This window comes from Paraburkholderia sp. J41 (assembly GCF_905220235.1).
Classification (GTDB): domain Bacteria; phylum Pseudomonadota; class Gammaproteobacteria; order Burkholderiales; family Burkholderiaceae; genus Paraburkholderia.
On sequence record NZ_CAJMZE010000030.1, the window covers coordinates 1 to 55,164 of the forward strand.

Below are 55,164 nucleotides of genomic sequence, written 5' to 3' on the forward strand. Positions count from 1 at the left end.
ACCCGCCTGAATCGCTTCAGGCGGGTTTTTCTTCATGCGCTAGGCGCCTGACGACGCGCGGCGCGCAGGCTCAAGCGGCGCTCAATGCGAGCCGATGCCTTCGAGCACTTCGTCGTGTTCCTTGCGTTCCTCGAGGTACGGCGTGCGATAACCCGAATGCACGCCCCAGTAATAGAACACGAGCGAGAACAGCGCGACCACCAGCATGTCCCAGCCGTATGGCAGCAGGCCGCTGCCGCCGAACTGCTTGCTGCCGACCAGCGAGAGGATCGCCATGACCGGCAGATAGGCGCACAGCCACCAGGCGGCCTTCAGGTCCGCGCCCCAGCCGCCGAAACCCTGCTTCGCCTGGAAGTAGAAGTAGACGGGCAGCGCGACGACCATCAGCAGAATGATTTCGCCGGTCAGCGGCCACTTCGCCCAGTACAGGATCATCGACGCGCAAACGAACGCGAACGGCGCGATCACCTTCATGAACGGTACGGTCAGCGGACGCTCCAGGTCCGTGGCCGCGCGCTTGAGCGCCATCAGGCTGATCGGGCCGGTCAGGTACGAAATGACCGTGGCGACCGAGATCACCGCCGCGAGCGAACTCCAGCCGCGGAAGAAGAACATGAAGATGAACGAGACGAGCAGGTTGAACCACATCGCCTGGCGGGGCACGCCGTAGAACGGGTGGACGTTGCCGAACATGGCCGGCATCGTGTTGTTGCGCTCCATCGCGTAGATCATGCGCGAGGTCGTGGCCATGTAGGTCGTGCCGGTGCCGCTCGGGCTCACGAAGGCGTCGATGTACAGCAGGATCGCGAGCCAGTTCAGGTTCAGCGCGATCGCGAGTTCCGCGAACGGCGACTTGAAGTTGAACGTGTTCCAGCCCTTCGCCACGTCGGCCGGCGAAACCGCGCCGATATAGGCGATTTGCAGCAGCACGTAGATCACGAGCGCGCAGACGATCGAGCCGATCACCGCGAACGGCACGCTCTTGGACGGATTGCGCGCTTCGCCCGCGAGGTTGATCGGGCTCTGGAAACCGTTGAACGCGAACACGATGCCGCTCGTCGCGACCGCCGTGAACACCGCCGACCAGCCATACGGCGCGAACGTGCTCGCTTCGCCGAAGTTTTCGTGGTGGAAGCCCGTTGCCATCAGGCCGATGATCGTGAGACCCGGAATGATGAACTTGAAGATCGTGATGGCGCTGTTGGCGCGCGCGAACAGCTTCACGCCCCAATAGTTGAGCATGAAGTAGACCATCACGAGCAGCGCGGAAAGTCCCAGCCCGGAATGTGTCAAGGACCCGTCGACAAAGAGCGCGTGCGCCCAGTCGTAAGGCCAGGTGCTCATGTACTGAATGGAAGCTTCGGCTTCGATGGGGATCACCGAAACAATGGCGATCCAGTTCGCCCATGCGCTGATGAAGCCCACGAGCGCGCCGTGCGAGTAGCGCGCATAACGCACCATGCCGCCCGATTCCGGGAACATGGCGCCGAGTTCGGCGTAGGTGAGCGCGATGGCCAGAATGACCACGGCGCCGATAATCCAGGCACAAATGGCGGCGGGGCCGGCGATCTTCGCGGCCTTCCATGCGCCGAACAGCCAACCCGAACCGATAATCGACCCGAGGCCGGTGAACATCAGCGCGAACGGGCCGATGTTCCGTTGAATAGAACTTTTCACGTCTTCTCCTGTTTCAAGAACAGCTCGACGCCAGGCTATCCCGTCTGTTTTGCGGGCGGGTTTCCCCATGGCGGTCGCACCTCCACACGATAAATTGCACCCGTAGGCGCAACTTGCCGCGCGGCGCGTAGTTTAACGGTTGCACCGTTCGAAGGCTCCAAAAAAGTGCGTCTTAATACAAAAAAATCATTTGCTTATCAAGATATGTAAGGTTACGTTTCGACCCCAGGTTAAAAAACCTCGAATTTTCCTGAATCCCTGGTTGACCTTCCTGAGAATTCGCCGTATAAAGTTCGGGCAGGATTTCAAGCGGCGAGTGTGAATAGGTCTTTCGTAGTTCGCCCATCAACGGTACTCCGGCTGGTCCCATACCCCTTCCTTGATTTTCATGCACCTCTCGGGCTTCGGCCTTCATTCATTTTTAGGAAAGTAATATGGAAACCGGTACCGTCAAGTGGTTCAATGACGCTAAGGGCTTTGGCTTTATCACCCCCGACGGCGGCGGCGAAGATCTGTTCGCTCACTTCTCGGAAATCAAGGTCGACGGCTTCAAGACGCTGCAAGAGAACCAGAAGGTTCAATTCGAAGTCCGTACGGGCCCGAAGGGCAAGCAAGCCGCCAACATCAAGCCGGTCTAAGTACCTGAGCTTCGCAGGCGCTAACCAGCCAGGTCGATAGACCCGCTGGCAAGCTTACCGAAAAACCCCACGCTTCTCCTCGAAGGTGGGGTTTTTTAACGCCTGCCGTTTTTACGTCCGGCTCACCGCCGCGCGCCCACGGCCATTTGCGCAGAGCGCCCGCGCGCAGTCGCCGCGGCGCGCAGCGGGACTGCTCAGCCGAAGAGGCGCTGCGCGTGAATGCCGAGCCCCGTCGCCACGCTCGCGAGCCGGTCGCCGAACACGGGTTGCGCACCGGGAAACGCTTCCGCCAGCGCCTGAGTGAGAAACAGCAAACCCGTCGAGCCGCCCGTGAAATAGAGCGCGCTCACCGCGCCGGGCGCCACGCCCGCCGCCTGAACCGTGTCGCGCGCGGCCTGCACGATGCGGCGCGTTTCCTCGCGGCCCGCGTCCACGAGCTGCGCGTCGTCGAAAGCAAGGCGCAGGTCCGATTCCACGGCTTCCAGGTCGATCATCGTTTCTCCGCCCGCCGACACCCCGATCTTCGCTTCCTCCGCGCGCGCCATCAGCGCATGGCCGAGGCGCTGCTCCACCACGCGCATCAGCCGGTCGTGCTGCCGCGCGTCGCGGTAAAGGTGGCGCATGAGCTTGAGATCGGTGACGCGCTTGGGCGTATAGATCGTGTTGATGAGGTGCCAGGTCGCGAGGTCGAAGTAGATGCGGTTCGGCACTTCGCGGCCTTCGGGATCGAGCGAGCGATAACCCAGCTCGCTCAGAATGCTCGTGAGTTCGACGCGACGGTCGAAGTCCGTGCCCGCGACGTGTACGCCGTGATGCGCGAGCACGTCGTCCTTGCGTTCGAGTCGCGACATGCGGTCCGGCCCCACGCGCACGAGCGAAAAGTCCGAGGTGCCGCCGCCGATGTCGGCGACGAGCACGAGCCCTTCCTTCGTCAGACGCGATTCATAGTCGAACGCCGCCGCGATCGGCTCGTACTGGAACTCGATCTCGCGAAAGCCCACGCTGCGCGCAGCGGCTTCGAGCTGGTCCTGCGCGAGACGGTCGGCGCGCGGGTGTTCGTCGACGAAAAACACCGGGCGGCCGAGCACCGCGCGCGCGATCGGCGCACCGGCGCAACGCTCGGCGCTGCGCTTCAGGTGTTCGAGGAAAATCGCGATGATGTCGGTGTAGCGGATCGCGCTGCCGTCGCCGAGATCGGTGGTGGTTTCCGCCAGCGACGAGCCGAGAATGCTTTTCATCGAGCGCATCAAGCGCCCGTCGAAGCCGTCGATGTACGACGCGAGCGCGGCGCGGCCGAATTCGCGCGTGTGTTCGTCGACGTTGAAAAACACCGACGTCGGCAAGGTGCTGTGCTCGCCTTCCACGGGCGCGAGGCGCATGCCGCCGCCTGCCGCCGCGGGCAGCGCCACGGCCGAATTGGAGGTTCCGAAGTCAATCGCGCAAAAGCTGGTCATGGCAAACGCGCGTCGCAGGCGAACTGCGCACGCTTCAAGGAAGGACGGGGGAGGACCGGCTTTGTATCACGAAAGCGCGGCGCGGGGCAACCGCGGCGCCGTGGTATGTCCCCGCAAGCCGTGCGGCGCGAGCGGTGCCGCGCGGCCAATAAAAACGCGCGGGGAACGCCCGCGCGCGGTCTCTGGGTGGTGCCTGCGGGGTGCCCGGTAGTGCCGGCGCGGTGCCGATCTGATGCGCCGCGCTCGCGACGCGTCGGAAAGCGCGCCGCTCAGCCCTTGAACGGCTGCTTCCAGCCGTTCTCAAAAGCGATATCGCCGATATTCGCCCGCGCACGCTCGGCTTTCTCGCGGTCGCGCAGCACCGGTTCGAGCTTGTCGGCGTCGCCGTAATGGCCGATGGAGATGATCGCGAGCGGCTCAACGTCGTTCGGCAGCGCGAATTCGGTGCGAAACGCGTTGACGTCGAAGCCGCTCATCTGATGCGCGGCCAGCCCGAGTGCGTGAGCCTGAAGCACGAGCGACATGGCCGCCGCGCCCGCGTCGTACTGCGCGGTGCGGTTCACCTCGCCCTTCGACGTGAGCGTTTGGGCCGTCACGGCGATCAGAACCGGCGCCGGCTGGTTCCATTGCTGATTGAACGGCACGAGCGTGGCGAAGGCGCGCTTGAACGCGGCTTCGTCGGCGCTGCGGTCGAACACGATGAAACGCCACGGCTGCAAGTTGTAGCCCGACGGCGCCCAGCGCGCCGCCTCGATGACCGCGTGCAGCGCCTCGCGGCTCACCGGCTCGTTCGAATACGCGCGCGGGCTCCAGCGGCCGGCGATCAGTTCGTGGATGGGCACGGCTGTCGGTGCGGGTTTGTGCTTCGTCATGCCTCTGTTGTCCTTGGATGGCGGGCGCCTCGCCCGGGGACACTAGGATAACCGCCGCGCGTGAAATACGCTCAACCGTGCAGGGTGGGGTTTCGCGGCTTTTATGCGGCGGCAAATGCGCAACGACGGCGATTTCGCGGGCTTCGAAGGTGCGCCGGGCACGTCTGCCGGGGAACGTCTGCCGGGGAACGTCTGCCGGGAACGTCCGCCTGAAACGTCTGCCTGAAGAGTCCGCCTGAAAAGTCCGCTTGAAACGTCCGCTTGAAACGTCCGCTTGAAACGTCCGCCTGAAAAGTCCGCCCGAAAAGGTCTGCCTGAAACGTCCGCCCGAAAAGGTCTGCCTGAAAAGTCCGCCCGAAGCTTCCGCCCGAAGCTTCCGCCCGAAACATCCGCCCGAAACGTCTGCCTGAAACGCCCGCCTGAAACGTCCGCCTGAAACGTCCGCCTGAAACGTCCGCCTGAAACGCCCGCCCGAAGCATCCGCGCGAAACATCAGCATAAACGGCCGATTCGAGCATTCACTTCGAGCGTCGGCTCAAAACGCCCGCTTCAGGCGGCCGTCTGCATGCCCACGCGACGCGAGCCGCGATTGATCCGCAGCACCAGAAGCGCCGCCACGAGGCACAAGCCGCCCGAGATCATCGACGCCACCGTGTAGGTGCCGAGGCTCGACCGCAGCAGCCCCGCCCCGAACGCCGCGAACGCCGCGCCCAGTTGATGCCCCGCCACCACCCAGCCGAACACGATGGGCGCGCGCTCCTTGCCGTAGACGTCGGTGGCGAGACGCACTGTCGGCGGCACGGTCGCGATCCAGTCGAGGCCGTAGAACACGGCAAAGATCGGCAGCCCGAAAAAGTCGATGCCAAACGCGTGCGGCAAATAAATCAGCGAAAGGCCGCGCAGCCCGTAGTACCAGAACAGCAGCACGCGGCTGTTGAAGCGGTCCGAGAGCCAGCCCGAGAGCGTGGTGCCGAACAGGTCGAAAATGCCCATCGTCGCCAGCAGCGAGGCGCCCTGCACTTCGGTCATGCCGTAGTCGCCGCACATGGCGATCAGGTGCGTGCCCACGTAGCCGTTGGTGCTCGCGCCGCAAATGAAGAAGCTGAAGAAAAGCAGCCAGAAGTCGCGCGTGCGGCTCGCGGAAAAGAGCGCGTCGAAGGCAATCTTGAGCGGATTCTGCTGCGGCGCGGGCGGCGCCACCGGCGCGTCGTGCGGCTCGCCGAACGGGCGCAGACTCACGTTCGCGGGCCGCTCCGGCAGCAGCAGGATCACGAGCGGCACCACCACGGCAAGCGCGGCCGCGACCACGAGCACCACGCTCTGCCAGCCGTGTTTCTCGGCGACGGCGGCGAGCAACGGCAGGAACACGAGCTGGCCCGTGGCCGAACTCGCGGTGAGAATGCCCATTGCCAGGCCGCGATGCGTGGTGAACCAGCGCGTGACGACCGTGGCCGACAGCGAGAGCGCGGCCACGCCGGTCGCGCCGCCCACCATCACGCCCCAGATCAGGATCATCTGCCAGGGATGCGTCATCAGCGAGGAAAGCGCGACGCCCGCCGCCATCGTCACGAGCGCCGCCAGCAAGGTAGGCCGCACCCCGAAGCGCTGCATGGCCGCCGCCGCGAACGGCCCCATCAGGCCGTACAGCGCGATGTTCACGGAGATCGCGAGCGAGATCGTCGCGCGGCTCCAGCCGAACTGGTGTTCGAGCGGGATCATCATCACGCTGGGCGTGGCGCGCGTGCCCGCCGAGGCGAGCAGCACGAAAAACACCACCGCCACGACGAGCCATCCGTAGTGAAAACGCCCGCCCAACCGTTTCGCTGCCCAGTTCATCCCTGCTCCTGATTGCGCCGCGCCGCTGCCGGCGCGTGCGTGTTCGCGTCTTCGTCCGTCCGATCTTCGCCCGTCCAAACCGGGCGGCATGGGCGGATGACATGGCATCGCATGCCCGCCGGATTGTTACCGATCGGTCACAAGTGTGTTGCGATAGTAGTGACCGGTCGGTAACATTGTCAAGCAATCCCCTGATCGCGAGATGTCATCATGGATCACCGAAGCCCCGCCGAAACGCCCGCGCTCGAACGCCAGCGCGGTAAAGACGGCGCAAGCGGCAAGCGCCGCAAGAACGGCGACGACGCGCGCCCGCAAACCCCCGGCGCGCGCGCGCACGAGCATCTGCTGCGCGCCGCCGACGAATTGTTCTACCGCGAAGGCGTGCGCGCCGTCGGCATCGAAGCCGTGATCGAGCGCGCGGGCGTCAACAAGATGAGCCTGTACCGTCAGTTTTCGTCGAAGGACGATCTCGTGGTCGCGTATCTCGAATGCCGCGACGCGCGCGTGTTCGAGCGCTTCGACGAAAGCGTGGCCAAGCACCCCGGCGAGCCCGCACGCCAACTGGTCCAATATTTCGAAGATCTGGCCGCACGCGCCGCGCAGCCTGACTATCGCGGCTGCCCGTTCGTGAACGTCGCGACCGAATTCCCCGACGCCGCGCATCCGGCGCGGCACACCGTGGAGCGGCACAAGGCAAAGCTGATGGCGCGTTTCACGGCGCTCGCGGCGCAAGCCGGCGCCGCCGATCCCGTCGCGCTCGCCGAAGAACTCGCGCTGCTCAACGAAGGCATCTACGCCGCGAGCCAGACTTACGGCCCCGGCTGCCGCCAGATTGCCGCCGCGCCGCGCATGGCGAAGCGGCTGGTCGCGGCGGCTTGCGCGAGCGCGCCGGCCTGAACCGCCTGCGACAACGGCGACGCCGCATGCTCGGGCGGCGGCGCCGTGCGCGCCGGTAAAATGACGCGATGACCGAAAACGCCACGCCCGCCACGCCTTCCGTCGCCGATCCCGAGCGCGCAGCCATTCTCGACGCCACGCGCCACTGGCTCACGCGCGCCGTGATCGGCCTGAATCTCTGTCCCTTCGCGAAAAGCGTGTACGTGAAGCAGCAGATTCGCTACACGATCAGCGAGGCCACCGATCTCGAAGGTGTCCTGATCGATCTCGAACGCGAGCTGCAAGGGCTCGCCGAAGCCGATCCCGCCGCCATCGACACGACGCTGCTGATCCTGCCCCGCGCGCTCGCCGATTTCGCCGATTTCAACGACGCCACCTGGTTCGCCGAGCGTCTCGTCGCGCAATTGCGCCTGCAAGGCACGCTTCAGGTGGCGAGCTTTCACCCGCAATTCCAGTTCGAAGGCAGCGCGCCCGACGACATCGAAAACTACACGAATCGCGCGCCTTACCCCATCCTGCATCTTCTGCGCGAGGCCAGCATCGAACGCGCCGTGGACGCATTCCCCGACGCCGCCGACATCTACGAGCGCAATCAGGCAACCTTGCGCAAGCTTGGCTTCGACGGCTGGCGCGAGTGGATGAACCAGCGCGATTGACGCCGCGCCCTACGCTTGCACGGCGTCCGCCTCGGCGGCTGCCTCGCCTTCGTCGACGAAGAAACGCTCGCGCATTTCCGCCAGCCCGAAGGTGTCGAGAATCTCGTTGAGCCGCGCCGCCGGGCGCTTGCGCGGCAAATCCTTGTACTGCGCGATGATCAGCTCGTTCTTCATCGAGTGTTCCCAGCCCACCAGTTCCGTCACGCTCACCTGATAGCCGTGCGCTTCCAGTTGCAGGCAGCGCAGCACGTTGGTGATCTGGCTGCCGAATTCGCGCGTGTGCAGCGGGTGACGCCAGATTTCCGTGAGCGCCTGCCCGAGCGACTTGCCCTTGTTACGCCGCAGCACGCCCGCCACTTCGGCCTGGCAGCACGGCACCACGACAATATGGCTCGCGTGCTTCTTAAGCGCAAAACGCAAGGCGTCGTCGGTAGCCGTGTCGCAGGCGTGCAGCGCGGTCACGATGTCGACGCGCGCCGGCAGTTGCGACGACGTAATTGATTCGGCCACCGAAAGATTGAGGAAAGACATCCCGCCGAAGCCCAGCCGCTTCGCGAGTTCCTGCGAACGCGCCACCAGTTCGTCGCGCGTCTCGATGCCATAGATATGTGACCTGTCGCGCTGATCCTTGAAGAACAGGTCGTAGAGAATAAAGCCCAGGTAGGACTTGCCCGCGCCGTGGTCGACGAGCGTGACGTCGCGGCCGTCCGCCTTCAGTTCCTTGAGAAGGGGTTCGATGAACTGGAACAGGTGATAGACCTGCTTGAGCTTGCGGCGGCTGTCCTGATTCATCTTGCCGTCGCGCGTGAGGATGTGGAGCTCTTTTAGCAGTTCGATCGACTGATTGGGGCGGACTTCGTAGTTCTTGCTGGACATCGGCGTGGCCTGGGAAACGATGGCACCTGCCGCGAAACGTGCGACAGGCGACAGAAGGGACTCAATAGTTCTGTCATTTTACGGAAAATGCAGCGCGAGGCCGTCGAACCCAAAAGAGCGGCCGGTGTCGTACCCCTATCCGTCACGCTGACCCACGTGCGGACGGCAGGGAGGGGTTGATCAGAAGAGACACGAGGATTTTTTTCGTCCCCGATGCCCAGAAAGGACCAAAAAGTGGCGCGGCCAACCGGCTACGTACCGGATTGTGCACGCAGTGGGAGGTCGCACCGGGATCGCCGGTTGCGATAAATCAGGCCGGCGCAGCCTCGCTGCGCGAACAGCGTGCGACGCGGCACGGCCTTGCATGGGGCATGCAGATGAATACGATACCCGACGGAAACGCAGAGCAAAAATTCCAGGAACTGCTTACGAAACTCGTTGCCGTTCCCGACTGGACAGAGAAGCAGCAGCTCGAGCTGGAAATGGCGCGCGACATCTCGCTGGAGATGCTGCGCGTGGCCGAAACCATGCGCGACGGCGCCGCCGATCTCGAGACCTGCCTCATCTTGCTGAAATACGCGAAGGTGCTCGATTTCGTCATGTCCGCGCTGGCTTCGCGGCGCGATATCAAACCGCAAACCCTGCGCGTGATCTTCAAGCTCGCCGGCCTCAAGGTCGACGAAGCCTATCCCGGTTAGCCTTGCGGGTTTCCGCCCGCGAGGCCGCCGCGCCATCGGCGGCGGTCCGGCGGCACCGCAAAGTATCCGAATTGCGAGCCGTCGCGGCATTCCCGCCTTCGGCTCGCCTTCCCGCTTTTTGCCGGGTTCGCGGCGATCGCTTCCGGCCTCACCCGTCCCTTATTCGGCACGCACCTTGAGCCGCCACAGCGACGTGATTTCGGCCGCGCGCGCGCGATGGAGCGAATCGGTGGGATCGGCGGCCTTCGGGTGACGCGGCCGAATGTCCTCACGCCCCGCCACTTCGAGCCCGGCCTGCACGATCAGCTCCACGAGCGCCTCGCGCGTGCGCAGCCCGAGATGCTCCGCGAAATCGGAAAGGATCAGCCAACCTTCGCCGCCCGGTTCGAGATGGTCCTTCAAGCCGCCGAGAAAGCCGCGCAGCATGCGGCTTTCGGGATCGAACACCGCGTACTCGATGGGCGAGGCGGGGCGCGCGGGCACCCAAGGCGGATTGCAGACGACCAGCGGCGCGCGGCCCGGCGGAAACAGATCGGCTTCGATCACCTCCACCTGCGCCGCGAAGCCCAGCCGCTCCAGATTTTCCTTCGCGCAGGCCAACGCGCGTGCGTCCTGGTCGGTGGCAATCACGCGCTTGACGCCGCGCGACGCGAGCACCGCCGCCAGCACGCCCGTCCCCGTGCCGATATCGAACGCGCGCTCAAGCGAAGGCAACGGCGTGCGCGCGACGAGATCCACGTATTCGCCGCGCACCGGCGAAAACACGCCATAGTACGGATGAACGTGCGCCCCGCCGAGCGCCGCGATCGGCACGCCCTTCTTGCGCCATTCGTGCGCGCCGATCAGCCCGAGAATTTCGCGCAGCGAAACAACCGAAGCTTCGCCGTCCGGCGCGCCCCACGCTTCCTCGCACGCGGCCCGCACGTCGGGCGCGCGACGCAGTTCGATACCGTAGTCGCCCTCAAGTTGAATCAGCACCATGCCGAGCGTGCGAGCGCGTTGGGCCTGCGCCTGGCGATGCAGATGGAAGGCTTCGAGCGACGAGGCCGGCGCCTTGGGCGCGGCAGCCTTGCGCGCCGGCTTGCGTTCGCCGCGGCGCGCCATGGCTTGCAGCAACTGGCGCGCGTTCTGATAGTCGCCGCGCCACAGCAGCGCGGTGCCCTCGCACGCGAGCCGGTAAGCCGCGTCGGCAGTCGTGCGGTCGTCGGCGATCACGACGCGCTTTGGAGCGGGCACGCCCGCTTCGGAACGCCAGCGCACGGTGCGCGGGCCTTCGGTGTCGGGCCAGGTAAGAGTGGGATGGTCGGTCATGGTCGAATAAGCGATGCGACGGGCTTCCATTAACGGCGCAGGCCGTCGCGTTGAGCGGCGCCATCATATAGCAGAGCGGCGGCGCGCGGTCCGCGCGGTATCGCGTCCAGCACGAGGCCGGCGCCGTGGCACGGTCGCGTTGCGTTGGCTGCATCATCGCGCAGCCGCTCGTGCGCGTCGATACGGCCGAACGACATAGGACGAATCCACACCGCGTCCCGAGGCGAACGCGCGCCGTGCCGCCTGTAGAATGAGCCGCCTCGTTCCGCCGATTCCCGCTTTCCTGAATCCCATGCCCGCCACGCCCTCGCCGACACGCCCACGCAGGCCGCGCACACGCCGCGCCCGCGCGCCGCTCGACGACGGTTTCTACGCCGGGCTGCTGCATCTCGCGGGCTTGCGCGAATGCGCCGCGGGCTCGGGGCGCGGCGTCACGCGTCGCGAACCGCACGAACGGCAGCGCGGCACGCTCGTCGAACTCGCGCTCGAACGCATCGCCGCGCACGCTCCGGCTTCGCTCGACGAACCGGCACGCTTCGCGCTCGCGTTGCGCCTCTGCATCGCGTGGATCAGCCAGCTCGTGCTGCTCAAGGTGCTCGAAACGCGTCTGCTCGCGCTGCACGACGGCAACACAGTGCATGCGCTGCTGCACGCGAGCCGGTTGCGCTCGTTCCGCGATCTCGGCGCGCTTTGCGACGCCGTGTTCGGCGGCGGCAGCGACGCACGCTTCGCGCAGCTTCCCAGGCTCGACGCCGTGCGCTTTTGCACCGATCTCGACGCGCGGCTCGTCGATATCGGCGCGCTCGACGATTCGGCGACGCTAACGCCTTTCGGCCGAACGCAGCACGCGGGCGAAACGCACCTGCTTCCCCACTTGCTGGATTTTTTCGCGGCATTCGACTTTTCGAGCGGCATCGTGGCACGGTCGCGCGACGCAACGCCCGCGCGGCCGTGCATCGACGCCGCCGCGCTCGGCCTCGTTTTCGAAAAGCTCAACGGCTATCGCGACGGCGCGTGGTACACGCCCGCCAGCGTCGCCATGGAACTCGCGCGCGCAGCCGTCACGCGCGCCGTGCTCAATCGCTCCGCTCAAGCCGGCCAAACCGGCAAAGCGCATCAATCGCCGCTCACGAGCCTCGATCAGTTGTCCGAATCAATAGTCGATCGCGATACGGTACGCGAGATTTTCGATACGTTGCGCGTATGCGATCCGGCCGTGGGCTCGGGGCATCTGCTCGTTTCCGCGCTCAACGAAGTACTCGCGCTCAAGGCGCGCTTCGGCTTGCTCGCCGCGCTCGGCGACGCGAGGCTCGTTGTCGTCGCGGATCGGCTGCACGTCACGCACGCGAACGGCGAGCCGTTCTGCGCGCAACGCGATCGCGCGGCGCTGCGCGAGATCGACGCGATGCTGTATCGCGAGAAGCGCCGCATCGTAGCGCGTACGTTGTTCGGCGTCGATATCAGCGAGGATGCGGTGTGCATGGCACGTATGCGCCTTGCGATCGAATTGCTCGAACATGCCAACTTCAGCGATTTCGGCGACTTCGGCGATCGCCGCGATCCGGTGACTCGAGCCGCGTCTTCGCCGCTGCCCAATCTCGCGGCGAATCTTCGGCAAGGCAACGCGGCATTGAGCGACATCGGCATCGACACTCCTTCGCGCGAGGGCGGCGCCACGTTCGCGTGGACACGCGAATTCCCTGCCTTGTGCGCGTCGAACGGCGCGTCGAACGGCGGCTTCGAAGGCTTCGACGCCGTGATCGCCAACCCGCCGTACATCGACTCCGAACGCATGATCAACGCAGGCCAGAAGCCGCTGCGCGAAGCGCTCGCGCGCCGCTGGCCGAGCGCGAAAGGCAACTGGGATCTGTACATCGTGTTCATGGAGCTTGGCCTCGCGCTACTGAAACCCGGCGGCGCGATGGCGTATCTCACGCCCGACAAGTGGCTCGCCAAACCGTTCGGCGAAGCGTTTCGCGCGCGGCATCTGCGCAAGATCGAGCGCATCGTGACGCTCGGGCGCGAGATATTCGACGAAGCCCGTGTCGACGCGATCGTGACGATCTTTCGCGCAAACGATCTCGATGCGATCACGACCGCGCGTCTCGGCCCCGCGTCGCTCGTCGAACTCGCGCGCGCGGACCCGTCGACGCTCGCCGCGCCGTGGATGCTCGACGCGCTGCTTTCGCCGCACTACGCGTTCGCGCGGCGCGTGATGCGCGCGCATCCGCCGCTCGGTGCGCTGTTGCGCTGCGAGAACGCCTGCGCGACCGCCGACGCTTACCGGCTCGCGCCACTCATCGAAGAAGCCGCCGACGTCGAAAGCGAGCGCGCGGCGCGCTGCTATCGCGTGGTGAACACGGGCACGCTGGCGCGCTACGTCTCGCGTTGGGGCGCGAAACCGATGACGTATCTCGGCCGCCGCTACGACGCGCCCGTAGTCGATCACGCGCGCTTCGCCGCGACGTTCGCGAACGGCTACGGCGCAAAGGCCGGCGCGAAGAAAGTGATCGTCAAGGGACTCACGCGGCTCGACGCTTCGCTCGATCTTGCCGGCGACACGATCCCCGGCAAGACCACGCTCGTCCTGCGCGGCGACGACGAAAACCGGCTCAAGTTCGCGGCCGCGCTGCTCAATTGCCCGCTCTCGGCGTTTCTGCTTCGCGAGCAATACGGCGCGTCGAGCTACAACGGCGGCGTGGCCTTCACGAAGGCGATGATCGACGCCTTGCCCGCGCCCGCCGATCCCGCGTTGCACGCGCGCGTCGTCATGCTCGTCGATCGTTTGCTTGCCTGCGCGGACGCGCACGAGGCGGGCCGCGCGAGCGCGATCACCATCGCGAACCAGATTGATGCGGCGTTTTACGCAGCGTTCGCGTTGACGGAAGAGGAAATCGCTTTAGTCGAAGACCGCGCCTCAACGCGCATCGTGCAAGGATAGTTTGCACCACTGATAAATTTGCGTGCCCTTGCCGATTCCCGCGCGGTACGACGCACATGAGGCACGGTCGAGATCGAAGCCGTTGCGCGCGAACATCTGCGCCGCCACGTCGAGATTGGCCCGGCTTTGCGCCGCCGTATCGAGCACATCGTCGGCGCGCAACGCCAGCGCGCAGCGCTCGGCCGCCTGCGTACCCGGCACGACCGACGCATGGAGGCGAAGGCGCGTGACGGTCCAGCGCAACGCCTGGCAGCCGCCCTCGCCGCGTGTGAGCCCGAGACCGCCGACGATGGCGTTCATCGTCGCGATATTGTCCAGCCGCCAGTTGTAGGCGCCGTCGACGATCGCGTAAACCGGGCCGCCGCGCGCGCTCGCGACCTCGCGGATGCGGGCGCCGAACGCCGGCGTGCCGGGAAAACTGCTGTCGATCTGCGTGAAGGCAACGGTGTCGGGAAAGAACGTGGCGAGCCATGCCCAGGCGCGCGCGCCGGTCGTGGCAATCACCACGGTCGTGCGATCGGGCTGCGAAAGCGCGGGCACTTCGGCGTGCCAGAGCGGATCGGACCACGGCTCGTGGCCCCACGTGCGCGCGCCGCCCGCGACCACCACGGCGGTGGCGATCGACAGACACCAGCACGCGATGCGCCGCGCCGCCGCGTAGGAAGCGAGGCGTTGCAGCAGCAGCCAGATGGCGAGCGGAGTCAGCACTTCGATCGCCACGAGATAGCGGTAAATGCTGAAGCCTTCCATCCACACCAGATAGCCGATGGCAACGAACGCCAGCACGAAGCGCTGCCGCGTGTTGGAGGCCGTTGCGCGCGCGCGCCCCTGCAAGCGCCGCACGCCAGCAGCGGCGAACAGGAGCCAGTAGAGCGTGTAGACGATCGCCCAGATGATCTGGTGCAGCGGCACTTCGCCAAGACGCTGCGAATGCACGCTGAAAATGTACGGCCAGAACAGCGTTTCGAACACGCCGTGCGGGCGCCAGCGCGCGTCGCCCATCGCGTCCGGCTGAACGAGCGGATCGGGAAACCATGCGGCGAACTGCGGATACAGCGGATTGCCGAACGTCTTCCACATATGAAAGAGCCAGTAGCCGCCCGTCGCCGCGAAGCCGAGCAGCACGCCCACGCCGAACACGAACGCGAGACGCACGCGCACGATCGGCCGCGCCGGATAGAACAGCAGCGCCGCGCAGAGGGCGACCGCGCTGACGGCATTCGTGAGCTTGAGCCCGACTGCGAGGCCCGCGAGCACGCCCGCCGCGATCGTCCACGCCCGCAGCCGCTCCCAATGCGCGACGAGCAGCCAGAGCGCGGCGAGCGTGAAGGGCGCGGTGGTGTCGTCGCCCATCGAATTGCCGAGCACGGAAAGAAAGTTGGCCGTGAGGCAACCCGCGAGCGCGAGCAGCAGCGGCACGCGGTAGCGATCGCGCTCGGGCAGCTCGCGCAACGTGTGCTGCGCGATGCCGAGGATGAACACGAAACTCAGGCCGTGCAGCACGCCCATCGCGAAGCCCACCGCACGCGCGGGCAAATGCGTGTTCGCGAGATAAAAGAGCGCGTCGAGCAGCGGGTTGAAGTACGACTGCATGCCGGCGGGCGCGAGATCGACGCGCAGCTTGCCGTGCAGCCACGCGAACGGGTTGTACATGTGATAGTTGTACAGGTCCCAGTTGGCGTCGGCGCCAAGCCACAGCGAATAGAAGCCGAACAGGACCGGCACGAGCACGCGCGCGAGTGCGAGCGCACGCGGCGTGTTGAGGTCGATCAGAGGCCGGCGCGGCGCGGCGGCGGAGGAAATCGAGTCGAGTTGCGACATGAATTTATCGTTGCGTTCGATGACGGAAAACCCACCAGCGCGCCGAGGCGAAGTTCACGCCGAGCCCCGCGATCGAGCCCGCCGCCACGCCAAGGTAAGGCACCCACGCGGCCCACGACACGTGTTGCAGCGCGAGCACCACGACGCTGTAGGCGGCGTAGTTCGCGGCGCCGCCCACGGACATCGCCGCGAGATAGCGCCACCACTCCGCCCAGGCCGACTGCGTGCGCTGCGCGGCAAACGTGAAGCGCCGATTGAGTTGCCACGTCGTCCAGACCGCGGCGAGAAACGAGACCGCGCGGCCCGCGAAATAGCCGGCGCCGAGGTGCAGCGCGACCCACAACACGCCCGCATCGACGACGAAACCCGCCACGCCGACGAGCGCGAACCGCAGCACCTGGGCGCGCACGCTAGTTCCGTTGCGCGGGCTCACGCGGCGCGGCGAACGAGAGATAGGCAAAGCGCTTCGCTTCGATACGCCCGCGCGTCACGGTGTCGAGGACGATACCGCACGCGAGCAGAATGGCGCCGAGCAGGATGAGCGCGGCGCACAGCAGCGCAGTGGGCAGCCGCGGCACGAGACCGGTGTGCAGATACGTGTCGAATACGGGAATGGCCAGCACGATCGAAAGCAGCACGCAGCAGAAAAAACCGAGCGAGAAGAACGGCAGCGGCCGCTCCGCCTTGAAGAGGCGCGTGATGGTGAGCAGGATGCGCAGGCCGTCGGCCCACGTGTTGAGCTTGCTCTGCGAGCCTTCCGGCCGCGCGCCGTACGCCGTCATGACTTCGGCCACGGGCATGCGCAATTCGAGCGCGTGAACGGTAAGCTCCGTCTCCGTTTCGAAACCGGAAGCATGCGCCGGAAACGACTTCACGAAGCGGCGCGAAAACACGCGATAGCCCGAGAGCATGTCCGTGAAGCTTTGGCCGAACAGCGTCGCCACGCATTGCGTGAGCAGGCGGTTGCCGAAGCGATGTCCGCGCCGGTACGCTTCGCGCTCGTCGGAGACGCGCACGCCCACCACCATGTCGAGACCGCCCGCGAGCAGCGTTTCCACGAGTTGCGGTGCCGCCTTGGCGTCGTAGGTGCCGTCGCCGTCGACCATCACGTAGACGTCGGCTTCGACGTCGGCGAACATGCGGCGAATCACGTTGCCCTTGCCCTGATCGGCCACGCCGCGCACGATGGCCCCGGCCTCGCGCGCGAGATCGGCGGTGCCGTCGGTCGAATTGTTGTCGAAAACGTAAATGGCAGAACACGGCAACGCCTCGCGGAAGTCGCGCACGACGGCGCCGATCGTCGCGGCTTCGTCGAAACAGGGCACCACCACGGCTATGCGCAGGTCGCCCGGCTGGGTCGCGCGATCGCTGCGTTCGAGCGGTGTCGTTTCCGATAAACGGTCCATCGTGGCTTGTCCTTGCGTGGGTCGTGGGCGCGATTATAGGCGCTCGAAGATCGCGAAACCGGCGCGCTGCCCGACTGCACGGCTATCTCGACCGCGTTTTCGGCGCGTAAAAAGCAAAACGGGTTACGCAGTGGCTTGCGTAACCCGTTTGCTTTTGCTGCTTTGACTTTGCTGCTTTGGGGGCGGTTCGATTGCCGCGGACTTCGCAATCGAACGTCAAATGTTTGGTGCCGGCTGCAGGACTCGAACCCGCCACCTGATGATTACAAATCAACTGCTCTACCAGATGAGCTAAGCCGGCGTAGCCCGCGATTCTACCTTACTTCACGATCTTCAGGTGGCCCTTGCCGCCCTTATTGCCGTTGTCATCGTCCTTGTCGGCGGCCGGGGCAATGCGCGCGGCGCTCGGGGCCACGGGTTGCGCAGCCGGTTCGTCGTGCAACCTGGGCGCGCCTTGCGCTTCGGGCGCGCCGTCGTCCTCGTGATCTTCGGAAGACAGCACGTCGTCGGCGTCGCCGGCGGGCGATTCGACCGGGAACGCCATGCCCTGCCCGTTCTCGCGCGCATAAATCGCAAGCACGTTCGAAACCGGCACTTCGATACGGTGCGACTTGCCCGAGAAGCGTGCGTGGAACTCGACCATCTCGTTGCCCATCTGCAACTGGCTGGTCGCCTCGAAGCTGATGTTCAGCACGATCTCGCCGTCGCGCACGAACTGGCGCGGCACGCGCGTGCGGTTGTCGACCCGCACCGCGATATGCGGCGTGAAGCCGTTGTCGGTGCACCACTCGTAGAGCGCGCGCAGCAAATACGGCTTGGTGGAAATTTCTTGCATCAACGATCCTTTCGCGAGGCGGCGCTTACACCCGCGCCGTGTACGCCGCCTCTGTAACCCGAAACGGCCGGGAAACGGCTTAGCGGCGCATGACCTTTTCGGACGGCGTGAGCGCTTCGATATACGCCGGACGGCTGAAAATGCGCTCGGCGTACTTCATGAGCGGCGCGGCGTTCTTCGAGAGTTCGATGCCGTAGTGGTCCAGACGCCACAAGAGCGGCGCGATCGCGACGTCGAGCATCGAGAATTCTTCGCCCAGCATGTACTTGTTCTTCAGGAAGATCGGCGCGAGCTGCGTAAGGCGGTCGCGAATCGCAAGACGCGCCTTCTCGTGGTTCTTCTCGGCGGCCTTGCCCTTCTCGTTTTCGAGCGTGCTCACGTGTACGAACAGTTCCTTCTCGAAGTTGAGCAGGAACAGGCGCGCGCGCGCGCGCTGAACCGGATCGGCCGGCATCAGTTGCGGGTGCGGGAAACGCTCGTCGATGTACTCGTTGATGATGTTCGACTCGTACAGAATCAGGTCGCGTTCGACCAGAATCGGCACCTGACCGTACGGATTCATCACGGCGATGTCTTCCGGTTTGTTGAACAGGTCGACGTCGCGGATTTCGAAGTCCATGCCCTTTTCGAACAACACCAGCCGGCAACGCTGGGAGAACGGGCAGGTAGTGCCGGAGTACAGAACCATCATGATTTACATTTCCTCAATAAACCCAAAAGGCCGACAGGCGAAAAACCGCCTGACGGCTGAACCGTCAGACGGTCTATCGTCGCACCGCCCCACGTCGGTCAGGACGTGATTATTTGATATCTTTCCAGTACGCGGCGTTCAGTCGCCACGCAAAAAAGCTCAGAATGCCGAGGAACAGGAGCACCCACACGCCAAGCTGCTTGCGGGTTTTCTGCTCCGGTTCCGACATCCAGCCGAGGTACGCCACCAGATCGGCCACGTCCGCATCATAATCCACGGACGAAAGCTTCCCCGGAATCACGACCTGATACCCCGCAAAGCGGCGGACCTTTTCCCCGGTTTCCTCGTCCGTCGCGTCCTCGAACTTCGCCGTGCGCACGCCCTGCAACTGCCACAGCACGTGCGGCATGCTCACGTTCTCGAACACCAGATTGTTCCAGCCGGTCGGCCGCGTGTCGTCGCGGTAGAAACTGCGCAGGTACGTGTACAGCCAGTCGCGCCCGCGCGCGCGCGCTTCCACGGAGAGGTCCGGCGGCGCTACCCCGAACCACGACTTCGCGTCGTCCGGGCGCATCGCGATGGACATCGTGTTGCCGACCTTGTCGGTCGTGAACAGCAGATTATCTTCGATTTGCTTCTGCGCAATGCCGAGATCCTGGAGGCGGCTGTACCGCATCAGGTTCGCGCTATGGCAGTTCAGACAATAGTTTACAAACAATTGGGCGCCGTGTTGCAGCGAAGCAAGATTTTCGCCGTTATCGGGAGCGCGGTCGAGCGGAATGTTTTCCTGCGCCGCCGCCGATCCGGCCCCAAACGCCCAAACCGCCGCCAGCACGGCCAGCCCGGCCATCGCGCGGCCGACGCCGCGCGCGAGCGTCGAAAGCAGAGAGTGTCTCGTCATGTCTTCCTCGCTCGTCGATTAATGGGGCTTGAACCGCACGCGTTCAGGCGGCTGCTTGAACGTGCCAAGCGGCGTCCAGAACGGCATGCCGAGGAAGAACGCGAAATAGACGAGCGCGCACACCTGCGCGATCAGCGTGGCGGCCGGCGAAGGCGGTTTCGTACCGAGGAACGCGAGCGTGAGGAACGCGAACACGAAAATGCCGAGGAATACCTTGTGGAAGAACGGCCGGTAGCGGATCGACTTCACCGGCGCGCGGTCGAGCCACGGCAAAAAAAAGAGCGAAATCACGGCCGATCCCATCACCACCACGCCCCAGAACTTCGATTCCGTGAACGCCATCGCCAGAATCACGAGCACCGCCAGCACCGGCAACCCAACGCGCCACTTGCCGCGCGCGCGCCAGAGCGCGAACAGGCCGAGCAGCGCGATCACGATCATCAGCACGATCTTGAACGGATCGGTGGTCGCGCGCAGCATCGCGTAGAACGCCGTGAAGTACCAGACCGGCGCGATTTCGGGCGGCGTTTGCAGCGGATTGGCGGGCACGAAGTTGTTCGATTCCAGGAAATAGCCGCCCATTTCCGGCGCGAAGAACACAATCGCCGCGAAAATCATCAGGAAGATGCACACGCCCATGAAATCGTGCACCGAGTAGTACGGATGGAACGGAATGCCGTCGAGCGGAATGCCGTTCGCGTCCTTCTTTTCCTTGATCTCGATGCCGTCCGGGTTGTTCGACCCCACTTCGTGCAGCGCGACGATATGCGCCACCACCAGCCCGAGCAGCACGAGCGGAATGGCGATCACGTGGAACGCGAAGAAGCGGTTGAGCGTGACGTCGGAAACCACGTAGTCGCCGCGAATCCACAGCGAAAGGTCCGGGCCGATGAAGGGAATCGCCGAAAAGAGATTCACGATCACCTGCGCGCCCCAGAACGACATCTGGCCCCACGGCAGCAGGTAGCCGAAGAACGCCTCGGCCATCAGGCACAGAAAGATCGCGCAGCCGAAGATCCACACGAGTTCGCGCGGCTTGCGGTACGAGCCGTACATGAGCCCGCGGAACATGTGCAGGTACACCACCACGAAGAACATCGAAGCGCCCGTGGAGTGCATGTAGCGGATCAGCCAGCCCCACGGCACCTCGCGCATGATGTACTCGACCGACGCGAACGCGAGCGTCGAATCGGGCTTGTAGTTCATGGTGAGGAAGATGCCCGTGACGATCTGGTTCACGAGCACGAGCAGCGCGAGCGAGCCGAAGAAGTACCAGAAGTTGAAGTTCTTCGGCGCGTAGTACTCGGAAACATGCGCGCGCCAGGTCGCGGTCATCGGAAAGCGCTTGTCGATCCAGCCTTGCAGGCCCGTCGTCTCCACCACGTCCTTGTCGGTTCCCGTCGCCATCACGCTTCTCCTTTTTCGTCCTTGCCGATCACGATCTGCGTCGGGGACGTGAACATGTACGGAGGAATGTCGAGGTTTTGCGGCGCGGGCTTGTTCTTGAACACGCGCCCGGCGAGATCGTAGGTGGAACCGTGGCAGGGGCAGAGAAAGCCGCCCGGCCAGTCGTCGGGCAGGTTGGGCTGCGGGCCTTCCTGGAAGCGCGCCGTGGGCGTGCAGCCCAGATGCGTGCACACCGCCACGGCAACGAGAATGTTCTGATGCTCGGCGCGCGAGCGGAATTCGTTCTTGCAGTAGGCCGGCATCGGCATTGAAAACGGATGCTCGGAATTCGGGTCGGCGAGTTCCGGGTCGGCCTTCTTGCAGTCGGCCAGCATGCGCTCGGTGCGATTGAGAATCCACACCGGCTTGCCGCGCCACGCCACTGTCATGAGCGTGCCGGGCTGCAAACCGGTGATGTCAACTTCGACGGGCGCGCCGGCGGCGCGGGCTTTTTCGGATGGTGCAAACGAGCCTACGAACGGTACGACGGTGGCCACGCCTCCCATGCCACCCGCTACGGACGTCGCAATCAGCCAGGTTCGGCGGCTGCCGTCGACGCGGTCATTCTCTTTATCTCGCATCACATCGCCCCACTTCTGAGTTGGATTTTTCCGTCACGCCAGCTTACCCGCGGTGCTGCCGAACGCTAGTTTGCGCGAATGGAGTTGGCATTTACAAGGGGCGAACTTGAAAAAGCGACCGAAGTCATTGATATCTCGGGGTTTTCCCGATGGAATAAGGGCCAATTTCTTTATCGTTTTTAAATGTCTCGCGAATAAAAACCATGCTGCATCACGGCAATTCGCGCCAATTGGCCGCTTCCATTTTTTGCAATGGCGCGAGCGCGAAAAGGCTTCGATTCGCGCTCAAACCGGATTGTCGATATCAATGAAAAGATGCTCGATGCCGAATGCTTCCGCCAAGTGACTGCCCACCGCCTGCACGCCGTAGCGCTCGGTCGCGTGATGGCCGGCCGCGAGGAACGCCACGCCGCTTTCCGCCGACGTATGCGTGGTCTGCTCGGAGATTTCGCCGGTGAGGAACACGTCGGCGCCGGCTTCGATGGCCGCGTCGAAGTAGCCTTGCGCCGCGCCCGTACACCACGCCACGCGGCGCAGTTCCCAGTCGGGGTCGCCCAGCACGAGCGGCGCGCGGCCGAGCGTTTGCTCCACCTGCGCCGAAAAGTGCGCGAGCGTGATCGGCATGGGCAGCGTGGTCATCCAGCCAAGATCCTGCTCGCCGAAGCGCTGGTCGCCGATCCAGCCGAGCTTCGCGCCCAGTTGCGCGTTGTTGCCGAACTCGGGATGCGCGTCGAGCGGCAGGTGATAGGCGAACAGGCTCAGGTCGTTCGCGAGCAGCGCGCGCAAGCGCCGGTATTTGCGGCCCGTGACCTGCGGCGCTTCGTTCTTCCAGAAGTAGCCGTGATGGACGAGCACGGCGTCGGCGCCCCACTCCAGCGCGGCTTCGATAAACGCCAGCGAGGCGGTCACGCCGGTCGCGATCTTCTCCACGCGCCGGCGCCCTTCCACCTGCAAGCCGTTCGGGCAGTAGTCCTTGAACCGCGCGGATTCGAGAAGATTGTTCAGATACAATTCAAGTTCGATCCGATCCATATAAACCTCTAATCTTCAGATGCTTAGACGCTTTTGGCTGTTCTTCGCCCAGGCGGTGACGGTGTTGCTGGCGTTGATGTTCATCATCGCCACACTCAAACCGGAGTGGCTGCAACACCAGGGGCAGTTCGGCAAGCAGCTCGCCGAGCCGATCGTCGCGCTCAGGGAGGTCGCACCGGGCATGGGCGGCAGCCCGGCACAAGGCTCCTACGCGGACGCCGCCCAGAAGGCGATGCCCGCCGTCGTCAACGTATTCTCGAGCAAGGACGGGTCGCTGCCGCCCGACCCGCGTCAGAACGATCCGCTGTTTCGCTACTTCTTCGGCGACCGCAACAACAATCGCAAGCAGCAGGACCAACCCGCGGCGAACCTCGGGTCGGGCGTCATTGTCAGCCCGGACGGTTACATTCTAACGAACCAGCACGTCATCGACGGCGCGGACCAGATCGAAATCGCCCTGTCCGATGGCCGCACCACCAACGCGAAGGTGATCGGCATCGACCCGGAAACGGACCTCGCGGTGCTCAAGATCAACCTGCCTAACCTGCCCACCATCACGCTCGGCCGCATGGATCAAACGCGCGTGGGCGACGTGGTGCTCGCCATCGGCAACCCGTTCGGCGTGGGCCAGACGGTCACCATGGGCATTATCAGCGCGCTCGGCCGCAATCATCTGGGCATCAACACGTTCGAAAACTTCATTCAGACCGATGCGCCGATCAATCCCGGCAACTCGGGCGGCGCGCTCGTCGACGTGAACGGCAATCTGCTCGGCATCAACACGGCGATTTATTCGCGCTCGGGCGGCTCGCTCGGCATCGGCTTTGCGATTCCCGTGTCGACGGCGCGCAGCGTGCTGGAAAGCATCATCACCACGGGCTCGGTCACGCGCGGCTGGATCGGCGTGGAGCCGCAGGACGTGACGCCCGAAATCGCCGAATCGTTCGGGCTGAACCAGAAGTCGGGCGCGATCGTCGCGGGCGTGCTGCAAGGCGGCCCGGCGGACAAGGCCGGCATCAAGCCGGGCGACATTCTCACCACCGTGAACGGCGAGCAGATCACCGACACCACGCGGCTTCTGAACGTGATCGCGCAAATCAAGCCGGGCACCGAAGCGAAGGTCCACGTGGTGCGCAAGAACAAGGACATGGATCTCGACGTGCTGATCGGCAAGCGCCCGCCGCCGCCGAAACACCCGGAGCAGGAAGACGGCGAAGGCGACGACGACGGCGGTTGAGCGCGCCGCCGCGCGAGGCGAGCCAGCGAGAGCAGCGAACGCCGCGAGACAAAGCGGCAGATAAATCGGCAGATAAATCGGCAGATAAATCGGCAGATAAAGCGGCAGACAAACCGGCGAAGCAAAGCAAAAAGGCCGCGAACCTTTACCGGGTTCGCGGCCTTTTTGTCGGGCGCCGATGCGAGAGCTAACTCGCCGCCTGCTCCTCGTCGGCGATTTTCTTTTCGCCGGAGCCGATGAAAATGCGCGCCGCGATGATGCCCGCCTCGTAAAGCACGATGAGCGGCAGCGCGAGAATGAGCTGCGAAAACACGTCGGGCGGCGTGACCACGGCCGCGACCACGAATGCGCCCACGATCACGTAAGGGCGAATCGACTTGAGCTTCTTCACCGTGACCACGCCCATGCGCACGAGCAGCACGACGACGATCGGCACTTCGAACGTCACGCCGAACGCAATGAACATGGTGAGCACGAAGCTCAGGTAATTGTCGATATCGGTCGTCATCTCCGCGCCGAGCGGCGCGTTGTAGTGCGCCATCACGCGGAAAATAGTGGGAAACACCACGAAATACGCGAACGCCATGCCGCACAGGAACAGCGTGTAGCTGCTCGCGACCAGCGGCGCGACGAGCTTCTTTTCGTGCTGATACAGCCCCGGTGCGACGAACGCCCAGATCTGGTACAGCACGACCGGCAGGGCGATCACGAACGCCACGAGCATCGTCACCTTCATCGGCACGAAGAACGAGCCGGTCACGTCGGTAACGATCATCTTGCCGTCTTTCGGCAGGTTGTTCATGAGCGGTCGCGCGAGCAGGCGGAAGATGTCGGGCGCCCAGTACACGAGCCCCACGAACACGACGATGACCGAGATGCCCGCGCGGATAATGCGGTCGCGCAGTTCGACGAGATGCGAAATGAAGGTCTCTTCCGAGCCTTCCGGGTTTTGCTGGGGGTCGCTCACGCCGGCCCTCTGTTGGATTGGGAGATACGCTGATTCGAACCCATGCGCAGGCGTCGCACGGCGTCAGAAGAAGCGCGTGGGCCGGCGCAGGCTGGCCGGCGTGTGCTGCGCGACGCGCGCCGCGCCCGACTGCACGCGCGTGCGGCGCAACGTGGCGCGCTTGTACCACGCAGGCGTGGCGGCTTGTTTCACGCGCCAGTTCTTGCGTTTGGGCGACGACGAAACCGCGCTGCCCGCGTCGCCGGAACGCCACGACGAGGCCGTATCGGCGGAATCCGCCACGGCCGCTTCGAGGCTCGCCGCGTCGGAGCCCGGCAAATTCGCGCCGCCCGCAATGCTCGGCGACACCGAGGTGCCCGCGTTCCACGCGTCGTTCAGCTCGGTTTCGTGCTTGCGCAGATTGTCGTGCACGCTCTTTTCGACGTTCTGCGCCGCGGATTCGAATTCGGTCCGCATGCGGCGCAGCTCGTCGAGTTCGATCTCGCGCGTGACTTCCGCCTTGACGTCGTTGATGTAGCGCTGCGCGCGCCCGAACAGCGCGCCCGCCGTGCGTGCGACGCGCGGCAGGCGTTCCGGTCCGAGAACGACGAGCGCGACGACGCCGATCAGCGCCATCTTGGTGAGACCGAGATCGAGCATGAATCAGCCTTGAAGGGAAAGAACGACGGCCCGCGCTTAGCGGTAGTCGTTCGAGCGCGTCGTCTTGTCCTTCGCTTCGACGTCCACCGTGCCGTTAGGCGGCAGTTCGCGTTTCTGCGCGTCGGCGGCCGGCGTCTCGCTCTCGCGCATGCCTTCCTTGAAACCCTTGACCGCGCCGCCCAGATCGCCGCCGATATTGCGCAGCTTCTTCGTGCCGAATACGAGCGCCACGATCAACAACACGATCAGCCAATGCCAAATGCTCAACGAACCCATGATCGACTCTCTCCTTGAACCCCGCCGCCGCGCGCGGTGCGCGGCGGAAAAAATCTTGCCTTAAGTGTATGGCGCGCGCGTGGCATGCGACCCCGCATTCCGCGCACGCCACGCGTGCCCGCTGCCTTTAGCCCATGCGCTGCCACGGCCGCGGGCCGGCCAGCAGATGCGCGTGCAGATGATAGACCTCCTGCCCGCCGCCGGGACCGGTGTTGACGACCGTGCGATAGCCCGTTTCGCCGCCCGTGTACGACACGCCCAACTGCTTTGCGAGCTGCGCGACCAATACGAGCATTCTACCAAGCAGCGGAGCGTCGCTTTCTTCGCAGTCGGCGAGCGTGGCGATATGCCGGCGCGGAATCACGAGCACGTGGGTTTCGGCCGCCGGCCGGATGTCACGGAAAGCGACGAAGTCGTCGTCTTCGTAGACCCGCGTGCTGGGAATCTCGCCGTCGGCGATCTTGCAGAAAAGACAGGTGCTGCGATCGTGGCTCATGGTGCTCCTGCGAGCGTGAAAGCGCGATTAAGGCGCAACCGGGCGCGATCAGGCGCCGTTCAAAACCAGCCGCGCGGGTCGCGCAACGGCTTGTTGTCGTACAGATACAGCCAGCCTTTGATGATACGGTACAACGTCCAGATTGCGACAGCCCATAAAACCGGAATGCCGATCAGCACGAAAATCAGCGCCGCCCCGATCAGGTGCCCCGCGAGCCCGAGCCAGAACGTGCGGATCTGCCAGGTGAAGTGCTGCTCGTAAGGCGTGCCCGCCGCCTCGTCGCGCTTCACGTAATTGAGAATGATGGCGATGAGCACCGAAACGCCGCCCGTGAGCCAATACACCGCATAGAGCCCGTAGAGCACGTGCGTGAAGGTGCGCAGGCTGCGCAGCCGCTCCGCATCGAGCGAATGGCGGTACACCGTGGGCGGATAGTCGCGCGGCTCGGACATGCTGTTCTCTCCCTCGTTGAGGCGCGCCGCGACGGCGCGCGCTGCCGGGCTCAGTCGCCGTTGGCTTCGCGCTCGCGGCTCTTGCGCAGCGCCTTTTCCTCGAGCCCCGAAAGGCCCTCGCGCCGCTCCAGCTCCGCCAGCACGTCGGCGGGGCTCAGGTCGAAATGCGACAGCGTGACGAGGCAGTGGAACCAGAGGTCGGCCATCTCGCCCACGAGCGCCTTCTTCGCGCCGCCCTGGCGCACGTCCTTGGCGGCCAGCACGACTTCCGTGGCTTCCTCGCCGACCTTCTTGAGCACGGCGTCGTCGCCCTTGTGGAAGAGGCGCGCGACGTAGGAAGCGTCGGGGTCGCCGCCCTTGCGGCCGTCGAGCACGGCCGCAAGGCGCAGCAGCGTGTCGTTAGAGTTCGGTTGCGTCATTTGTAAATGTGTTCGGGGTCTTTCAGCACGGGATCGACGGCGACCCAGCGGCCTTCGTCGACGGTGCCTTCGAATTGCTGGAAAAAGCACGAGTGGCGGCCCGTGTGGCACGCGATGCCCGACACCTGCTCGATCTTGAGCAGCACGACGTCTTCGTCGCAGTCGAGGCGAATCTCGCGCACGTGCTGCACGTGGCCCGACTCCTCGCCCTTGAACCACAGGCGCTGGCGCGAGCGCGAAAAGTACACGGCGCGGCGCGTTTCGACCGTTTTGGCGAGCGCCTCGCGGTTCATCCACGCGAACATCAGCACGTCGCCGGTCGCGGCTTCCTGGGCGATCGCGGGCACGAGGCCGTCGGCGTCCCAGTTGACCTGATCGAGCCAGCCGGCCTTGGGCGTGTCGCCCGTTACAGGATCTGCATTGCTCATGACTTACGTTCTCACCGAAATGCCCTGGTCGGCCATGAAGCGCTTCGCCTCGCCGACCGTGTGCTCGCCATAGTGGAAGATGCTCGCGGCCAGTACCGCGTCCGCGTGGCCCTTGACCACGCCGTCCGCGAGATCCTGGAGGCCGCCCACGCCGCCCGAGGCGATCACGGGAACCGGCACCGCGTCGGAGACCGCGCGCGTGAGGTCGAGGTCGAAGCCGCTCTTGGTCCCGTCGCGGTCCATGCTCGTGAGCAGGATTTCGCCCGCGCCGAATTCGGCCATCTTGCGCGCCCATTCGATTGCGTCGATGCCGGTGGCCTTGCGCCCGCCGTGCGTGAACACTTCCCAGCGCGCCGCCTCGCCCGGCGCCGAGGCGCGCTTGGCGTCGATGGCGACGACGATGCACTGCGAGCCGTATTTGTCGGCGGCGTCGCGCACGAGCTGCGGATTGGCGACCGCCGACGAATTCATGCTCACCTTGTCCGCGCCCGCGTTGAGCAGGCGCCGCACGTCGGGGACGGCGCGCACGCCGCCGCCCACCGTGAGCGGAATGAAGACCTGCGAGGCCACGGCTTCGATGATCGGCAGGATCAGGTCGCGCTGATCGGAAGTCGCCGTGATGTCGAGAAAAGTGAGCTCGTCGGCGCCCTGCTCGTCGTAGCGGCGCGCGATTTCGACGGGATCGCCCGCGTCGCGCAGTTCGACGAAGTTGACGCCCTTCACGACGCGCCCGGCGGTCACGTCGAGACAGGGAATGATGCGTTTGGGTAGAGCCATGATCTTGCGATGCCTGGTTTGGCCGCTTCGGCCGCTTGGGTCGGTTGGTCCCGATTTGTCCGTTTCGGGTCCGATTTGTCCGTTTCGGGTCCGTTTCGGGTCCGTTTCGGTCCGCTTCGTCGGTTCGGGCCGCGTCGGTCAATTTGGGCCGGATTCGACCGGGTTGGATCTCGTTTGGCGGAACGTCGCTGCCGCGGCGCATTCCGTGCGTGCTCGCGGCCGGCGTCGCGCCCCGGCCAGCTTGCGCGGGCGCGTCCGCCGCGCCGCTCGCTGTCGCGGCTTGTCGAGAAATTCCGCCGCGCGGGCCGCCTCGACATGCACGGCCACGCCAAAGCAAACGGCCTCCATGACGGAGGCCGGCTTGCCGCGTTATGCGTCGTCCGATTCGCGCAGGCTGTCCGCGCGCGTCTGCGCCTCGGCGAAATCGAGGTCGCCCGAGTAAATCGCGCGGCCGCAGATCACGCCTTCGATGCCTTCGTCCTCGACTTCGCACAGCGATTCGATGTCGGCCATGTTCGAGAGGCCGCCGCTCGCGATGATCGGAATCTTCACCGCGCGCGCGAGGCGCACCGTGGCTTCGATGTTGATGCCTTGAAGCATGCCGTCGCGGCCGATGTCGGTGTAGATGATCGATTCGGCGCCGTAGTCCTCGAACTTGCGCGCGAGATCCACGACTTCATGGCCCGTGAGCTTGCTCCAGCCGTCCGTGGCCACCTTGCCGTCCTTGGCGTCGAGACCGACGATGATATGGCCCCCGAACGCCGTGCAGGCTTCCTGGAGGAAACCCGGATTCTTCACGGCGGCGGTGCCGATGATCACGTACGAAAGGCCGTCGTCGAGATAGCGTTCGATGGTGTCGAGGTCGCGAATGCCGCCGCCGAGCTGAACGGGGATTTCGTCGCCGACTGCGCGGATGATCTCGCGAATCGCGTCTTCGTTCTTCGGCTTGCCGGCGAACGCGCCGTTCAGGTCGACGAGGTGCAGCCGCCGCGCGCCGCGCTCGACCCAGTGTCGGGCCATGGCCGCCGGTTCCTCGGAGAAAATCGTCGCCTGGTCCATATCGCCTTGTTTGAGGCGCACGCAGTGACCGTCTTTGAGATCGATGGCCGGAATCAGCAGCATAGCTTCGGGTGTGTCTGGGAGTGAGGTTGGAGTCGCGGCGCGGGCGGAAAAAAGGCCCATCCGACGCCGTTTCGCTAGTTTAGTACAACTCTTTCGGCGGCCTTGCTGGCGCAAATCGAATACCCGCGCGAGTTGCGCGCGCGGCACGGGTTGCGCGGGCCGGCCCGCGAGGAGCGCCGCCCGATGTCAGGGATTCCAGTGGACGAAGTTGCGATAGACGCGCAAACCGGCCGCGGCGCTCTTTTCCGGGTGAAATTGGGTGGCGAAGATGTTATCCCGCGCCACTGCCGAGGTAAAGGGCGCGCCGTACGGCGTCTCGCCCACGGTGTGCGCGGCGTCCGCGGGCACCACGTAGTAGCTGTGCACGAAGTAGAAGAAGCTTTCGTCGGGCACGCCGTCCCAGAGCGCGTGCGCGCGCGACTGGCGCACGCGGTTCCAGCCCATCTGCGGAACCTTGAAGCGCGAGCCGTCGTCCTGGATGCGGCCTTCGAGGTCAAAGCGCAGCACTTTGCCGGGCAGGAGACCGAGGCCCTTCGTGTCGCCTTCGGCGCTCCAGTCGAACAGCATCTGCTCGCCCACGCACACGCCCATCAACGGCTTGGTGCGCGAGGCTTCGATCACGGCATCCTGCAAGCCGGATTCCGCGAGGCTGCGCATGCAGTCGGGCATCGCGCCCTGACCGGGCAGCACCACGCGGTCGGCCGCGCGAATCGCCTCGGGGCGCTCGACGATGGCCACGTCCGCTTCCGGCGCGGCCTGCCTCAACGCCTGGGCCACCGAACGCAGGTTGCCCATCCCATAATCCACAATCGCAATTGAAGTTTTCATCTCGAATCCGGCCGTCTCGGCTCGCGCGATGCCTGCATGACCCGCGAGGTTCCGGCGTTGCCCTTGGCTATGCGGGCGTGCGCCCGCCTTCGTGTGCTCTCAAATCCGTCAATGTACGCGAGCCGGCGCGCGGCGGCGGCACGGCGTGTTGCCGGCGCGACACGCGGCTGCAAAAGGCGGCAACGGAAACCCGCCCGCGTCGGCTGCGCCTCGCTTACAAGCTGCCCTTCGTCGACGGAATCCTGCCCGCCTGGCGCTCGTCGAACTCGGCGGCCTGGCGCAGCGCGCGGCCGAACGCCTTGAACACCGTTTCCAGTTGATGATGCGCATTCAGGCCGCGCAGGTTGTCGATATGGAGCGTGACGCCCGCATGATTGACGAAGCCGCGGAAGAATTCGATCGACAGGTCGACGTCGAACGTGCCGATTCGCGCGCGCGTGAACGGCACGTGGAATTCGAGGCCCGGACGGCCCGAGAAGTCCACCACCACGCGCGAGAGCGCCTCGTCGAGCGGCACGTAGGCGTGGCCGTAGCGGCGAATGCCCTTCTTGTCGCCGATGGCCTGCGCGACCGCCTGACCGAGCGTGATGCCGACGTCTTCGACCGTATGATGGTCGTCGATATGCGTGTCGCCATGCGCTTCGACTTCCAGGTCGATCAGACCATGTCGCGCGATCTGGTCGAGCATGTGATCGAGAAACGGCACGCCGGTCGCGAGCTTCTGCTCGCCGGTGCCGTCCAGATTGAGTTTCACGCGGATTTGCGTTTCGCTGGTGTTTCGAACGACTTGCGCGACGCGCATGGCAATTTCCTTCAAACAGCCCGTAACGGAGAGTGGGGAGAGCGAAGCGTGCGCGTTCTTACTTCAGCACGAGCTTCAGGGCGGCGACCAGTTGTGCGTTTTCGTCGGGCGTTCCCACCGTCAGGCGCACGCAATTCGCCAGCAATGGGTGCATTTTACCCACGTTTTTGATCAGGACCCGCGCGGACAAAAGCGTGTCGTACACGGCGGCGGCGTCCGGCACGCGCACGAGCAGGAAGTTGCCCGCGCTGTCGAACACCCGCGCGCCCGGCAATCCGGCCACTTGCGCCGCGAGCGCCACGCGTTCGGCGCGCAATTGCGCGGCCTGGGCGTCGAGCACGTCGACATGATCGAGCAGGAAACCGGCGGCCGCCTGCGTGAGCACGTTGATGTTGTAGGGCGGCCGCACCTTGTCGAACTCGTTGAGCCACGCGGGGCGCCCCGCAAGATAGCCGAGGCGGATGCCCGCGAGCCCGAGCTTCGACATCGTGCGCATCACCACCACGTTGTCGAACTCGCCCGCGCGCGGCATCCAGCTTCGCATCGCGAACGGCTGATACGCCTCGTCGATCACCACGAGGCTCTTTGCCTGCGCGGCCGCCGCGATCACGCGCTCGATCTCCGCGTCGGCGTACAGCGTGCCGGTGGGATTGTTCGGATACGCGAGCCAGATCACGGCGGGCGCATGTTCGGCGACGGCGGCGAGCATGGCGTCGACGTCGAGCGCGAAGTCGGCCGTGAGCGGCACGCCCACGAACTCGAGCTGCGCGAAGGTCGCCGACATCGCATACATCACGAAGCCCGGGACCGGCGCGAGAATCTTCGCGCCCGGCTTCGCGCACGCCGTCGTGATCATGCTGATGATCTCGTCGGAACCGTTGCCGAGCAGCACGTCGCAGTCGGCGGGCACGCGCATCGCGGCCTTGAGCTTCGCGAGCAGCGCCTCGGGGCGCGGCGCGGGATAGCGGTTGAGCGCGACCTGCGCGAGATGCGCGCCCAGTTGCGCGGCGAGGTCCGCCGGCAGCGCATACGGATTTTCCATGGCGTCGAGCTTCACGAAGCCGGAAGCGTCGGGCACCGGATAGCTCGTCATCGCGAGCACGTCGCGACGGATGATGTCTTGTGGTGTCGTCATGTTTCGAGGCAGCCCGCGCATTGCGGCCGCCGGCACGGGCGGCTCGGTGCGCCGGCCGCCCTGGTTATCGTCGTGGTCTCTCTCGTGCGCGCGCGAGGCCGTTCGGCCCGGTCGCTACGCTCTCCGAAGCATTTGCGCCGGGCCGGCACACGCCGGCACGGCAAACGTCGACAAAGCGGCACATCCAGCGCCGTCCGCCGGTTCGGGTTACATCGGCATCACTGCGGCTTCATGCGGTATTCGGCACTGCGGGCATGCGCCTGCAAGCCTTCGCCGTACGCGAGTTCGGCGGCGATCTCGCCGAGCGTTTGCGCGCCTTCCGCACTCACTTCGATCAGGCTCGAACGCTTGATGAAATCATAAACACCGAGCGGCGACGAGAAACGTGCGGTACGAGACGTAGGCAGCACGTGATTCGGTCCCGCGCAGTAGTCGCCGAGGCTTTCGCTCGTGTAGCGGCCGAGGAAGATCGCGCCCGCGTGGCGGATTTCCGCGCCCCACTTCTGCGGCTCCAGCGCCGAGATTTCGAGGTGTTCGGGCGCGATCTCGTTGGCGATCGCGCAGGCTTCGGCCATGTCGCGCACCTTCACGAGCGCGCCGCGATTCGTGAGCGAGGTGGCGATCACGTCGCGGCGCGGCATCGTCGGCAACAGTTCGTCGATGGCGGCTTCCACGCGCTTGATGAACGACTCGTCGGGGCACAGCAGGATCGACTGCGCGAGTTCGTCGTGCTCGGCCTGCGAGAACAGGTCCATCGCCACCCAGCGCGGGTCGGTCGTGCCGTCGCAGATCACGAGAATTTCCGAAGGCCCGGCGATCATGTCGATGCCGACCGTGCCGAACACGCGGCGCTTGGCCGAGGCGACATACGCGTTGCCGGGACCGCAGATCTTGTCGACGGCCGGAATGGTTTCGGTGCCGTAGGCGAGCGCGGCCACGGCCTGCGCGCCGCCGATCGTGAACACGCGGTCCACGCCGCCGAGCAGCGCGGCGGCCAGCACGAGCGGGTTCTTCACGCCGTCGGGCGTGGGCACGACCATGATGATCTCGCGCACGCCGGCGACGCGCGCCGGAATCGCGTTCATCAGCACGGACGACGGATACGCGGCCTTGCCGCCCGGCACGTAGAGGCCGACGCGATCGAGCGGCGTGACCTTCTGGCCGAGCACGGTGCCGTCGGCTTCGGTGTACTGCCAGCTATGCGAGCCGCACTCGATGCGCTGTTTCTCGTGGTAGCCGCGCACGCGCGCCGCCGCCGCTTCGAGCGCCGCGCGCTGCTTGGGCTCCAGGCTTTCGAGCGCCGCCTCGAGTTCCGCGAACGGCAGTTCGAGCGCCGCCACGCCCGTGGCGCCCAGGCGGTCGAAGCGGTTCGTGTAGTCGAGCACGGCGGCGTCGCCGCGCGCCTTCACGTCGGCGAGAATCTGCGCGACGGAGCGCTCGATGGCTTCGTCCTCGCTCGCCTCGAAGGCGAGCACCGCGTGCAGCGCCGCCTTGAAGCCCGCGGCGCCGGAGTCGAGTTTGCGCATCGTGATAGCCATGCTGGTATCCATCCGTTACGGTTGTGCGCGGCGCGTTTTGAGATGCGCGGCGCGCGGCACGGCGCGAAATTGCGCTGCGCCGCCGGTGCTGCCCGGTATTGCTGTCCGGTATTGCTGTCCGGTATTGCTGCCCGGTATTGCTGCCCGCCTTCCGTGCTGCTCGCGCGGGCGTCGTACTGCTTATGCGGCCGCTTCGCCGCGCGACGCGCGTTCGAACGCGTCGATGAAAGGCCGCAGCGCGGCGCGCTTTAACTTGAGCGCCGCCTGATTCACCACGAGGCGCGACGAAATCTGCATGATCTCCTCCACTTCGACGAGATCGTTCGCGCGCAGCGTGCCGCCCGAGCTGACCAGGTCGACGATCGCATCGGCGAGACCGACGAGCGGCGCCAGTTCCATCGACCCGTAGAGCTTGATGAGGTCGACGTGTACGCCCTTGGCCGCGAAATGCTGCCGCGCGCTTTCGGTGTACTTGGTCGCCACGCGCAGGCGCGCGCCCTGGCGCACCGCGCTCGCGTAGTCGAAGCCCGCCTTCACCGCCACCGAAAGACGGCAGCGCGCGATGTCCAGGTCGATCGGCTGATAAAGGCCGCTGCCGCCGTGTTCGAGCAGCACGTCCTTGCCCGCCACGCCGAAATCGGCCGCGCCGTATTCGACATAGGTGGGCACGTCGGTCGCGCGCACGACGATGACGCGCAGGTTCGCGTCGGTGGTCGGCAAAATCAGCTTGCGCGACGTTTCGGGGTCTTCCGTGACTTCCACGCCCGCCGCGGCGAGCAGCGGCATCGTCTCTTCGAAAATGCGGCCTTTCGAGAGCGCGAGCGTGAGCGGCGCGCTCGCGGCGGCGGCCGGCACGGGCCTGGACTCGACCGTGCTCATGCCGCGCTCCCCTTGATGCGCGTCACGTTCGCGCCGAGCTTCGTGAGCTTGGCTTCCATGCGGTCGTAGCCGCGGTCGAGGTGATAGATGCGGTCGATCAGCGTTTCGCCTTCCGCGCACAGGCCCGCGATCACGAGGCTCGCCGAAGCGCGCAGATCCGTGGCCATCACCTTCGCGCCCGAGAGCGTTTCCACGCCCGCGATGAGCGCCGTCTTGCCGTCGGTGGTGATGTGCGCGCCCAGGCGGTTCAGCTCCTGCACGTGCATGAAGCGGTTTTCGAAGATCGTTTCGACCACTTGCGAGGTGCCTTCGGCGATCGCGTTGAGCGCCATGAACTGCGCCTGCATGTCGGTCGGGAACGCCGGGTATTCCGAGGTGCGCACGTTCACGGCGCGCGCGCGCTCGTGCATGCGCACGCGCATCCAGTCGGCGCCCTCTTCGATCGACACGCCCGCTTCGCGCAGCTTGTCGGTCACGGCGTCGAGGATGTGCGGGCGCACGTGGCGCAGCGTGACGTCGCCGCCCGCCGCCGCGACGGCGCACAGGAACGTGCCCGCTTCGATACGGTCGGGAATGACGGTGTGCTCGGCGCCGTGGAGCTTCTCCACGCCTTGAATGACGAGGCGGTCGGTGCCGATGCCGTCGATCTTCGCGCCCATCGCCACGAGCAGGTGCGCGAGGTCGCCCACTTCGGGCTCGCGCGCGGCGTTCTCGATCACCGTTTCGCCTTCCGCTAGCACCGCCGCCATCAGCAGGTTTTCGGTGCCGGTGACCGTGATCATGTCGGTGACGATGCGCGCGCCCTTCAGGCGCTTCGCGCGCGCTTCGATGAAGCCGTGCTCGATGTTGATCTCGGCGCCCATCGCCTGGAGGCCCTTGATGTGCTGGTCCACGGGCCGCGCGCCGATCGCGCAGCCGCCCGGCAGCGACACCTTCGCCTCGCCGAAGCGCGCGACGAGCGGGCCGAGCACGAGAATCGACGCGCGCATCGTCTTGACGAGTTCGTACGGCGCGACGAGGTTGTTCACGTTCGAGGCGTCGAGCTGCACGCGGTGGCCGTCCTGCTCCGTGCGCACGCCCATCTGGTTGAGCAGCTTGAGCGTGGTGCGCACGTCCTGGAGATCGGGAACGTTGTCGAGATGAACCGGCTCCGCGCTCAGGAGACCGGCGCAGAGAATCGGCAACGCGGCGTTTTTTGCGCCCGAAACGACCACTTCCCCTGCGAGCTTCCGCCCGCCGACGATGACGAGTTTATCCATGCCTGCGGTTTCCTGATCGGTGCGGCCGGCTTGCGGCGACGCGTCGTGTTGAATGGCGCCGCTGACCGCGGCGCCTTTATCCTGGGTAATTCGCACTGAGATTCCAGATTATGCGTTCTGCCATTCGGCGGGCGTGAGCGTCTTCATGCTGAGCGCATGAATTTCCTCGCGCATGCGCTCGCCGAGCGCCGCGTAGACGAGCTGATGGCGCTGGATCAAGCGCTTGCCGTCGAACGCCGACGAAACGATCGTCGCGAAGAAATGCTGGCCGTCGCCTTCGACTTCGAGGTGCTCGCACGCGAGTCCCGCCGAGATGTACTGCTTGACCTGTTCCGGTGTGGGCAACATGGTGGTTGGCTCCTGCTGATGTCTTGCCTGAGGTACTGGCTGATATTCCGTTCGTCCGTTCGCCGATGCGTTTAGTGGCGCAGCTTGTAGCCGCTCGCGAGCAAACGCATCGCGAGCGTGGCAAGCACCACGAAGAACACCAGCACGATCGACAGGCTCGCGAGCGGGTCGATGTCGGCGTGGCCGAAAAACCCATAGCGAAAGCCGTCGATCATGTAGAAAAACGGGTTGAGCCGCGACACCTCGCGCCACAGCGGCGGCAGCGTATGCGTCGAATAGAACACGCCCGAAAGAAACGTGAGCGGCATGATGAGAAAGTTCTGAAACGCCGCGAGCTGGTCGAATTTTTCCGCCCAGATCCCGGCGATCAGGCCGAGCGTGCCGAGGATCGCCGAACCGAGCACCGCGAACGCCAGAATGTAGAGCGGCGCGGCGAAGCTCATCGGAATGAACCAGATCGTCACGACGAACACGCCCGCGCCAACGGCGAGGCCGCGCACGATCGAGGCGAGCACGTAAGCCCCAAACATCTCCCAGGCGGCGAGCGGCGGCAATAGAACGAATACGAGATTGCCCGTGATCTTCGACTGGATCATCGACGACGACGAATTCGCGAACGCGTTTTGCAGCACGCTCATCATGACGAGGCCGGGAATCAGGAAGCTCGTGTACTCGACGCCCGGATAGACCTCCACATGGCCGCGCAGCGCGTGGCCGAAGATCGTCAGATACAGCAGCGCCGTGATCACGGGCGCGAGCACGGTCTGGAACGCGACTTTCCAGAAACGCAGCACTTCCTTGTAGAACAGCGTACGGAAACCGCTCATGCGAGACCCTCGACCACTTCAGGACCGTTCATCACCTGCACGAAAACATCTTCGAGATCGGCCTTGCGGACCTCGACTTCCTCGAGCTTGCAGCCGTTTGCGCGGCATGCCGCGAGAATGCGCTCCACGTCGTCGTAACTCGCGAGCCGCAGCAAATGCTGCTGGCCGTTGACATTCGACGGATCGACTTCGAGCGAGCGCAGTTCGGCGGGCAGCACGCCTTCGGAAAAGCGCACGTAGAGTTGCGTGCCCGCGAAGCGTTGCAGCAGCGAGCTCGTGCGTTCGAGCGCCACCACCTCGCCGCGCCGCAGCATGGCGATGCGGTCGCACAGTTCTTCGGCTTCTTCCAGGTAATGCGTGGTGAGCACGATGGTGTGCCCCTCGCGATTCAGGCGCGAGATGAACTTCCAGAGCGTCTGGCGCAGTTCGACGTCCACGCCCGCGGTGGGCTCGTCGAGCACGATCACGGGCGGACGATGCACGAGCGCCTGGGCGACCAGCACGCGCCGCTTCATGCCGCCCGAGAGCGCGCGCATGTTGACGTCGGCTTTCTCGGTGAGATCGAGATTCGCCATCACTTCGTCGATCCACGCGTCGTTGTTGCGCAGGCCAAAATAGCCCGATTGCAGACGCAAGGTTTCACGCACGGTGAAGAACGGATCGAACACCAGTTCCTGCGGCACGACACCGAGGCTGCGGCGCGCATTGCGGTAATCGCCGACGACATCGTGACCGCGCACGGCGATCGTGCCCTCGTCCGCGCGAGCGAGACCGGCCAGAATGCTGATGAGCGTGGTTTTTCCTGCGCCGTTCGGGCCGAGCAGCCCGAAGAACTCGCCGTCTTCGACCGTGAAGCTGACGCCTTTGAGCGCCTGAAGCTCCTTGTAGCGCTTCTTGACGTTACGGATTTCTATGGCTGGCATGACTCAAGCGCCGTTCACTTGGATGACGGCGCGATTTGTGGATGCATCAATGCTGCGGGGAATACCGGAATTGGGGACGGTTGCGGCGCGAAGGAAGCGATGCGTTGCAAACGTTGCCTCGAAATGTCTCGCGAGGCCAGCGCCCAAAAAACGGTTGATTATAGGCCAAGTCTGACACGGCGACCTGACCTGGCAGGGAGAAGCCACCGCTGCCGCTGCGCGGCATCGTGCCGCTCGAACGCCCTGTGCCTGACGCAGCTTGGTGCGGTTCGGTGCGGCTTGGTGCGGCTTGGTGCGCGTCGGCACGCGTTCGGCTATCGCCGGGCGGCGCGCGTCAATGTCGCTCGTGCAGGAGCGTATCGACGCCGTAGGCGCGCGCAAGGGACGCGAGCGCGGGAGGCAGGTTGATCACGGCGAGCGTTGCGCCGCGTTCGCGCGCGGCACGCTGCCACGCGATCAGGACGGCAAGCGCCGACGAATCGAATTGCGTGAGCGCCGCGCAGTCCACGGCGGTCGCGCCCGCCGCGATCTGCGCGAAGCCCGCCGAGAGCGCGGCCTTCGCGCTCTCGTGGGTCAGCGAATTGCCGGTGGCGAAGCGTTCGCTCACGAGGTTGCCTTGCCCGAAGCGAGCTGCTGATTGCGCTGCGTGAGGAACTGGATCAGGCCGTCCACGCCGCCTTGCTGGATCTTTTCCTGGAACTGCTGCTGGTACGCCTGGATCAGCCATGCGCCGAGCACGTTGATGTCGTACACGCGCCAGCCTTGCGCCGTCTTGTAGAGGCGATAGTCAAGCTCGATCTGCTGGCCGTTGTTCAGCACGGTCGAACGCACCACGACGTCGGTGTCGTCGGGGTTCGCGCGGAACGGCTTGTACTGGATCTGCTGGTCGCGGACCTGCGCGAGCGCGCCCGAATACGTGCGGATCAGCAGCATCTTGAACTGCTCGATCACCTGCTGCTGCTGCTCCGGCGTGGCGGTGCGCCAGTTGCGGCCCATCGCGAGCTGCGTGGTGCGGCGGAAGTCCGTGTACGGCAGGATCTTCTCGTTCACGAGCTGCGTGATCTTGTTGACGTCGCCCGCCTGGATCGACTTGTCGGTCTTGAGCTGATCCAGCACCTGCTGCGTGACCGTCTTGATCATCGCGTCGGGGTTGCTGGTGTCCACCGATTGCGCGAACGCGCTACCGGCAAACGAAACAAACATGGCGAAAAGCGGATACAGAAAGAATTTTTTCATAGCAAATCCTGCAAGTTGGGGATAAGCGCCCCGTTGTGCGCAAAGATTGGAGCCAACGATATCACGCGAGTTCTATCTCGCTGTGTCAAAAACTGACAGCAAACGGGAACAAGCGTTTCTGCTTGTTACAGCGCGCTTTCATTGACGACAGCCGGCGATGGCGCGCCAGGCGCGCGCCCGGCGCGGCGGCATGCATTCGCGCCGCGAGCCGGGCGTGCCCCGCCCGGCAACTCAGCGCAGACGCAGCATGCCGGGATAACCCAGGCGCGCGGGCGGAATCATCTGGTCGCCGGGCACGCTGGTTTGCGACGCGCCAGCCGGCGCCGCCGCGCCGTCCGGACCTTCGAGCGCGGCCGGTGCGGTGGTGGTGTCGGCGTTGGGAATCGCGGGCGGCATGCTTGCCGCAGAGGGGATGGCAGCACGCGCGGTGCCCGAAGCGGGCGTGGCCGCCCGCGCCGCCGAAGCGCCCGTTGCGCCCGTGGCCGCGGCGCCTGCCGCGCCGCCGGCGGCGGCACCCGCAGCACCGCCGGCCGGAGCCGCGCTGCCGTCGTCGCCGCCGTCGTCGTACTTCGGCAACGGTGCGCTGTCGCCGTAATCGGGCACGCTGTTGCCGCTCGCCGCGCGGCCGTCCGAAAGCAGGTAACGGCGGCGTTGCAGGTACGTGTTGCGCACGAACGAATACTTGTCGATCGCGGCGCCTTCCAGCAGATCGCTCGCGCCCAGCAGGTTCGCGCGCGTGCTGATGACGTTCAGGCCGTAAAGCCCCCACGAGAGCGCCGCCGGATCGACGTAGCTGAGCGGATTGATGAAGTAGTTGCCGACGAGACCCACGCCGTCGCGCACCGTGCTCGGGCCGAACAGCGGCAGCACGAGATACGGGCCGGACGGCACGCCGTAGTGCCCGAGCGTGAGACCGAAGTCCTGGTTGTGCTTGGGCAGCTTCGCGGCCGACGCCACGTCGAACAGGCCGCCCACGCCGAATACCGTGTTGATCACGATCCGCATGATGTCTTCCACGCCGTCGGTGATCTTCAACTGGAGGAAGTTGTTCGCCGCGTTGTAGACGTCGCCGATGTTCGAGAAGAAGTTCGTGACGCTGTCGCGCACCGGTTGCGGCGTGACCTTCACGTAGCCCTGGGCCACGGGCTTGAGCGCGTATTGGTCGACCTTGTCGTTGAAGGTGTAGACCGTGCGGTTGAAGCCTTCCCACGGATCGTCCTTCGACGGCGTTTGCACCGTCGAACACCCCGCCAGTGCAAGCGCGGCGACGCCGAGCGTGATGGCGCGCATGCGTGTGGTTGTCATCGTTGTATTCTCCTTATTGGGCGCCCGCACCCGAGGCCGGCGCCGGCGCAACACCCGGCGCGGGCGCAGGCGCCGCCGCCGGGGCGCCGCCGCCGCCGGACTTCGCGGCGCCCGAATCGGCCGCCTTGCTGTACAGGAACTGGCCAATCAGGTTTTCAAGCACGATGGCCGACTGCGTCATCGAGATCGTGTCGCCCGCCTTGAGCATTTCCGAATCGCCGCCCGGTTCGAGCCCGATGTACTGCTCGCCAAGCAGCCCGGCGGTCAGGATCTTCGCGGACGTGTCCTTCGGAAACTGATATTGCTGGTCGAGATTGATCGTGACCAGCGCCTGGTACGTATTCGAATCGAAACCGATCGACGCCACGCGGCCCACCGTCACGCCCGCGCTTTTCACGGGCGCGCGCGGTTTCAGTCCGCCGATATTGTCGAACTTGAGCTTGACCGGGTAGGTCGGCTGGAACGACAGCGAACTCATGTTGCCGGCCTTCAGCGCGAGAAACAGCAGCGCGATAAAGCCCAGCACCACGAACAGGCCGACCCAGAAGTCGAGAGCATTCTTTTTCATCGTCATCCCAATGAGAATCCGTTGCGGCGCCGCCTGCGCGTTCGCCGCGAGGCCCGCGCGAGCGCACGGGCCAAAGCAACATACCTAGCTGAACATCAGCGCCGTCAGCAGGAAATCGAGGCCGAGCACCGCGAGCGACGCGTACACGACCGTTTTGGTCGTCGCGCGCGACACGCCTTCGGGCGTGGGCTTCGCCTCGTAACCCTGGTAAAGCGCGGTGAAGGTCACGGCGAACCCGAACACGATGCTCTTGATCACGCCGTTGCCCACGTCGGCCCAGACGTCCACGCCGCCCTGCATCTGCGACCAGAACGCGCCCGCGTCCACGCCGATCATCAGCACGCCGACCACATAGCCGCCGAGAATACCGACCGCGCTGAAAATGGCCGCCAGAATGGGCATGGCGATCACGCCCGCCCACATGCGCGGCGCCACCACGATGCGCACCGGGTCCACCGCCATCATTTCCATGGCGGTGAGCTGCTCGCCCGCTTTCATCAGGCCGATTTCGGCGGTGAGCGAGGTGCCCGCGCGCCCCGCGAACAGCAGCGCCGTGACCACCGGCCCAAGCTCGCGCACGAGCGAGAGCGCGACCAGCAAGCCGAGCGCCTGCTCGGAACCATAACGGTTGAGCGTGTAATAGCCCTGCAAGCCCAGCACGAAGCCGACGAACAGCCCCGAGACCGCGATGATCAGCAACGAATAATTGCCGACGAAGTGGATCTGCTTCGTGACAAGCCGCGGGCGGCGCAGCAGCGGAAAGAATTCGAGCACGAGACGCGCGAAGAAGCGCGACGCGTGGCCCGCGCGCGAAATCGCGCCGATCACGCCGCGCCCGACCGAACTGATGGCGCCGATCATGAGCGGCCTCCGCCAATGCCGAAGTCCGCGTCGAGCGGGACGTTCGTCGGGTAATGGAAGCGGAACGGGCCGTCCGGCGCGCCGTCGATGAACTGGCGCACGATCGGATCGGTCGAGGCGCGCAGTTCGTCGGGCGTGCCTTCGGCCTGGACGCGGCCGTTCGCCACGAAATACACGTAGTCGGCGATGGCGAACGACTCCGGCACGTCGTGCGTGACCAGGATGGACGTGGCGCCGAGCGCGTCGTTGAGCGTGCGGATGAGGTTCGCGGTGATACCGAGCGAAATGGGGTCGAGGCCCGCGAACGGCTCGTCGTACATCATGAGTTCGGGGTCGAGCGCGATGGCGCGCGCCAGCGCGACGCGGCGCGCCATGCCGCCCGAAATCTCGGAAGGCGCGAGGTCGCGCGCGCCGCGCAGCCCGACGGCGTTGAGCTTCATGAGCACGAGGTCGCGGATCAGCTCGTCGGGCAGGTCGGTGTGCTCGCGCAGGGCGAACGCGACGTTCTCGAACACCGACATGTCGGTGAAGAGGGCGCCGAACTGGAACAGCATGCCCATCTTGCGACGCAGGGCGTAGAGGCCGTCGCGCGACTGGGCGCCGACGTCCTGGCCGCCGAACAGCACCTGGCCGCGCTGGGCGCGAATCAGGCCGCCGATCAGGCGCAGCACGGTGGTCTTGCCGCCGCCCGAGCCGCCCATGACCGCCACCACCTGACCGCGCTTGAAGCGCATGTTCAGGCCGGACAGGACGAGCCGGTCGCCGTAGCCGAAGTCGACGTCGCGCAGCTCCAGGAGGGTCTCGGAAGTTGAGGGCACGTGGCTGACAGTCCATTTACACGAAGGCGGGATTATAGGGCCATCGTGGAAAACCTGCCGTGGCGCGCCCCGCCCATTTGATGTAAGCCTTCCGGGTCCGCGGCGCGCGACGCGCGCGTTGCGGAAGCCGGAACGGCCACCCGGCGCAAGCCCCGCGCACTGGGCGCGGCGCCTCGCTCGGGCGCGTCAATTATTGCGTAAACGCATTCTGCAACGCAGCAACGGCGGCAGCCGGGTCGCCGGCCTCGGTGACGGCGCGCACCACGGCTGCGCTGCCCGCGCCCGTGGCCAGCACTTCGGGCAGCACCGCGCCGTCGATGCCGCCGATCGCCACCATCGGCACCACGCCGTCGAGCAGCTTCACGTAGCGCGCGAGCCGCGCCATGCCCTGCGGCGCCGTGGGCATCGACTTGGTGGTGGTCGCGAACACCGCGCCGCACGCTATGTAGCTCGGGCGGAAATGCAGCGCCGTCAGGATTTCGAAATAGCCGTGCGTGGACAAACCGAGGCGCACGCCCGAAGCCGCAAGCGCGTTCAGATCCGCTTCGCGCAAATCTTCCTGGCCGAGATGCACGCCGTACGCGCCCGCAGCCATCGCTTCCCGCCAGTGATCGTTGATAAAAAGTTGCGCATTGTGGCGCTGCCCCGCCGCGACGCAGCGTTCGATCTCCGCCGTGAGCGCCGCCGATTTCGGCTGCTTGCTGCGCAATTGCACCGTTTTCACGCCGAAATCGAGCACGCGCACGACCCAGTCGGCCGTCGGCAGAACGGGATAGAGGCCGAGCTTCGCCGGGCACGGCGCGAACGGCTGCGCGGGCGCGGCGGGCAAGACGGCCACGCGCGGAAAGCGCGCGATGTCGACGGGCCAGGCGTCTTGTTGCCGGTCGTCGCCGTCGCGCCAGGCGAGCGCGAGCACGAGCGCGTCGTGCGGGTCGAAGCCGCAGTCGAGGAACGCCGCCAGCGCGGGCATCCAGTCCTCGGCGAGTTCGCCTTCGAGCGCGTAGCGCTCGCCGCCCAGATGCAGCGTGACGCGCGCGGCCTTCGGGTCGGCGTGGTCGCCGTTCGCGAGCGCTTCGATCACGCCCGCGCCTTCCGTCATCCAGCGCGCGATGTGGGCGAGATGAGGCGCGGCGTCGGTGACGACGATGAGGTCGCCGCCGTTGGGCGCGTCGGGCGGCGTGAGGCAGATGCGCCAAGGCGCATGCGTGGGCGGCCAGTCGCCGAGTTTCGCGCGGATGCGCTCGGTCGCGGCGGTGAGTTCGTCGGCGGGCGGCCAGAACAGTTCGCGGTTTTTCAGTTGCAAGGTGCCGGTCATTGCTTGTCTCCATCCTGGTGCCAGAACGGCATGCCGACGACGGGCGTGCTCGCCACCGCCGCCTCGCGCTCGGCCATCGGCCCCGCGAGCCAGGCAGCGCGGCCGGCCTCCACGCCCAGCGCGAACGCGCGCGCCATCGCCTCGGGATGCGTCGCCTGCGCGACCGCCGTGTTGAGCAGCACGCCGTCGAAGCCCCACTCCATCACCTGCGCCGCGTGCGACGGCAGGCCGAGACCCGCGTCGACGATGAGCGGCACGTCGGGCAAACGCTCGCGCAGCACGCGCAGGCCGTAGGGATTGATCACGCCCTTGCCGGTGCCGATGGGTGCGCCCCACGGCATCAGCGCTTCGCAGCCCGCGTCGAGCAGACGGCGGCCGATCACGAGGTCTTCCGTGCAATACGGCAGCACCTTGAAGCCGTCCTTCACGAGCCGCGCAGCCGCTTCGATGAGGCCGACCGGATCGGGTTGCAGCGTGTAGTCGTCGCCGATCAGTTCGAGCTTGATCCAGTCGGTTTCGAAGACTTCGCGCGCCATGTGCGCCGTCGTCACCGCCTCGTTGACGGTGAGGCAGCCCGCCGTGTTCGGCAGGAGCGGCACGCCGTGACGCTTGAGCAGATCGAAAAAGCCGGCGCCCGCCGTGCCTTCGTTCATCTGGCGGCGCAGCGCGACGGTGATCATGCCGGGGCGCGCGGCGGCCATCGAATCGGCGAGCGATTGCAGCGACGGATAGCGCGACGTGCCGAGCAGCACGCGGCTCGCGAAGGTTTCGCCGTAGAGCGTGAGCGCGTCGGCGGAAGTCGTGGGAGTGGTCATGACAGTGAATCCTGGTGTGACGTCTGGCATTGCGTGAGCGCTGGAATCGGCGGAAATCGGCTTGAATTCGTGTGGATTCGCGTGATCGGCTCGAATCCGAATAAATCCGCGTGATCGGCTCGAATCCGCGAAATCGCCGTTAATCCGCGAAATCCGCACCAATCCGCGCGCATCGGCCTGGTTCGCGCGAAGCCGCGCAAGGCCGCGGCCGAACGGCGTTCAACCGCCCGCGACCGGGCTTACGACGTCGAGGCGGTCGCCGGCCTTCAACGCGCGCGCGCCATGCTGCGCGCGCGCCACGAAATCGCCGTTCACGGCGACGGCGAAAGGCGGACGCGCGCCGTAGGCGGCGAGCGCGTCGGCGACGGTCGCGTCGTCGGGCAGCGTGAGCGGCTTCTGGTTGATCTGGATGTCCATATGAATGTCGTTGGCTACTGACTGAGGATTGCTTCCCGAACTCGCGCGCAAGCCTCAAGCCGGCTCGTGCGCGCCCTGCGCATGCAGCATCTCGCCCCAGCGCGAGGCGCGGCGCCACGTTTCGAACGAATCGGCGTCGGTCACGCGCGCGTCGAACAGCGCTTGCGCGACGCGCACGGCTTCGTCGGCCACGGCGGGCGCGATCATGAAACCGTGGCGATACAGGCCGTTCAGGCGCAGCGTCGACTTGCCGTCCCAAAACAGCGCGGGACGATGATCGGGCAGCGTGGGACGGCATTGCGAATTGAGTTCGAGGATGCGCGCCTCGCCGAACGCCGGATGCACGGCGAACGCCGCGCTCAGCAATTCGAGCGCCGAGCGCACGCTCACGGGCGAGCGGTCCTCGCCCTCGATCTCGGTTGCGCCGATCACGTAGACGTCGTTTTCCTTCGGCGCCAGATAAAGCGGATAACGCGGATGCAGCAGGCGCACGGGCCGCGTGAGGCCGATGCCCGGCGCGTGTACGCGCGCGACTTCGCCGCGAATGCCGCGCAGGCCCGGCAACGCCGGCTTGGCGCCCAGGCCGCGGCAGTCGATCGTCACGCGCGCGCGCGGCAAATCGGTTTCGTCGACGCTCGTGTTCCAGTGCGTTTGCACACCGCGCTCGGCAAGCCCGGCCGCGAGCGCCGCCAGCGCCTGGCGATTGTCGAGTTGACCCTCGCCGTCGAGCAGCCAGCCGCGCGCGAAGCGTCCGGCGAGCGCCGGTTCGGCGGCGTCGATCTGCGCGCCCGCGAGCGCGACGAAGTTGGCGTCGGCCAGCTCGCGCGGCGCGTTCGCACGCACGCGGCGCTCGAACAGCGGCGCTTCGGTGCGGTCGGCGCTATGCCAGACGACGAGCGTGCCGTTGCGCTGGAAGAACACGGGCTCGGGCAGCTCGGCGAGAATACGCGGCCAGCTTTCGAGCGACGCCACGCCGAGTTCGGTGATGAGCAATTCGGCGACGGCGGCTTCGGCGAGCGGCGCGAGCATCGCGGCCGCGACCCACGCCGCGGCTTCGCTGCCTTCGGGGCCGCCGCGTTCGTACAGCGCGACGCGATGCCCCGCGCCCGCGAGACGCCACGCGACCAGACGGCCGCTGAGGCCGCCGCCGAGCACCGCGAAGTCGGGCGTGCCGCCGGCGCCGGCGCTGCTCGCGGCGCGATCGAAACGAGCGCCGCTCATGACGACGCTCCGTCACGCGACATCGGCGAAAACCGGAGCGATACGCATGCCGATACGCCGGCGCTGAACGCGAAAATGAGGGAACAAGCTGAAAAAGTGGCAGTCATCGGTTCCTTTCCATATGGGGACAACAACGTACCCAAGGACGAAACCGGCTTGCAAGGCCGACCGTGGAAGCCGTGCCGGCGCGCGAAACCCGCGAGGAAAAGCCGCGGATCGAAGCGCCGGGCTGACCGCCCGGTGGGAAAGCCGGCGCTCGCGCGAGCGCCTCATGCAACGGCGCGCAGCGAGAAATACCGGCCAAGACTTTCTGGAAACTTCCCGCGCCGGTATTACCCGGATCGGGTGCGAAGGGTCTCTCTCAGCCTCACTCGCGGCATGCCCGGCATACCGGTGAAGCACCCCTGTTTCGTCATCGGCCATTAGACCACAAAACGCGCGGCGCCCGCAAACCTCGGCGGCGCGGCGCGCGGGCTCTGGCACAATCGCCGGGAACCTCGGTTTCGGGCGGCTTTTCGCCGGCGCGGGCGGCTTTGGCCGCGCCTTCGCGCGCGTTCCGCGTCGATTCGGCGCGTGTCGCGCGCGCAGTGAGACAATGAGCGCCGAACCGCGACGCTCGCGGGACGGCCGCCGCGCGCTTTCGCTTCATCGCGCACGGCGCCGCGCGAGGCCGCCGACGCGGGTCGTCCGCAACCGGCTGTCCGCAACCGGCTGTCCGCAACCGGCCGTCCGAAACCGGCCGTACGCAGCCGGCCGTACGCCGGTCGTCCGCGCCGTTGCGGTTAAGACTCCTTTAAGCGGCCGGCGACAGAATCGCTGCAAAAAATCGCCGCCGGTCCACCATCAGGATGCACATGACCAACCAATCTTCCCGCGCCACGCCCGATCAGAACGAGCACCAGAAGATCACCGCGTGGAGCCTGATCAAACCCTACTGGGTGTCCGAGGAACGCTGGATCGCGTGGAGCCTGCTCGTCGCGATCATCGTGATGAACCTGCTCGTCGTGTACATCAACGTGCGGCTCAATAGCTGGAACGCCGACTTCTACAACGCGCTGCAAAACAAGGACGTCAAGCAGTTCCCGCATCTGCTGATGATTTTCACGGGGCTCGCGTTCGGCTTCATCATTCTCGCGGTGTACGGCCGCTATCTGCGTCAGATGCTCGGCTTTCGCTGGCGCCAGTGGCTCACCACGCGCTTTCTGAACGAATGGCTCGGCAAGGGCGCGTTCTACCGCATCGAGCGCGACCATCTCGCCGACAACCCCGACCAGCGGATCAGCGACGACCTCCAGTCGTTCGCGACCACCACGCTTTCGCTCACGCTCGACCTGCTTTCCACGGTCGTCACGCTCATCTCGTTCGTGACGATTCTCTGGACGCTCGCGGGCGCGCTCACCGTCACGCTGGGCGGCACGCCCATCGCCATTCCGGGCTACATGGTCTGGGCCGCCGCGCTCTACGCCGTGTTCGGCTCGCTCGTGATCCAGAAGGTCGGCCACCCGCTCGTGTCGATCAATTACCAGCAGCAGAAAGTGGAGGCCGATTTCCGTTTCGGCCTGATCCGCCTGCGCGAAAACGCCGAGCAGATCGCGTTCTACGACGGCATGGACACCGAGCGCAACAACACGCAAGGCCTCTTCCAGCACATCCGCGACAACTGGTGGCGCGTGATGAAGTACACGAAGCGCCTTACGTTCGTGCTGAGCTTCTACGGCCAGATCGCCATCATTTTCCCGCTCGTGGTGGCCGCGCCGCGCTACTTCGCGGGCGCGTTCACGTTCGGCGTGCTGATGCAGATTTCGCAGGCGTTCGGCACGGTGAGCGATTCGTTCTCGTGGTTCATCAACAGTTACGCCACGCTGGTCGAATGGCGCGCCACGGTGAATCGTCTGCGCGAATTCGTGCGCGTCGTGCATTCGCCGCGCCTGAAGGAAAGCGTCTCGCCGGCCACCGAGCACGGCGGCATCAACCTGCATTACGTCGACGGCAACGAACTCGCCACCGACCGCCTGAAGCTCGCGCTGCCCAACGGCACGCCGCTTTCCACCGTGCGCGACATCGCCATCAAGCCGGGTTCGCGCTGGCTCGTGCGAGGCCCTTCGGGCGCGGGCAAGAGCACGCTGATGCGCGCGCTCGCGGGGCTTTGGCCGTTCGGCGAAGGCTCGATCGACGCGCCCGTGGACGCGCGCATGATGTTCATTCCGCAGCAGAGCTATCTGCCGATCGGCACGCTCAAGGCCGCGCTCACCTACCCGTCGGCCGCCGAAACCTATAGCGACGACGAATGCCGCGAAGCGCTGCGCGCCTGCCGCCTGGAGGATTACGCCGATCGCCTGAACGAGTCGGGCCACTGGACCCGCGTGCTTTCGCCGGGCGAGCAGCAACGCCTCGCGGGCGCGCGCGTGCTGCTGCACAAGCCCGACTATCTGTTCCTCGACGAAGCCACCAGCGCGCTCGACGCCGACAACGAAGGCCGCCTCTACAAGCTGTTCGTCGAACGTCTGCCGAAGGCGGCCATCGTGAGCGTCGCGCATCGCGAGTCGCTTGCGGCCTATCACCACGAAACGCTCGAAATCGAGCGCACGCCCGAGGAGCGCGTCGCGGCATGACCGGCGCCGATCGCGTCGCGCGGCATGGCGTGCCGCGCGTCGTTCTCATCACGGGCGCGGGTTCGGGCATCGGCGCCGCGCTCGCGCGCCGGCTCGCCTCAACCGGCGTCGCGCTGATGCTGCACGCGCGCGGCGCGGACGCGGCGGCGCGCGCACGGCTCGAAGCGGTCGCCGCGCAGTGCGCCGGCCAAGGCGCGGCGTGCGCCACGTTCTGCGCCGATCTCGCCGAACCCGGTGCGGCCGCCGCGCTCGTCGATGCCGCGCTGGCGCGCTTCGGCGCGCTCGATCAGCTCGTCGCCAACGCGGGCCACGCGCAGCGCCAGACGCTCGCCGCACTCGACGCGCATTCGCTCGCGCACGCGTTTTCGGCCATGCCCGCCGCCTTCGCCGCGCTCGTGCAGCACGCGCGGCCCGCGCTCGAACGCTCGGCGTGCGCTCGCGTGGTCGCACTCAGCTCGTTCGTCGCGCACCGTTATCGCGCCGACGCGCCGTTCGCCGCCACCGCCGCCGCGAAGGCCGCGCTCGAATCGCTCGCGAAAACCGCCGCCGCCGAACTCGCGCCGCTCGGCATCACCGTGAACTGCGTCGCGCCCGGCTACACGCGCAAGGACGCGGGCCCGACGCCGGAAAACGCGCCCGCCTGGGAACGCGCCGCCGTGGCCACGCCGCTCGGCCGCGTAGCCGATCCCGCCGATATCGCCGAGCTGATCGCCTTTTTGCTCTCCCACGCCGCGCGCCACATTACCGGCCAGGTGATTCATGTGGACGGCGGCCTGACGCTGGGCTGATTGTGCGTCGGGTTTGCGCCGGTCAGCCTCGCTGATTCATGCGCATTCCGGGCGCATTCCGGGCGCATTCCGGGCGCATTCCCGCGCGCGTTTCATTCGCTCGCTATCGAATCAAGCCCGGAATCGGGCCGAAGCATCGGGCCGAAGCATCGGGCCAGGAATCAAGCGAGGCATCAAACCGAATCCAGCCCGGCCCGGCAGCGCCGACAAGACCGCCAACAAGACCGCCGACAAGGCCGCAAACCGGCCGCGCCGCCGCCGCGCGCAAATTGTTCCCTCGCAAGGGCAGCGCCTCACGCCGTAAAATACCCCGCATCCGCGCAACGCAACGGGCAACAACCGGGCAACAACCGGGCAACAACCGGGCAACAACCGGGCAACAATCGGGCGAAACCGGAACGGCGCGCGCCCGGCGCGGCGCTTCACCGCCGCCGCCTGCTTCGTTTGCCCCGCTCGCGCGAGACGCCACTGCCGTTTCGGCGGATCGTGGCGCGCACAACAACAGGGGAGACACGCGATGAGCGCTTTTCAATGGTTCACCGAGTTGAACGGCCGCGAGCGGCGCACGCTCTACGCGGGCTTCGGCGGCTATGCCGTCGACGCGTTCGACTTCATGATCTACTCGTTCCTGATTCCCACGCTGATCGCCGGGTGGGGCATGACGAAAAGCGAAGCGGGCCTGATCGCCACGAGTTCGCTGATCTCGTCGGCGCTCGGCGGCTGGCTCGCGGGCATTCTCGCGGACCGCTACGGCCGCGTGCGCGTGTTGCAGTGGACCATCGCCACCTTCGCCGTCTTCACCTGCCTTTCCGGCTTCACGCATTCGTTCTGGCAACTGCTCGCCACGCGCACGCTGCAAGGCATCGGCTTCGGCGGCGAATGGTCGGTCGTCACGATCATGATGGCGGAGACGATCCGCTCGCCGCAGCATCGCGCCAAAGCCGTGGGCACCGTGCAAAGCAGCTGGTCGTTCGGCTGGGGCGCGGCGGCCGTTCTCTACTGGGCGTTCTTCGCGCTGCTGCCCGAGGAATATGCGTGGCGCGCGTGCTTCTGGATCGGCATCCTGCCTGCGCTGTGGATTCTCTACGTGCGCCGCAACGTGAGCGATCCCGAGGTGTTTCTCGCCACGCGGCGCGCGCGCGAGAACAATGCGGGCGCCGGCAAATCCAGCCATTTCCTGCGGATTTTCGCGCCCGGGCATCTCGCCACCACGCTGCTCGGCAGCGCGCTGTGTACCGGCATGCTGGGCGGCTATTACGCGATCACGACCTGGCTGCCCACGTACCTCAAGACCGTGCGCCATCTCTCCGTGTTCAATACGAGCGGTTATCTGATCGTGCTGATCGTCGGCTCGTTCACGGGCTATATCGTCGGCGCGATCCTGTGCGACAAGATCGGCCGGCGCGCCTCGTTCATTCTCTTCGCGATCGGCTCGTTCGCGCTCGGCATGGCCTACACCATGCTGCCGATCACCGACACCGCGATGCTCGCGCTCGGCTTTCCGCTCGGCATCGTCGTGCAGGGCATTTTCGCGGGCGTGGGCGCGTATCTTTCCGAGCTGTATCCGAACGCGATTCGCGGCTCGGGCCAAGGCTTCTGCTACAACCTCGGGCGCGGGCTGGGCTCGTTCTTTCCCATTCTCGTCGGCACGTTCGCGCAGAGCATGTCGCTCGTGAAGTCGATCGGCATGGTCGCGGGCGCGGGGTATCTGCTCGTGATCGTCGCGGCGCTCTGCCTGCCGGAAACCAGGGGCAAGGTGCTCGCCGACGATGCCGCCACGGCCGCCGATTCCCGCACCGGCGCGGACGAAACCGCGCCTGCCCGCTCCGCTGCACGATGAGCCCGAACATGCTGCAATACCTCCCGTCCCTTTCCGCACGACCGGCATGAAAACGATCGTCCTCGGCGCCGGCGTGATCGGCGTCGCTACTGCGTACTATCTGAGCGAACGAGGCTGCGACGTCACGGTCATCGAGCGGGAACCGGGCGTCGCGCTCGGCACGAGCTTCGGCAACGCCGGCGTGATCGCGCCGGGCTACGTCACGCCGTGGGCCGCGCCGGGCATGCCCGCGAAGCTGCTCAAGTACCTGCTCAAACCGGCTTCGCCGCTCGTGTTCCGGCCCACGCTCGACGCCGCGCAATGGCGCTGGATCGCGCGCTGGCTGCGCGAATGCGATCTCGCGCGCTTTCGCGTGAACAAGCAGCGCATGCAGCGCATCGCGTATTACAGCCGCGAATGCCTGCACGCGTTTCGCGCCGCGCACGCGTTCGAGTACGGCCGCAGCCAGGGCTACCTGCAACTCTTTCGCAGCGAGTACGACCTCGCGCTCGCGCAACCGGCGCTCGGCGTGCTGCGCGACGCGGGCATCGTCTATCGCGAACTCGACGCCTCGGCCTGCGCGCAGGTCGAGCCCGGACTCGCGTGGTCGCGCGTGAAGCCCGTGGCCGGCATCTATCTCCCCGACGACGAAGCCGGCGACTGCGCGCGCTTCACGCGCGAGCTGCGCTCGGTGTGCGAGGCGCAAGGCGTGAATTTTCTGTTCGACACCGAAGTGCTCGCGCTCGAAGCCGCGGGCGGCAAGGTGAGCGGCGTGCGCGTGCGCGCGGTGCCGGGACGCGGCGCCGCGAACAACCGGCGCGAACGGCGCGAGTTGCGCCGGGAACTGCGCCGCGCGCCGGCCGAAGTATTGCGCCCGGCCGAATTCAACGAACCCGCCGACGCCACGCCGCAAACGCTCGCCGCGGACGCCGTGGTGGTCGCGCTCGGGGTGGAGAGCGCGGCGCTCGTCGCGCCGCTCGGCGTGCGCGTGCCGCTGTATCCGGTGAAGGGCTATTCGGCCACGCTGCCCGTGGTCGACGAACACAAGGCGCCGCGCGCCGCGCTCATGGACGAGTCGTTCAAGACCGCGATCACGCGCTTCGGGCCGTATCTGCGCGTGGCCGGCACCGCGGAACTCGGCAACCATCGCGCGACGCTGCGCGAGCAGGCGCTGCAAACGCTCATGAAAGTGCTCGACGACTGGTTTCCGCACGCGGGCGCGCCGTCTTCCGCGCAGTTCTGGGTCGGGCGCCGGCCGATGGTGCCGGACGGCGCGCCGCTGCTCGGCGGCTCGGGCGTCGAAGGACTGTGGCTCAACGTCGGGCACGGTTCGACGGGCTGGGCGATGTCGATGGGGTCGGGCCGCGTGCTCGCCGATCTCGTGACTCAACGCGCGCCGGAGATTGATCTCGACGGGCTGACGCTGGCCCGGTATCGGCGCTGAAACGGCTGGCGCCGAGCGGGCCTCACGCGAGCTTCACGGCGGCGAGCGCTTCGTAACGCGCGCCCTGCTTCGCGAGCGTGCTCGAATACAGCACGAGCGATTCGAACCGCAGCGGCGGCGGCAAGCGCGTGGCGCTCTCGATCGCGGACGCCGCAGCGGCGTCGCGCGGAAAGCGCGCGAGCGTCACATGCGGGCGAAACGCGCGCGCATCGAGCGGCAAACCGGCCGCGCTCATCAACGAACGCACGTGCGCGTCGAGCGCCGCGAACGCATCCGAACTCGCCACCACCGCGACCATCAGGCGCGGCTGCGCGCGCTTCGGCCAAACGTCGAGCATCGTGACGGGCGCGGGCGGCAGATACCGGACGTGAGCGAGCCCGCGCGCGAGCGACTCGCCCTGTTCAACCGACATCGCGCCGATAAACGACACCGTGAGATGCAATTGCGCGGGCGGCACGCGCCGCGCGTGAGGCGGCACGTCGAGCGCGGCGAGCGCGTCGCGCGAAGGCGCATCGGGCGCGAGCGCGATGAAGCAGCGGCGCCACGGCTGCGGGTGCGGGCCGGCGGATTCGCGATCGGTCGCGGGAGAGTCGGACATGATCGGCTTCTGGCGTTCGCGCGAGACGGAAGCGGTCATGGTAGCGCGCGCGGGAAAACCGCGTCGGGCCGCGCGCCGGACGAAAAAAAACCGGGCGGCCTTTGCAGGTGCCCGGTTCGACGGTGCGCCGCCCGTTCATCGCTTCATCGCTTTATCGCTTCATCGCGAAGCGCGCGGACGGCGCCAGAAACCCGATTGCGGCTGGCTAAGGTTAAGGCTGTCCCTTTAACGCGGCAATTCCGTGCTGCCCATCAGATACGCGTCGACGGAGCGCGCGCACTGGCGGCCTTCCCGGATCGCCCACACCACGAGCGACTGGCCGCGGCGCATGTCGCCCGCCGTGAACACCTTGTCCACCGACGTGTAATACGCCTTGTCGCCTTCGGTCGAGGCGCGCACGTTGCCGCGCGCATCCTTCTCCACGCCGAACGCTTCGAGCACCGGCGAAACCGGCTGCGTGAAGCCCATCGCGAGCAGCACCAGATCGGCTTTCAGTTCGAACTCCGAATCCGGCACTTCGACCATCTTGCCGTCCTTCCACTCGACCCGCGCGGCGATCAGCTTCTCGATCTTGCCGTTCTTGCCTTCGAGACGCTTGGTGGCCACCGACCAGTCGCGCGAGCAGCCTTCCTCGTGCGACGACGACGTGCGCAGCTTGACCGGCCAGTACGGCCACACGAGCGGCTTGTTCTCGGCTTCGGGCGGCTGCGGCAGCAGTTCGAACTGCGTGACGCTTTTCGCGCCGTGACGGTTCGACGTGCCCACGCAGTCCGAACCCGTGTCGCCGCCGCCGATCACGACCACGTGCTTGCCCTTGGCGAGCAACTGGTTCGGCAGCTTGTCGCCGGCGTTGACCTTGTTCTGCTGCGGCAGAAACTCCATCGCGTAGTAGATGCCTTCCAGCTCGCGGCCCGGCACCGGCAGATCGCGCGGCGTTTCCGAACCGCCCGCGATCACCACGGCGTCGAACTGCTCCTTCAGCGCTTCCGGCGAGATGGTTTCCTTCGCCGTGTTGCCGATGTAAGCGGGCAATTCGCCCTTGCCGACGAACACGTTGGTGCGGAACGTCACGCCTTCGGCTTCCATCTGGCGCATGCGGCGGTCGATCAGCCACTTCTCCAGCTTGAAGTCGGGAATGCCGTAGCGCAGCAGGCCGCCGACGCGATCGTTCTTCTCGAACACGGTCACGTCATGACCGGCGCGCGCGAGTTGCTGCGCGGTGGCGAGACCCGCGGGGCCGGAACCGACCACGGCGACCTTCTTGCCGGTCTTGTGCTTCGCGACTTGCGGCGCGACCCAGCCTTCGGCCCAGGCCTTGTCGATGATCGCGTGCTCGATCGACTTGATGCCGACCGGGTCGTCGTTGATGCCGAGCGTACACGCCGCTTCGCAGGGCGCCGGGCAGATGCGGCCCGTGAACTCGGGG

The 55,164-nt window shown here is 66.1% G+C and carries 56 protein-coding genes, 1 tRNA gene and 1 riboswitch (1 of these 58 only partly in view); of the genes, 11 read left to right on the forward strand and 46 right to left on the reverse strand.

The genetic code is table 11. The annotated features are described in order from the left end of the window. Nucleotides 1-81: 81 nt before the first annotated feature. Nucleotides 82-1,677 (reverse strand): APC family permease, encoded by a 1,596-nt coding sequence (locus tag U5805_RS24590; protein ID WP_322106116.1) that lies wholly within the window; start codon nucleotides 1,675-1,677, stop codon nucleotides 82-84. Nucleotides 1,678-2,111: 434 nt separating this feature from the next. Here U5805_RS24590 and U5805_RS24595 point away from each other — a divergent pair, with 434 nt between their 5' ends. Beyond that, nucleotides 2,112-2,315: a cold-shock protein gene (locus tag U5805_RS24595; protein ID WP_027797379.1), complete on the forward strand. Its 204-nt coding sequence runs from the start codon at nucleotides 2,112-2,114 to the stop codon at nucleotides 2,313-2,315. A gap of 194 nt (nucleotides 2,316-2,509) precedes the next feature. Here the strand turns inward: U5805_RS24595 and U5805_RS24600 are convergent, their stop codons facing one another. The 3 genes from U5805_RS24600 to U5805_RS24610 form a co-directional block, all read right to left on the reverse strand. Then, nucleotides 2,510-3,769, reverse strand: coding sequence for an Hsp70 family protein (locus U5805_RS24600; RefSeq protein WP_322106117.1), 1,260 nt, complete (start codon nucleotides 3,767-3,769; stop codon nucleotides 2,510-2,512). Between the two features lie 269 nt (nucleotides 3,770-4,038). Continuing rightward, nucleotides 4,039-4,641, reverse strand: a complete 603-nt coding sequence (locus U5805_RS24605; RefSeq protein WP_322106118.1) for a nitroreductase family protein — start codon at nucleotides 4,639-4,641, stop codon at nucleotides 4,039-4,041. 549 nt (nucleotides 4,642-5,190) lie between these two features. Next, the gene (locus U5805_RS24610) at nucleotides 5,191-6,477 is read right to left on the reverse strand and encodes an MFS transporter (RefSeq protein WP_322106119.1); all 1,287 of its coding nucleotides are present in this window, start codon (nucleotides 6,475-6,477) and stop codon (nucleotides 5,191-5,193) included. A gap of 210 nt (nucleotides 6,478-6,687) precedes the next feature. Here U5805_RS24610 and U5805_RS24615 point away from each other — a divergent pair, with 210 nt between their 5' ends. Further along, nucleotides 6,688-7,374 (forward strand): TetR/AcrR family transcriptional regulator, encoded by a 687-nt coding sequence (locus U5805_RS24615; RefSeq protein ID WP_322106120.1) that lies wholly within the window; start codon nucleotides 6,688-6,690, stop codon nucleotides 7,372-7,374. A gap of 68 nt (nucleotides 7,375-7,442) precedes the next feature. Continuing rightward, nucleotides 7,443-8,030 carry a DUF1415 domain-containing protein gene (locus U5805_RS24620; RefSeq protein ID WP_322106121.1) on the forward strand — a complete coding sequence of 196 codons (588 nt, stop codon included), beginning with the start codon at nucleotides 7,443-7,445 and terminating at the stop codon, nucleotides 8,028-8,030. A 9-nt stretch (nucleotides 8,031-8,039) separates the two neighbouring features. Here U5805_RS24620 and U5805_RS24625 read toward each other — a convergent pair whose 3' ends face one another. Further along, complete coding sequence (locus tag U5805_RS24625) at nucleotides 8,040-8,906, reverse strand: SAM-dependent methyltransferase (RefSeq protein ID WP_322106122.1); 867 nt, start codon at nucleotides 8,904-8,906, stop codon at nucleotides 8,040-8,042. 377 nt (nucleotides 8,907-9,283) lie between these two features. Here U5805_RS24625 and U5805_RS24630 point away from each other — a divergent pair, with 377 nt between their 5' ends. Beyond that, entirely contained in the window at nucleotides 9,284-9,604 is a 321-nt protein-coding gene (locus U5805_RS24630) for a DNA-binding protein (RefSeq protein WP_322106179.1), read from the forward strand. Between the two features lie 159 nt (nucleotides 9,605-9,763). On the opposite strand, the gene U5805_RS24635 is transcribed toward U5805_RS24630, so the two are convergent. Then, nucleotides 9,764-10,915 (reverse strand): class I SAM-dependent methyltransferase, encoded by a 1,152-nt coding sequence (locus U5805_RS24635; protein WP_322106180.1) that lies wholly within the window; start codon nucleotides 10,913-10,915, stop codon nucleotides 9,764-9,766. Between the two features lie 250 nt (nucleotides 10,916-11,165). Between U5805_RS24635 and U5805_RS24640 the strand changes: the two genes are divergently transcribed. Next, nucleotides 11,166-13,856, forward strand: a complete 2,691-nt coding sequence (locus U5805_RS24640; RefSeq protein ID WP_322106123.1) for an Eco57I restriction-modification methylase domain-containing protein — start codon at nucleotides 11,166-11,168, stop codon at nucleotides 13,854-13,856. Here the strand turns inward: U5805_RS24640 and U5805_RS24645 are convergent. The 10 genes from U5805_RS24645 to U5805_RS24690 all read right to left on the reverse strand — a co-directional run bounded on the left by U5805_RS24645 (nucleotide 13,833) and on the right by U5805_RS24690 (nucleotide 22,569). Then, nucleotides 13,833-15,677: a glycosyltransferase family 39 protein gene (locus U5805_RS24645; protein WP_322106124.1), complete on the reverse strand. Its 1,845-nt coding sequence runs from the start codon at nucleotides 15,675-15,677 to the stop codon at nucleotides 13,833-13,835. The genes U5805_RS24640 and U5805_RS24645 overlap by 24 nt on opposite strands. Before the next feature lie 4 nt (nucleotides 15,678-15,681). Further along, on the reverse strand, nucleotides 15,682-16,086 hold the full coding sequence (locus U5805_RS24650) for a GtrA family protein (RefSeq protein WP_322106125.1): 405 nt from the start codon (nucleotides 16,084-16,086) through the stop codon (nucleotides 15,682-15,684). A 1-nt stretch (nucleotide 16,087) separates the two neighbouring features. Continuing rightward, nucleotides 16,088-17,083, reverse strand: coding sequence for a glycosyltransferase (locus U5805_RS24655; protein ID WP_322106126.1), 996 nt, complete (start codon nucleotides 17,081-17,083; stop codon nucleotides 16,088-16,090). 225 nt (nucleotides 17,084-17,308) lie between these two features. After that, a tRNA-Thr gene (locus U5805_RS24660) sits at nucleotides 17,309-17,384 on the reverse strand. 18 nt (nucleotides 17,385-17,402) lie between these two features. Then, entirely contained in the window at nucleotides 17,403-17,918 is a 516-nt protein-coding gene (locus U5805_RS24665) for a ClpXP protease specificity-enhancing factor (RefSeq protein WP_322106127.1), read from the reverse strand. 79 nt (nucleotides 17,919-17,997) lie between these two features. Next, the gene (locus tag U5805_RS24670) at nucleotides 17,998-18,609 is read right to left on the reverse strand and encodes a glutathione S-transferase N-terminal domain-containing protein (protein WP_027797364.1); all 612 of its coding nucleotides are present in this window, start codon (nucleotides 18,607-18,609) and stop codon (nucleotides 17,998-18,000) included. Between the two features lie 109 nt (nucleotides 18,610-18,718). After that, nucleotides 18,719-19,510, reverse strand: a complete 792-nt coding sequence (locus tag U5805_RS24675) for a cytochrome c1 (RefSeq protein ID WP_415914657.1) — start codon at nucleotides 19,508-19,510, stop codon at nucleotides 18,719-18,721. A gap of 18 nt (nucleotides 19,511-19,528) precedes the next feature. Continuing rightward, a complete protein-coding gene (locus U5805_RS24680; RefSeq protein ID WP_322106128.1) occupies nucleotides 19,529-20,917 on the reverse strand; it encodes a cytochrome bc complex cytochrome b subunit in 1,389 nt (462 codons plus the stop codon). Continuing rightward, complete coding sequence (petA, locus tag U5805_RS24685; RefSeq protein WP_322106129.1) at nucleotides 20,917-21,537, reverse strand: ubiquinol-cytochrome c reductase iron-sulfur subunit; 621 nt, start codon at nucleotides 21,535-21,537, stop codon at nucleotides 20,917-20,919. The genes U5805_RS24680 and petA overlap by 1 nt, the downstream gene beginning before the upstream one ends. 285 nt (nucleotides 21,538-21,822) lie before the next feature. Beyond that, on the reverse strand, nucleotides 21,823-22,569 hold the full coding sequence (locus U5805_RS24690; RefSeq protein ID WP_322106130.1) for a Nif3-like dinuclear metal center hexameric protein: 747 nt from the start codon (nucleotides 22,567-22,569) through the stop codon (nucleotides 21,823-21,825). A gap of 19 nt (nucleotides 22,570-22,588) precedes the next feature. Here U5805_RS24690 and U5805_RS24695 point away from each other — a divergent pair, with 19 nt between their 5' ends. Further along, nucleotides 22,589-23,806 carry a Do family serine endopeptidase gene (locus U5805_RS24695; RefSeq protein WP_322106131.1) on the forward strand — a complete coding sequence of 406 codons (1,218 nt, stop codon included), beginning with the start codon at nucleotides 22,589-22,591 and terminating at the stop codon, nucleotides 23,804-23,806. Between the two features lie 187 nt (nucleotides 23,807-23,993). Here the strand turns inward: U5805_RS24695 and tatC are convergent, their stop codons facing one another. From tatC to U5805_RS24835, 28 genes are all read right to left on the reverse strand, one after another. Continuing rightward, a complete protein-coding gene (gene tatC / locus U5805_RS24700; RefSeq protein WP_322106132.1) occupies nucleotides 23,994-24,773 on the reverse strand; it encodes a twin-arginine translocase subunit TatC in 780 nt (259 codons plus the stop codon). Nucleotides 24,774-24,836: 63 nt separating this feature from the next. Further along, on the reverse strand, nucleotides 24,837-25,412 hold the full coding sequence (gene tatB, locus U5805_RS24705) for a Sec-independent protein translocase protein TatB (RefSeq protein ID WP_322106133.1): 576 nt from the start codon (nucleotides 25,410-25,412) through the stop codon (nucleotides 24,837-24,839). 36 nt (nucleotides 25,413-25,448) lie between these two features. Then, nucleotides 25,449-25,688: a Sec-independent protein translocase subunit TatA gene (tatA, locus tag U5805_RS24710; protein ID WP_322106134.1), complete on the reverse strand. Its 240-nt coding sequence runs from the start codon at nucleotides 25,686-25,688 to the stop codon at nucleotides 25,449-25,451. A gap of 127 nt (nucleotides 25,689-25,815) precedes the next feature. Beyond that, complete coding sequence (locus U5805_RS24715; RefSeq protein ID WP_322106135.1) at nucleotides 25,816-26,184, reverse strand: histidine triad nucleotide-binding protein; 369 nt, start codon at nucleotides 26,182-26,184, stop codon at nucleotides 25,816-25,818. Between the two features lie 59 nt (nucleotides 26,185-26,243). Then, a complete protein-coding gene (locus tag U5805_RS24720) occupies nucleotides 26,244-26,636 on the reverse strand; it encodes a DUF4870 family protein (RefSeq protein WP_322106136.1) in 393 nt (130 codons plus the stop codon). Between the two features lie 50 nt (nucleotides 26,637-26,686). Further along, a complete protein-coding gene (locus tag U5805_RS24725; RefSeq protein ID WP_322106137.1) occupies nucleotides 26,687-27,055 on the reverse strand; it encodes a phosphoribosyl-ATP diphosphatase in 369 nt (122 codons plus the stop codon). Next, nucleotides 27,052-27,483, reverse strand: coding sequence for a phosphoribosyl-AMP cyclohydrolase (hisI, locus tag U5805_RS24730; protein WP_322106138.1), 432 nt, complete (start codon nucleotides 27,481-27,483; stop codon nucleotides 27,052-27,054). The genes U5805_RS24725 and hisI overlap by 4 nt, the downstream gene beginning before the upstream one ends. Nucleotides 27,484-27,486: 3 nt before the next feature. Then, entirely contained in the window at nucleotides 27,487-28,260 is a 774-nt protein-coding gene (gene hisF, locus U5805_RS24735) for an imidazole glycerol phosphate synthase subunit HisF (RefSeq protein WP_322106139.1), read from the reverse strand. 369 nt (nucleotides 28,261-28,629) lie between these two features. After that, nucleotides 28,630-29,382, reverse strand: a complete 753-nt coding sequence (hisA, locus tag U5805_RS24740) for a 1-(5-phosphoribosyl)-5-[(5-phosphoribosylamino)methylideneamino]imidazole-4-carboxamide isomerase (RefSeq protein WP_322106140.1) — start codon at nucleotides 29,380-29,382, stop codon at nucleotides 28,630-28,632. 186 nt (nucleotides 29,383-29,568) lie between these two features. Next, nucleotides 29,569-30,210 (reverse strand): imidazole glycerol phosphate synthase subunit HisH, encoded by a 642-nt coding sequence (gene hisH / locus U5805_RS24745; RefSeq protein WP_322106141.1) that lies wholly within the window; start codon nucleotides 30,208-30,210, stop codon nucleotides 29,569-29,571. Nucleotides 30,211-30,424: 214 nt separating this feature from the next. Beyond that, nucleotides 30,425-31,012 carry an imidazoleglycerol-phosphate dehydratase HisB gene (gene hisB, locus U5805_RS24750; RefSeq protein ID WP_322106142.1) on the reverse strand — a complete coding sequence of 196 codons (588 nt, stop codon included), beginning with the start codon at nucleotides 31,010-31,012 and terminating at the stop codon, nucleotides 30,425-30,427. A gap of 58 nt (nucleotides 31,013-31,070) precedes the next feature. After that, nucleotides 31,071-32,147, reverse strand: coding sequence for a histidinol-phosphate transaminase (gene hisC, locus U5805_RS24755; protein ID WP_322106143.1), 1,077 nt, complete (start codon nucleotides 32,145-32,147; stop codon nucleotides 31,071-31,073). Nucleotides 32,148-32,365: 218 nt separating this feature from the next. Then, nucleotides 32,366-33,685, reverse strand: coding sequence for a histidinol dehydrogenase (gene hisD / locus U5805_RS24760; protein WP_322106144.1), 1,320 nt, complete (start codon nucleotides 33,683-33,685; stop codon nucleotides 32,366-32,368). A gap of 180 nt (nucleotides 33,686-33,865) precedes the next feature. Further along, on the reverse strand, nucleotides 33,866-34,564 hold the full coding sequence (hisG, locus tag U5805_RS24765; protein WP_322106145.1) for an ATP phosphoribosyltransferase: 699 nt from the start codon (nucleotides 34,562-34,564) through the stop codon (nucleotides 33,866-33,868). Continuing rightward, nucleotides 34,561-35,823, reverse strand: a complete 1,263-nt coding sequence (gene murA / locus U5805_RS24770; protein ID WP_322106146.1) for a UDP-N-acetylglucosamine 1-carboxyvinyltransferase — start codon at nucleotides 35,821-35,823, stop codon at nucleotides 34,561-34,563. The genes hisG and murA overlap by 4 nt, the downstream gene beginning before the upstream one ends. Before the next feature lie 108 nt (nucleotides 35,824-35,931). Next, nucleotides 35,932-36,171: a BolA family protein gene (locus U5805_RS24775; RefSeq protein ID WP_028213298.1), complete on the reverse strand. Its 240-nt coding sequence runs from the start codon at nucleotides 36,169-36,171 to the stop codon at nucleotides 35,932-35,934. Nucleotides 36,172-36,242: 71 nt separating this feature from the next. Beyond that, entirely contained in the window at nucleotides 36,243-36,998 is a 756-nt protein-coding gene (locus U5805_RS24780; protein WP_322106147.1) for an ABC transporter permease, read from the reverse strand. Then, on the reverse strand, nucleotides 36,995-37,921 hold the full coding sequence (locus tag U5805_RS24785) for an ABC transporter ATP-binding protein (RefSeq protein ID WP_322106148.1): 927 nt from the start codon (nucleotides 37,919-37,921) through the stop codon (nucleotides 36,995-36,997). Before U5805_RS24785 ends, U5805_RS24780 begins: the two co-directional genes overlap by 4 nt. A gap of 334 nt (nucleotides 37,922-38,255) precedes the next feature. Further along, complete coding sequence (locus tag U5805_RS24790) at nucleotides 38,256-38,528, reverse strand: lipid asymmetry maintenance protein MlaB (RefSeq protein ID WP_322106149.1); 273 nt, start codon at nucleotides 38,526-38,528, stop codon at nucleotides 38,256-38,258. Continuing rightward, nucleotides 38,525-39,157, reverse strand: a complete 633-nt coding sequence (locus tag U5805_RS24795) for an ABC transporter substrate-binding protein (RefSeq protein ID WP_322106150.1) — start codon at nucleotides 39,155-39,157, stop codon at nucleotides 38,525-38,527. Before U5805_RS24795 ends, U5805_RS24790 begins: the two co-directional genes overlap by 4 nt. Nucleotides 39,158-39,388: 231 nt before the next feature. After that, on the reverse strand, nucleotides 39,389-40,462 hold the full coding sequence (locus tag U5805_RS24800) for a VacJ family lipoprotein (protein ID WP_322106151.1): 1,074 nt from the start codon (nucleotides 40,460-40,462) through the stop codon (nucleotides 39,389-39,391). 13 nt (nucleotides 40,463-40,475) lie between these two features. Beyond that, nucleotides 40,476-41,030 carry an outer membrane lipid asymmetry maintenance protein MlaD gene (gene mlaD, locus U5805_RS24805; protein ID WP_322106152.1) on the reverse strand — a complete coding sequence of 185 codons (555 nt, stop codon included), beginning with the start codon at nucleotides 41,028-41,030 and terminating at the stop codon, nucleotides 40,476-40,478. Nucleotides 41,031-41,114: 84 nt separating this feature from the next. Next, the gene (gene mlaE, locus U5805_RS24810) at nucleotides 41,115-41,891 is read right to left on the reverse strand and encodes a lipid asymmetry maintenance ABC transporter permease subunit MlaE (RefSeq protein WP_322106153.1); all 777 of its coding nucleotides are present in this window, start codon (nucleotides 41,889-41,891) and stop codon (nucleotides 41,115-41,117) included. Then, on the reverse strand, nucleotides 41,888-42,709 hold the full coding sequence (locus U5805_RS24815; RefSeq protein WP_322106154.1) for an ABC transporter ATP-binding protein: 822 nt from the start codon (nucleotides 42,707-42,709) through the stop codon (nucleotides 41,888-41,890). Before U5805_RS24815 ends, mlaE begins: the two co-directional genes overlap by 4 nt. Before the next feature lie 190 nt (nucleotides 42,710-42,899). After that, nucleotides 42,900-44,024, reverse strand: a complete 1,125-nt coding sequence (gene thiE, locus U5805_RS24820; RefSeq protein ID WP_322106155.1) for a thiamine phosphate synthase — start codon at nucleotides 44,022-44,024, stop codon at nucleotides 42,900-42,902. Continuing rightward, entirely contained in the window at nucleotides 44,021-44,839 is an 819-nt protein-coding gene (locus U5805_RS24825) for a thiazole synthase (protein WP_322106156.1), read from the reverse strand. The genes thiE and U5805_RS24825 overlap by 4 nt, the downstream gene beginning before the upstream one ends. A gap of 219 nt (nucleotides 44,840-45,058) precedes the next feature. Then, nucleotides 45,059-45,256, reverse strand: a complete 198-nt coding sequence (thiS, locus tag U5805_RS24830; protein WP_322106157.1) for a sulfur carrier protein ThiS — start codon at nucleotides 45,254-45,256, stop codon at nucleotides 45,059-45,061. Between the two features lie 54 nt (nucleotides 45,257-45,310). After that, nucleotides 45,311-46,477 (reverse strand): FAD-dependent oxidoreductase, encoded by a 1,167-nt coding sequence (locus tag U5805_RS24835; RefSeq protein WP_322106158.1) that lies wholly within the window; start codon nucleotides 46,475-46,477, stop codon nucleotides 45,311-45,313. A 301-nt stretch (nucleotides 46,478-46,778) separates the two neighbouring features. Beyond that, nucleotides 46,779-46,893, reverse strand: a riboswitch (TPP riboswitch). Nucleotides 46,894-47,331: 438 nt separating this feature from the next. On the opposite strand from U5805_RS24835, the gene U5805_RS24840 reads away from it, so the two are divergent. The 4 genes from U5805_RS24840 to U5805_RS24855 all read left to right on the forward strand — a co-directional run bounded on the left by U5805_RS24840 (nucleotide 47,332) and on the right by U5805_RS24855 (nucleotide 53,140). Further along, nucleotides 47,332-49,089 (forward strand): ABC transporter ATP-binding protein/permease, encoded by a 1,758-nt coding sequence (locus U5805_RS24840; RefSeq protein WP_322106159.1) that lies wholly within the window; start codon nucleotides 47,332-47,334, stop codon nucleotides 49,087-49,089. Then, the gene (locus U5805_RS24845) at nucleotides 49,086-49,877 is read left to right on the forward strand and encodes an SDR family NAD(P)-dependent oxidoreductase (RefSeq protein WP_322106160.1); all 792 of its coding nucleotides are present in this window, start codon (nucleotides 49,086-49,088) and stop codon (nucleotides 49,875-49,877) included. The genes U5805_RS24840 and U5805_RS24845 overlap by 4 nt, the downstream gene beginning before the upstream one ends. Nucleotides 49,878-50,394: 517 nt before the next feature. Continuing rightward, on the forward strand, nucleotides 50,395-51,717 hold the full coding sequence (locus U5805_RS24850; RefSeq protein ID WP_322106161.1) for an MFS transporter: 1,323 nt from the start codon (nucleotides 50,395-50,397) through the stop codon (nucleotides 51,715-51,717). A 46-nt stretch (nucleotides 51,718-51,763) separates the two neighbouring features. Beyond that, nucleotides 51,764-53,140, forward strand: coding sequence for a D-amino acid dehydrogenase (locus U5805_RS24855; protein ID WP_322106162.1), 1,377 nt, complete (start codon nucleotides 51,764-51,766; stop codon nucleotides 53,138-53,140). Nucleotides 53,141-53,162: 22 nt separating this feature from the next. On the opposite strand, the gene thpR is transcribed toward U5805_RS24855, so the two are convergent. Continuing rightward, complete coding sequence (thpR, locus tag U5805_RS24860; RefSeq protein ID WP_322106163.1) at nucleotides 53,163-53,738, reverse strand: RNA 2',3'-cyclic phosphodiesterase; 576 nt, start codon at nucleotides 53,736-53,738, stop codon at nucleotides 53,163-53,165. On the opposite strand from thpR, the gene U5805_RS24865 reads away from it, so the two are divergent. Then, a complete protein-coding gene (locus U5805_RS24865; RefSeq protein WP_322106164.1) occupies nucleotides 53,737-53,967 on the forward strand; it encodes a hypothetical protein in 231 nt (76 codons plus the stop codon). The genes thpR and U5805_RS24865 overlap by 2 nt on opposite strands. Here U5805_RS24865 and U5805_RS24870 read toward each other — a convergent pair. Further along, nucleotides 53,964-55,164, reverse strand: the 3' portion of a protein-coding gene (locus U5805_RS24870; protein WP_322106165.1) for a glutamate synthase subunit beta. 266 nt of this gene lie beyond the right edge of the window; 1,201 of the gene's 1,467 nt are visible here — the last part of the coding sequence; its start codon lies beyond the right edge, outside the window — the gene reads right to left on this strand; its stop codon occupies nucleotides 53,964-53,966. The two genes, U5805_RS24865 and U5805_RS24870, sit on opposite strands and share 4 nt — an antisense overlap.

Excerpts from the sequence above, each read along its gene's own strand:
- U5805_RS24595 (WP_027797379.1), top strand. The coding sequence starts at position 2,112 with ATGGAAACCGGTACCGTCAAGTGGTTCAATGACGCTAAGGGCTTTGGC.
- U5805_RS24600 (WP_322106117.1), bottom strand. The coding sequence starts at position 3,769 with ATGACCAGCTTTTGCGCGATTGACTTCGGAACCTCCAATTCGGCCGTG.
- U5805_RS24605 (WP_322106118.1), bottom strand. The coding sequence starts at position 4,641 with ATGACGAAGCACAAACCCGCACCGACAGCCGTGCCCATCCACGAACTG.
- U5805_RS24610 (WP_322106119.1), bottom strand. The coding sequence starts at position 6,477 with ATGAACTGGGCAGCGAAACGGTTGGGCGGGCGTTTTCACTACGGATGG.
- U5805_RS24615 (WP_322106120.1), top strand. The coding sequence starts at position 6,688 with ATGGATCACCGAAGCCCCGCCGAAACGCCCGCGCTCGAACGCCAGCGC.
- U5805_RS24620 (WP_322106121.1), top strand. The coding sequence starts at position 7,443 with ATGACCGAAAACGCCACGCCCGCCACGCCTTCCGTCGCCGATCCCGAG.
- U5805_RS24625 (WP_322106122.1), bottom strand. The coding sequence starts at position 8,906 with ATGTCCAGCAAGAACTACGAAGTCCGCCCCAATCAGTCGATCGAACTG.
- U5805_RS24630 (WP_322106179.1), top strand. The coding sequence starts at position 9,284 with ATGAATACGATACCCGACGGAAACGCAGAGCAAAAATTCCAGGAACTG.
- U5805_RS24635 (WP_322106180.1), bottom strand. The coding sequence starts at position 10,915 with ATGACCGACCATCCCACTCTTACCTGGCCCGACACCGAAGGCCCGCGC.
- U5805_RS24640 (WP_322106123.1), top strand. The coding sequence starts at position 11,166 with ATGAGCCGCCTCGTTCCGCCGATTCCCGCTTTCCTGAATCCCATGCCC.
- U5805_RS24645 (WP_322106124.1), bottom strand. The coding sequence starts at position 15,677 with ATGTCGCAACTCGACTCGATTTCCTCCGCCGCCGCGCCGCGCCGGCCT.
- U5805_RS24655 (WP_322106126.1), bottom strand. The coding sequence starts at position 17,083 with ATGGACCGTTTATCGGAAACGACACCGCTCGAACGCAGCGATCGCGCG.
- U5805_RS24665 (WP_322106127.1), bottom strand. The coding sequence starts at position 17,918 with ATGCAAGAAATTTCCACCAAGCCGTATTTGCTGCGCGCGCTCTACGAG.
- U5805_RS24670 (WP_027797364.1), bottom strand. The coding sequence starts at position 18,609 with ATGATGGTTCTGTACTCCGGCACTACCTGCCCGTTCTCCCAGCGTTGC.
- U5805_RS24675 (WP_415914657.1), bottom strand. The coding sequence starts at position 19,510 with ATGACGAGACACTCTCTGCTTTCGACGCTCGCGCGCGGCGTCGGCCGC.
- U5805_RS24680 (WP_322106128.1), bottom strand. The coding sequence starts at position 20,917 with ATGGCGACGGGAACCGACAAGGACGTGGTGGAGACGACGGGCCTGCAA.
- petA (WP_322106129.1), bottom strand. The coding sequence starts at position 21,537 with ATGCGAGATAAAGAGAATGACCGCGTCGACGGCAGCCGCCGAACCTGG.
- U5805_RS24690 (WP_322106130.1), bottom strand. The coding sequence starts at position 22,569 with ATGGATCGGATCGAACTTGAATTGTATCTGAACAATCTTCTCGAATCC.
- U5805_RS24695 (WP_322106131.1), top strand. The coding sequence starts at position 22,589 with ATGCTTAGACGCTTTTGGCTGTTCTTCGCCCAGGCGGTGACGGTGTTG.
- tatB (WP_322106133.1), bottom strand. The coding sequence starts at position 25,412 with ATGCTCGATCTCGGTCTCACCAAGATGGCGCTGATCGGCGTCGTCGCG.
- tatA (WP_322106134.1), bottom strand. The coding sequence starts at position 25,688 with ATGGGTTCGTTGAGCATTTGGCATTGGCTGATCGTGTTGTTGATCGTG.
- U5805_RS24715 (WP_322106135.1), bottom strand. The coding sequence starts at position 26,184 with ATGAGCCACGATCGCAGCACCTGTCTTTTCTGCAAGATCGCCGACGGC.
- U5805_RS24720 (WP_322106136.1), bottom strand. The coding sequence starts at position 26,636 with ATGTCCGAGCCGCGCGACTATCCGCCCACGGTGTACCGCCATTCGCTC.
- U5805_RS24725 (WP_322106137.1), bottom strand. The coding sequence starts at position 27,055 with ATGACGCAACCGAACTCTAACGACACGCTGCTGCGCCTTGCGGCCGTG.
- hisI (WP_322106138.1), bottom strand. The coding sequence starts at position 27,483 with ATGAGCAATGCAGATCCTGTAACGGGCGACACGCCCAAGGCCGGCTGG.
- hisF (WP_322106139.1), bottom strand. The coding sequence starts at position 28,260 with ATGGCTCTACCCAAACGCATCATTCCCTGTCTCGACGTGACCGCCGGG.
- hisA (WP_322106140.1), bottom strand. The coding sequence starts at position 29,382 with ATGCTGCTGATTCCGGCCATCGATCTCAAAGACGGTCACTGCGTGCGC.
- hisH (WP_322106141.1), bottom strand. The coding sequence starts at position 30,210 with ATGAAAACTTCAATTGCGATTGTGGATTATGGGATGGGCAACCTGCGT.
- hisB (WP_322106142.1), bottom strand. The coding sequence starts at position 31,012 with ATGCGCGTCGCGCAAGTCGTTCGAAACACCAGCGAAACGCAAATCCGC.
- hisC (WP_322106143.1), bottom strand. The coding sequence starts at position 32,147 with ATGACGACACCACAAGACATCATCCGTCGCGACGTGCTCGCGATGACG.
- hisD (WP_322106144.1), bottom strand. The coding sequence starts at position 33,685 with ATGGCTATCACGATGCGCAAACTCGACTCCGGCGCCGCGGGCTTCAAG.
- hisG (WP_322106145.1), bottom strand. The coding sequence starts at position 34,564 with ATGAGCACGGTCGAGTCCAGGCCCGTGCCGGCCGCCGCCGCGAGCGCG.
- murA (WP_322106146.1), bottom strand. The coding sequence starts at position 35,823 with ATGGATAAACTCGTCATCGTCGGCGGGCGGAAGCTCGCAGGGGAAGTG.
- U5805_RS24775 (WP_028213298.1), bottom strand. The coding sequence starts at position 36,171 with ATGTTGCCCACACCGGAACAGGTCAAGCAGTACATCTCGGCGGGACTC.
- U5805_RS24780 (WP_322106147.1), bottom strand. The coding sequence starts at position 36,998 with ATGAGCGGTTTCCGTACGCTGTTCTACAAGGAAGTGCTGCGTTTCTGG.
- U5805_RS24785 (WP_322106148.1), bottom strand. The coding sequence starts at position 37,921 with ATGCCAGCCATAGAAATCCGTAACGTCAAGAAGCGCTACAAGGAGCTT.
- U5805_RS24795 (WP_322106150.1), bottom strand. The coding sequence starts at position 39,157 with ATGAAAAAATTCTTTCTGTATCCGCTTTTCGCCATGTTTGTTTCGTTT.
- U5805_RS24800 (WP_322106151.1), bottom strand. The coding sequence starts at position 40,462 with ATGACAACCACACGCATGCGCGCCATCACGCTCGGCGTCGCCGCGCTT.
- mlaD (WP_322106152.1), bottom strand. The coding sequence starts at position 41,030 with ATGAAAAAGAATGCTCTCGACTTCTGGGTCGGCCTGTTCGTGGTGCTG.
- mlaE (WP_322106153.1), bottom strand. The coding sequence starts at position 41,891 with ATGATCGGCGCCATCAGTTCGGTCGGGCGCGGCGTGATCGGCGCGATT.
- thiE (WP_322106155.1), bottom strand. The coding sequence starts at position 44,024 with ATGACCGGCACCTTGCAACTGAAAAACCGCGAACTGTTCTGGCCGCCC.
- U5805_RS24825 (WP_322106156.1), bottom strand. The coding sequence starts at position 44,839 with ATGACCACTCCCACGACTTCCGCCGACGCGCTCACGCTCTACGGCGAA.
- thiS (WP_322106157.1), bottom strand. The coding sequence starts at position 45,256 with ATGGACATCCAGATCAACCAGAAGCCGCTCACGCTGCCCGACGACGCG.
- U5805_RS24835 (WP_322106158.1), bottom strand. The coding sequence starts at position 46,477 with ATGAGCGGCGCTCGTTTCGATCGCGCCGCGAGCAGCGCCGGCGCCGGC.
- U5805_RS24840 (WP_322106159.1), top strand. The coding sequence starts at position 47,332 with ATGACCAACCAATCTTCCCGCGCCACGCCCGATCAGAACGAGCACCAG.
- U5805_RS24845 (WP_322106160.1), top strand. The coding sequence starts at position 49,086 with ATGACCGGCGCCGATCGCGTCGCGCGGCATGGCGTGCCGCGCGTCGTT.
- U5805_RS24850 (WP_322106161.1), top strand. The coding sequence starts at position 50,395 with ATGAGCGCTTTTCAATGGTTCACCGAGTTGAACGGCCGCGAGCGGCGC.
- U5805_RS24855 (WP_322106162.1), top strand. The coding sequence starts at position 51,764 with ATGAAAACGATCGTCCTCGGCGCCGGCGTGATCGGCGTCGCTACTGCG.
- U5805_RS24865 (WP_322106164.1), top strand. The coding sequence starts at position 53,737 with ATGATCGGCTTCTGGCGTTCGCGCGAGACGGAAGCGGTCATGGTAGCG.
- thpR (WP_322106163.1), bottom strand. The coding sequence starts at position 53,738 with ATGTCCGACTCTCCCGCGACCGATCGCGAATCCGCCGGCCCGCACCCG.